General features: G+C 63.2%; 54 protein-coding genes, 4 tRNA genes and 3 pseudogenes (2 of these 61 running past the window's edge). 16 read left to right on the forward strand and 45 right to left on the reverse strand.

Going from position 1 to position 57,208, the window contains the following annotated elements; all coding sequences use genetic code 11:
- The 9 genes in view from AB0O58_RS01355 to AB0O58_RS01395 are tightly spaced (at most 48 nt apart) and all read right to left on the reverse strand, a layout consistent with a single transcriptional unit that may run on beyond the window.
- Positions 1-529 carry the 5' portion of a hypothetical protein gene (locus tag AB0O58_RS01355; RefSeq protein ID WP_027498250.1) on the reverse strand. It extends 167 nt beyond the left edge of the window, so only the first 529 of its 696 coding nucleotides appear in the window; it begins with the start codon at positions 527-529; its stop codon lies off the left edge, out of view.
- Positions 530-577: 48 nt separating this feature from the next.
- Positions 578-1,537 carry an MlaD family protein gene (locus AB0O58_RS01360; protein WP_027498251.1) on the reverse strand — a complete coding sequence of 320 codons (960 nt, stop codon included), beginning with the start codon at positions 1,535-1,537 and terminating at the stop codon, positions 578-580.
- A complete protein-coding gene (locus AB0O58_RS01365; RefSeq protein ID WP_032375375.1) occupies positions 1,534-2,571 on the reverse strand; it encodes an MlaD family protein in 1,038 nt (345 codons plus the stop codon). Before AB0O58_RS01365 ends, AB0O58_RS01360 begins: the two co-directional genes overlap by 4 nt.
- Positions 2,571-3,620, reverse strand: coding sequence for an MlaD family protein (locus AB0O58_RS01370; RefSeq protein ID WP_027498253.1), 1,050 nt, complete (start codon positions 3,618-3,620; stop codon positions 2,571-2,573). The genes AB0O58_RS01365 and AB0O58_RS01370 overlap by 1 nt, the downstream gene beginning before the upstream one ends.
- Entirely contained in the window at positions 3,614-4,609 is a 996-nt protein-coding gene (locus AB0O58_RS01375) for an MlaD family protein (RefSeq protein WP_027498254.1), read from the reverse strand. The genes AB0O58_RS01370 and AB0O58_RS01375 overlap by 7 nt, the downstream gene beginning before the upstream one ends.
- A complete protein-coding gene (locus AB0O58_RS01380; protein WP_027498255.1) occupies positions 4,606-5,613 on the reverse strand; it encodes an MlaD family protein in 1,008 nt (335 codons plus the stop codon). Before AB0O58_RS01380 ends, AB0O58_RS01375 begins: the two co-directional genes overlap by 4 nt.
- Positions 5,610-6,647: an MlaD family protein gene (locus tag AB0O58_RS01385; protein WP_027498256.1), complete on the reverse strand. Its 1,038-nt coding sequence runs from the start codon at positions 6,645-6,647 to the stop codon at positions 5,610-5,612. The genes AB0O58_RS01380 and AB0O58_RS01385 overlap by 4 nt, the downstream gene beginning before the upstream one ends.
- 8 nt (positions 6,648-6,655) lie before the next feature.
- Positions 6,656-7,519 carry an ABC transporter permease gene (locus tag AB0O58_RS01390; protein WP_027498257.1) on the reverse strand — a complete coding sequence of 288 codons (864 nt, stop codon included), beginning with the start codon at positions 7,517-7,519 and terminating at the stop codon, positions 6,656-6,658.
- A gap of 10 nt (positions 7,520-7,529) precedes the next feature.
- Positions 7,530-8,237, reverse strand: coding sequence for an ABC transporter permease (locus AB0O58_RS01395; RefSeq protein WP_228139276.1), 708 nt, complete (start codon positions 8,235-8,237; stop codon positions 7,530-7,532).
- A 257-nt stretch (positions 8,238-8,494) separates the two neighbouring features.
- Here AB0O58_RS01395 and AB0O58_RS01400 point away from each other — a divergent pair.
- A pseudogene (locus AB0O58_RS01400) lies at positions 8,495-8,828 on the forward strand (integrase core domain-containing protein); the annotation flags it as partial.
- Between the two features lie 146 nt (positions 8,829-8,974).
- Here AB0O58_RS01400 and AB0O58_RS01405 read toward each other — a convergent pair.
- The 8 genes and pseudogenes from AB0O58_RS01405 to AB0O58_RS01440 all read right to left on the reverse strand — a co-directional run bounded on the left by AB0O58_RS01405 (position 8,975) and on the right by AB0O58_RS01440 (position 18,676).
- A pseudogene (locus AB0O58_RS01405) lies at positions 8,975-10,170 on the reverse strand (IS110 family transposase).
- Positions 10,171-10,608: 438 nt separating this feature from the next.
- Complete coding sequence (locus AB0O58_RS01410; protein WP_027498261.1) at positions 10,609-11,673, reverse strand: BtrH N-terminal domain-containing protein; 1,065 nt, start codon at positions 11,671-11,673, stop codon at positions 10,609-10,611.
- Positions 11,674-11,719: 46 nt separating this feature from the next.
- Positions 11,720-12,556, reverse strand: a complete 837-nt coding sequence (locus tag AB0O58_RS01415; RefSeq protein ID WP_027498262.1) for an SDR family oxidoreductase — start codon at positions 12,554-12,556, stop codon at positions 11,720-11,722.
- Positions 12,557-12,950: 394 nt separating this feature from the next.
- Positions 12,951-13,691, reverse strand: coding sequence for a transglutaminase family protein (locus tag AB0O58_RS01420; RefSeq protein WP_027498263.1), 741 nt, complete (start codon positions 13,689-13,691; stop codon positions 12,951-12,953).
- Positions 13,692-13,760: 69 nt separating this feature from the next.
- A complete protein-coding gene (locus tag AB0O58_RS01425) occupies positions 13,761-14,969 on the reverse strand; it encodes an FAD-dependent oxidoreductase (protein ID WP_027498264.1) in 1,209 nt (402 codons plus the stop codon).
- A complete protein-coding gene (locus AB0O58_RS01430) occupies positions 14,966-16,354 on the reverse strand; it encodes a cytochrome P450 (protein ID WP_027498265.1) in 1,389 nt (462 codons plus the stop codon). The genes AB0O58_RS01425 and AB0O58_RS01430 overlap by 4 nt, the downstream gene beginning before the upstream one ends.
- A 24-nt stretch (positions 16,355-16,378) precedes the next feature.
- Entirely contained in the window at positions 16,379-16,699 is a 321-nt protein-coding gene (locus AB0O58_RS01435) for a 2Fe-2S iron-sulfur cluster-binding protein (RefSeq protein WP_027498266.1), read from the reverse strand.
- 225 nt (positions 16,700-16,924) lie between these two features.
- The gene (locus AB0O58_RS01440; RefSeq protein ID WP_032375590.1) at positions 16,925-18,676 is read right to left on the reverse strand and encodes a GMC family oxidoreductase; all 1,752 of its coding nucleotides are present in this window, start codon (positions 18,674-18,676) and stop codon (positions 16,925-16,927) included.
- A gap of 430 nt (positions 18,677-19,106) precedes the next feature.
- On the opposite strand from AB0O58_RS01440, the gene AB0O58_RS01445 reads away from it, so the two are divergent.
- The 3 genes from AB0O58_RS01445 (at position 19,107) to AB0O58_RS01455 (ending at position 23,361) form a co-directional block, all read left to right on the forward strand.
- Complete coding sequence (locus tag AB0O58_RS01445) at positions 19,107-20,360, forward strand: helix-turn-helix domain-containing protein (RefSeq protein WP_032375589.1); 1,254 nt, start codon at positions 19,107-19,109, stop codon at positions 20,358-20,360.
- 1,113 nt (positions 20,361-21,473) lie between these two features.
- Positions 21,474-22,136, forward strand: coding sequence for a TetR family transcriptional regulator (locus AB0O58_RS01450; RefSeq protein WP_045840684.1), 663 nt, complete (start codon positions 21,474-21,476; stop codon positions 22,134-22,136).
- Positions 22,137-22,335: 199 nt separating this feature from the next.
- Entirely contained in the window at positions 22,336-23,361 is a 1,026-nt protein-coding gene (locus tag AB0O58_RS01455; protein ID WP_027498270.1) for an AraC family transcriptional regulator, read from the forward strand.
- Positions 23,362-23,496: 135 nt separating this feature from the next.
- Here the strand turns inward: AB0O58_RS01455 and AB0O58_RS01460 are convergent, their stop codons facing one another.
- The 5 genes and pseudogenes from AB0O58_RS01460 to AB0O58_RS01480 all read right to left on the reverse strand — a co-directional run bounded on the left by AB0O58_RS01460 (position 23,497) and on the right by AB0O58_RS01480 (position 29,805).
- Positions 23,497-24,240: a recombinase gene (locus AB0O58_RS01460; protein ID WP_228139277.1), complete on the reverse strand. Its 744-nt coding sequence runs from the start codon at positions 24,238-24,240 to the stop codon at positions 23,497-23,499.
- Positions 24,241-24,608: 368 nt separating this feature from the next.
- Entirely contained in the window at positions 24,609-25,775 is a 1,167-nt protein-coding gene (locus AB0O58_RS01465; protein ID WP_027498272.1) for a site-specific integrase, read from the reverse strand.
- A gap of 207 nt (positions 25,776-25,982) precedes the next feature.
- Entirely contained in the window at positions 25,983-27,191 is a 1,209-nt protein-coding gene (locus AB0O58_RS01470; RefSeq protein WP_306303498.1) for a TniQ family protein, read from the reverse strand.
- Between the two features lie 24 nt (positions 27,192-27,215).
- Positions 27,216-28,154 (reverse strand): TniB family NTP-binding protein, encoded by a 939-nt coding sequence (locus AB0O58_RS01475; RefSeq protein ID WP_032399436.1) that lies wholly within the window; start codon positions 28,152-28,154, stop codon positions 27,216-27,218.
- A 4-nt stretch (positions 28,155-28,158) separates the two neighbouring features.
- Positions 28,159-29,805, reverse strand: a pseudogene (locus tag AB0O58_RS01480) (Mu transposase C-terminal domain-containing protein).
- Between the two features lie 209 nt (positions 29,806-30,014).
- Between AB0O58_RS01480 and AB0O58_RS01485 the strand changes: the two are divergent.
- Both AB0O58_RS01485 and AB0O58_RS01490 read left to right on the forward strand, forming a co-directional pair.
- A complete protein-coding gene (locus tag AB0O58_RS01485) occupies positions 30,015-31,961 on the forward strand; it encodes a CocE/NonD family hydrolase (protein WP_032375587.1) in 1,947 nt (648 codons plus the stop codon).
- A gap of 10 nt (positions 31,962-31,971) precedes the next feature.
- Positions 31,972-32,883, forward strand: coding sequence for an alpha/beta fold hydrolase (locus AB0O58_RS01490; protein WP_032399437.1), 912 nt, complete (start codon positions 31,972-31,974; stop codon positions 32,881-32,883).
- 70 nt (positions 32,884-32,953) lie between these two features.
- Here AB0O58_RS01490 and rplA read toward each other — a convergent pair whose 3' ends face one another.
- The 11 genes from rplA to AB0O58_RS01545 form a co-directional block, all read right to left on the reverse strand.
- Positions 32,954-33,673, reverse strand: a complete 720-nt coding sequence (gene rplA, locus AB0O58_RS01495) for a 50S ribosomal protein L1 (protein WP_027498276.1) — start codon at positions 33,671-33,673, stop codon at positions 32,954-32,956.
- An 89-nt stretch (positions 33,674-33,762) separates the two neighbouring features.
- Positions 33,763-34,197, reverse strand: a complete 435-nt coding sequence (rplK, locus tag AB0O58_RS01500) for a 50S ribosomal protein L11 (RefSeq protein ID WP_008713829.1) — start codon at positions 34,195-34,197, stop codon at positions 33,763-33,765.
- 64 nt (positions 34,198-34,261) lie between these two features.
- A complete protein-coding gene (gene nusG / locus AB0O58_RS01505; RefSeq protein ID WP_027498277.1) occupies positions 34,262-35,086 on the reverse strand; it encodes a transcription termination/antitermination protein NusG in 825 nt (274 codons plus the stop codon).
- A gap of 60 nt (positions 35,087-35,146) precedes the next feature.
- Positions 35,147-35,617 carry a preprotein translocase subunit SecE gene (gene secE / locus AB0O58_RS01510; RefSeq protein ID WP_027498278.1) on the reverse strand — a complete coding sequence of 157 codons (471 nt, stop codon included), beginning with the start codon at positions 35,615-35,617 and terminating at the stop codon, positions 35,147-35,149.
- 30 nt (positions 35,618-35,647) lie between these two features.
- A tRNA-Trp gene (locus AB0O58_RS01515) sits at positions 35,648-35,720 on the reverse strand.
- Positions 35,721-35,909: 189 nt separating this feature from the next.
- Complete coding sequence (gene hadB / locus AB0O58_RS01520; protein WP_027498279.1) at positions 35,910-36,335, reverse strand: (3R)-hydroxyacyl-ACP dehydratase subunit HadB; 426 nt, start codon at positions 36,333-36,335, stop codon at positions 35,910-35,912.
- A complete protein-coding gene (gene hadA, locus AB0O58_RS01525; RefSeq protein ID WP_045840660.1) occupies positions 36,322-36,834 on the reverse strand; it encodes a (3R)-hydroxyacyl-ACP dehydratase subunit HadA in 513 nt (170 codons plus the stop codon). The genes hadB and hadA overlap by 14 nt, the downstream gene beginning before the upstream one ends.
- A 137-nt stretch (positions 36,835-36,971) precedes the next feature.
- Positions 36,972-37,139, reverse strand: a complete 168-nt coding sequence (rpmG, locus tag AB0O58_RS01530) for a 50S ribosomal protein L33 (RefSeq protein WP_027498281.1) — start codon at positions 37,137-37,139, stop codon at positions 36,972-36,974.
- Positions 37,140-37,220: 81 nt separating this feature from the next.
- A tRNA-Met gene (locus AB0O58_RS01535) sits at positions 37,221-37,293 on the reverse strand.
- Between the two features lie 63 nt (positions 37,294-37,356).
- Positions 37,357-37,429, reverse strand: a tRNA-Thr gene (locus AB0O58_RS01540).
- Between the two features lie 183 nt (positions 37,430-37,612).
- Positions 37,613-37,695, reverse strand: a tRNA-Tyr gene (locus AB0O58_RS01545).
- 175 nt (positions 37,696-37,870) lie between these two features.
- Between AB0O58_RS01545 and AB0O58_RS01550 the strand changes: the two genes are divergently transcribed.
- The gene (locus tag AB0O58_RS01550) at positions 37,871-38,371 is read left to right on the forward strand and encodes a YajQ family cyclic di-GMP-binding protein (RefSeq protein WP_027498282.1); all 501 of its coding nucleotides are present in this window, start codon (positions 37,871-37,873) and stop codon (positions 38,369-38,371) included.
- Positions 38,372-38,437: 66 nt separating this feature from the next.
- Here AB0O58_RS01550 and htpX read toward each other — a convergent pair whose 3' ends face one another.
- Both htpX and AB0O58_RS01560 read right to left on the reverse strand, forming a co-directional pair.
- A complete protein-coding gene (gene htpX, locus AB0O58_RS01555; protein WP_222067701.1) occupies positions 38,438-39,307 on the reverse strand; it encodes a zinc metalloprotease HtpX in 870 nt (289 codons plus the stop codon).
- An 87-nt stretch (positions 39,308-39,394) separates the two neighbouring features.
- Positions 39,395-40,414, reverse strand: coding sequence for a polyprenyl synthetase family protein (locus AB0O58_RS01560; protein ID WP_032365250.1), 1,020 nt, complete (start codon positions 40,412-40,414; stop codon positions 39,395-39,397).
- A 294-nt stretch (positions 40,415-40,708) separates the two neighbouring features.
- Between AB0O58_RS01560 and AB0O58_RS01565 the strand changes: the two genes are divergently transcribed.
- Entirely contained in the window at positions 40,709-41,956 is a 1,248-nt protein-coding gene (locus AB0O58_RS01565) for a geranylgeranyl reductase family protein (RefSeq protein ID WP_094665466.1), read from the forward strand.
- A 12-nt stretch (positions 41,957-41,968) separates the two neighbouring features.
- Here the strand turns inward: AB0O58_RS01565 and AB0O58_RS01570 are convergent, their stop codons facing one another.
- The 4 genes from AB0O58_RS01570 to AB0O58_RS01585 all read right to left on the reverse strand — a co-directional run bounded on the left by AB0O58_RS01570 (position 41,969) and on the right by AB0O58_RS01585 (position 44,773).
- The gene (locus tag AB0O58_RS01570) at positions 41,969-42,664 is read right to left on the reverse strand and encodes a demethylmenaquinone methyltransferase (protein ID WP_027498286.1); all 696 of its coding nucleotides are present in this window, start codon (positions 42,662-42,664) and stop codon (positions 41,969-41,971) included.
- A 14-nt stretch (positions 42,665-42,678) separates the two neighbouring features.
- Positions 42,679-43,818: a glycosyltransferase family 1 protein gene (locus AB0O58_RS01575; protein WP_217900717.1), complete on the reverse strand. Its 1,140-nt coding sequence runs from the start codon at positions 43,816-43,818 to the stop codon at positions 42,679-42,681.
- Positions 43,819-43,881: 63 nt separating this feature from the next.
- Complete coding sequence (locus AB0O58_RS01580; RefSeq protein ID WP_366237761.1) at positions 43,882-44,307, reverse strand: glutaredoxin domain-containing protein; 426 nt, start codon at positions 44,305-44,307, stop codon at positions 43,882-43,884.
- Complete coding sequence (locus tag AB0O58_RS01585) at positions 44,300-44,773, reverse strand: DUF3592 domain-containing protein (protein ID WP_366237762.1); 474 nt, start codon at positions 44,771-44,773, stop codon at positions 44,300-44,302. The genes AB0O58_RS01580 and AB0O58_RS01585 overlap by 8 nt, the downstream gene beginning before the upstream one ends.
- 55 nt (positions 44,774-44,828) lie before the next feature.
- Between AB0O58_RS01585 and AB0O58_RS01590 the strand changes: the two genes are divergently transcribed.
- Positions 44,829-45,332, forward strand: a complete 504-nt coding sequence (locus tag AB0O58_RS01590) for a DUF2505 domain-containing protein (RefSeq protein ID WP_027498290.1) — start codon at positions 44,829-44,831, stop codon at positions 45,330-45,332.
- On the opposite strand, the gene menD is transcribed toward AB0O58_RS01590, so the two are convergent.
- Positions 45,329-46,939, reverse strand: coding sequence for a 2-succinyl-5-enolpyruvyl-6-hydroxy-3-cyclohexene-1-carboxylic-acid synthase (gene menD / locus AB0O58_RS01595; protein WP_366237763.1), 1,611 nt, complete (start codon positions 46,937-46,939; stop codon positions 45,329-45,331). The two genes, AB0O58_RS01590 and menD, sit on opposite strands and share 4 nt — an antisense overlap.
- Positions 46,940-47,001: 62 nt before the next feature.
- On the opposite strand from menD, the gene AB0O58_RS01600 reads away from it, so the two are divergent.
- Genes AB0O58_RS01600 through AB0O58_RS01615 form a run of 4 tightly spaced genes read left to right on the forward strand, consistent with a single transcriptional unit; the run spans position 47,002 to position 50,968 of the window.
- Positions 47,002-47,589: a flavin reductase family protein gene (locus AB0O58_RS01600; protein WP_032365245.1), complete on the forward strand. Its 588-nt coding sequence runs from the start codon at positions 47,002-47,004 to the stop codon at positions 47,587-47,589.
- Entirely contained in the window at positions 47,586-48,650 is a 1,065-nt protein-coding gene (locus tag AB0O58_RS01605; RefSeq protein ID WP_027498293.1) for an AbrB family transcriptional regulator, read from the forward strand. Before AB0O58_RS01600 ends, AB0O58_RS01605 begins: the two co-directional genes overlap by 4 nt.
- A 49-nt stretch (positions 48,651-48,699) precedes the next feature.
- Positions 48,700-49,548, forward strand: a complete 849-nt coding sequence (locus AB0O58_RS01610) for a siderophore-interacting protein (RefSeq protein ID WP_366237764.1) — start codon at positions 48,700-48,702, stop codon at positions 49,546-49,548.
- Between the two features lie 22 nt (positions 49,549-49,570).
- Positions 49,571-50,968: a DUF2252 domain-containing protein gene (locus tag AB0O58_RS01615; RefSeq protein WP_366237765.1), complete on the forward strand. Its 1,398-nt coding sequence runs from the start codon at positions 49,571-49,573 to the stop codon at positions 50,966-50,968.
- 51 nt (positions 50,969-51,019) lie between these two features.
- On the opposite strand, the gene AB0O58_RS01620 is transcribed toward AB0O58_RS01615, so the two are convergent.
- Genes AB0O58_RS01620 through AB0O58_RS01630 form a run of 3 tightly spaced genes read right to left on the reverse strand, consistent with a single transcriptional unit; the run spans position 51,020 to position 53,128 of the window.
- Entirely contained in the window at positions 51,020-51,463 is a 444-nt protein-coding gene (locus AB0O58_RS01620) for a hypothetical protein (RefSeq protein WP_027498296.1), read from the reverse strand.
- A gap of 52 nt (positions 51,464-51,515) precedes the next feature.
- Positions 51,516-52,487 carry an o-succinylbenzoate synthase gene (locus AB0O58_RS01625; RefSeq protein WP_366237766.1) on the reverse strand — a complete coding sequence of 324 codons (972 nt, stop codon included), beginning with the start codon at positions 52,485-52,487 and terminating at the stop codon, positions 51,516-51,518.
- Positions 52,484-53,128 (reverse strand): PaaI family thioesterase, encoded by a 645-nt coding sequence (locus AB0O58_RS01630; RefSeq protein ID WP_027498298.1) that lies wholly within the window; start codon positions 53,126-53,128, stop codon positions 52,484-52,486. The genes AB0O58_RS01625 and AB0O58_RS01630 overlap by 4 nt, the downstream gene beginning before the upstream one ends.
- A 68-nt stretch (positions 53,129-53,196) precedes the next feature.
- On the opposite strand from AB0O58_RS01630, the gene AB0O58_RS01635 reads away from it, so the two are divergent.
- From AB0O58_RS01635 to AB0O58_RS01645, 3 genes are all read left to right on the forward strand, one after another.
- Positions 53,197-54,090 carry a 1,4-dihydroxy-2-naphthoyl-CoA synthase gene (locus AB0O58_RS01635; RefSeq protein WP_027498299.1) on the forward strand — a complete coding sequence of 298 codons (894 nt, stop codon included), beginning with the start codon at positions 53,197-53,199 and terminating at the stop codon, positions 54,088-54,090.
- Positions 54,091-54,096: 6 nt separating this feature from the next.
- Complete coding sequence (locus AB0O58_RS01640; RefSeq protein WP_366237767.1) at positions 54,097-55,218, forward strand: GGDEF domain-containing protein; 1,122 nt, start codon at positions 54,097-54,099, stop codon at positions 55,216-55,218.
- An 88-nt stretch (positions 55,219-55,306) separates the two neighbouring features.
- Positions 55,307-55,687 carry a VOC family protein gene (locus AB0O58_RS01645; protein WP_027498301.1) on the forward strand — a complete coding sequence of 127 codons (381 nt, stop codon included), beginning with the start codon at positions 55,307-55,309 and terminating at the stop codon, positions 55,685-55,687.
- On the opposite strand, the gene AB0O58_RS01650 is transcribed toward AB0O58_RS01645, so the two are convergent.
- Complete coding sequence (locus tag AB0O58_RS01650; RefSeq protein WP_366237768.1) at positions 55,684-56,955, reverse strand: EAL domain-containing protein; 1,272 nt, start codon at positions 56,953-56,955, stop codon at positions 55,684-55,686. The two genes, AB0O58_RS01645 and AB0O58_RS01650, sit on opposite strands and share 4 nt — an antisense overlap.
- 105 nt (positions 56,956-57,060) lie before the next feature.
- Positions 57,061-57,208 carry the end of a hypothetical protein gene (locus AB0O58_RS01655; protein ID WP_236254182.1) on the reverse strand. 1,181 nt of this gene lie beyond the right edge of the window, so the window shows 148 of its 1,329 coding nt (coding positions 1,182-1,329); its start codon lies beyond the right edge, outside the window; it ends in the stop codon at positions 57,061-57,063.

The raw sequence follows: 57,208 nt of genomic DNA on the forward strand, positions 1-57,208 counted from the left end.
CGGTGACGCTGGTGGCCAGAACGCGTCCCGACGCCTGCACCTGGGCCTGCTGGATAATCTGGGTTAGCGTCGGCCGAACCTCGTCGTACCGCTTGACTAGAGCCTCACCCGCGTCCTCTTTGACTGCCGCGAAAAAGGCGTCGGTGTTCTGGTAGCTGTAGGTCAGGGATCTGGTCGTGTAATCCGAGGCGGCCTTCGCCGCGGCGGCCCGTTGCGCGGCGTCGTTTTCCAATACCGACTTCGCTTCGTCGGCCTCGAGGTAGAGGTAGGCGAACACGCCGGCCAGCACAGCGAGCACCACGATCACGGCCGAAACCACCACGGCACGTGATCGCGGCGATGCTGACCAGCGGTGCCCACCTGGCGAGGGGGGGTCGACGTCGCTGTCTCCAGCCCCAGCCGTGGCTACGGCGGACGCGGCTGGGGCGTTTTCGTCCATCAGTAGATCGCCATCCGGCGTCGCTGCGGCCGCGCTGTCCTCGACTTCAGTGGGCTCGGGGTGCGGTTTCGTTCGGTCGTCATTTGTCATGTGGGACCTTCTGTGTAATAACGGTGACAGTCGCTTGCGGACGGGGCGTCACCGTAGTGGCGGCGACACGGTGACGGGGACCTCGGCGCGACCTGGTCGCGACGCCGGGAAAGTCCGGCCGAGGAGGTCGCCGATCGACCCGAAGTCGACGTATGTGTCGGCAACTTTCTCGGTCGCCGGTTTCACCGCCCGGGTGATCGTCAGCAGATCCGGCTGCAGGATCTGAATATAGCCGTTGAGCTTTTCCACAAGCTTCAACACGGGAGGCCACTTGTCGTACGAGGTGGTTGTGAACCTGATGAACGCCCGTTGAATCCGCGCCAGCCCGTTCACGGCGTCAGGGGTGCGTACAGATGCCGTACTGAGGACGTCCCCGGCATCGGCCAAGAGGCCGAGCAGGAACTCGGCGTTGTCTGCGGTCACCCGGACGGACCCATCTTTGCCGACGAAATCGACTACACGGTGCATCATGTCGCCGATCGTGTCGAGGTCGTCCTGCCGTCCGGCGACGGCCTCGGCGACGGTCTTGTTGATGGACTCGATCGATTCCGGGTCGAGCCCATCTGCCACTGCAGCCAACTTTGGCAACACCTGGGGAACCGATTGCGACACGTGCACCGCGTCCGCGGGCACCACGTCTCCGTTATCGAAGTACCCACCGGTTGCCGTGCCCGCGGGCACGAAGTTGATGTACTGTTCCCCCGCGAGCGACAGATTCTGGATAGACATCTCGCTGTCCTGGGGGATCTTGTGGTCGGAATCAATCGTCATCTCGACCTTAATTGCCGAATCCGCGACGTTGATCGAGGACACCTTTCCGACGGGTACCCCCCGCACCATCACCGGCGATGTGTCCAGCAGACCGCCTGAGCTGTCGATGATGGCGGTTAAGGAGTACTCGGAGCGGGTGGGGTTGATGTGTGCCACGCCGACGACGAGGTAGCCGAGCCCTACGACGAACACGACGGCGAGAGCCAGTATCGATATGAGCGTGCTGCTGCGGTTCACGGCATCATTCCGATTGATCTCAACACGGTTACGAAGGATTCGGCGTCACGCCGCGCTAGGTCCCGACCATCGATGGAGATGTCCGAGAGGTTAATGTCGGGCGACCGCACGAATGGAATGAGTTTGTCGCGGATGACGCTCGTTGCCTGCTCCGTGACGGACTTCGAGTAGATGTCGGAGTTGGCGATCGAATCGATCACCGGGGCGATCCCGGCCACTGACTCCTTTATCCGTAAGTACTCCGGATCCACGATCCTGCCCGCGGACACTGCGAAATCACGCAAGTTGGCGATGAGTAACGCGACCTCGATCAGGGAGTAGCCGAGGCCAGAAAAGTTGCGTCCGCCCTTGGTCAGCATCCGGTCGATTCCCGACGGATCGTCCAAGATCACTTTCAGAGTCTGATCCGCCGACCTCAACACTACGTCGAGTTTGTCGGTATTCGAGGAGACCTCCGAGACGGTCTCCAGCGTTGTCTGGTATAGGGCGTCGAATTGCTGCAAGTCCTTGGGGAACGTGGTGTTCAATGTCGAGATCGCGGTGTGGATCTTGTCGAGCTCACCGCCCCCGAGGACATTCGACATCCCGCGCATGACGTCCTCGACATTTGCTGCCGGCTCGGTCCGTGCCAACGGGATCACCGAACCCGACCGCAGCAAGGCACCCGTCGACGGCTCGGCTGGGGGAAGGATGGCAACGTAGATCTCACCAAGGAGAGTGTCCTGACGCAGCTCAGCCCGCGATTCCCCCGGCAGCTGAGTCGTGTTGTCGATGCGAGCTTTCACGACCGCATGCCCGTTCTCGTACGTGACATCTTCGACGAACCCGACGCTGATTCCCCCCGAGAGAACTTTTGCGAGGGCAGGCAAGTTGAGTGCGCTGGTGAACTCCATCTGGATGTCGTAACCGTCCGCGTCGGAGGTCGCTATCGTCGGCGGATTGTCGGCGTTGATCCCACACGATGTCACGAAAACTATCGTTGCCATCAGTGCGACCACCATGGGTCCGAGGCATGCGCGATTGACCGAGATCATCAGGCCCCTCCCCCCATCATCCCTGCGATCGTCCTCGATACATCGCTGGACCCGCAGACTCCGTTTGCCACCGGCGCGGCGCAGCCACCGACCAGGCTTCGCAAAGGCAGCGACACTGCGAACGCCTGCACAATTGACTTGGCATCGGGGTGTTTCACGATGAGGTCTGCCGTGCGGGCTGCGATCGCTACCACCATGTCCGGCTGCTCTCCCATGTCGGCGATGAGCGGAACGGCAGCATCACCGATCGCGAATATCGGGGGACCGAAATCTGTTGCGAACCTCGAGAGGATCGGAACGAACGTCCCCGCGTACTCGACTGCCGAGCCGAAGGTCTGGCCGAACGCGATGATGACCTCGATGGCACCTACGAAGTTGTCGAAGAGGGCGGTCACCTCTTTGTCGTTCTCGGTTGCCACCCCCGTCAGTGCGGCGAGGTTCCCGACGATGCTGCGAATCTGCATATCCCGCTTTGCCGGGTCGTCGATGAGCGTGGCTGAGTCCTTGATGATCCCGGCCACGTCACCCTGCGTTCCTTCTAGATTGCGGGAGACGAGCTCGAGGGACTGCAAGATCGCGTCGGTGTTCCTGCCGTTGTCCTTGACCAGGTCCTCGGACAAGTTGCTGATCGAGTCGAGCGTCTGACTGATTCCCAGCGGGGTTCTCGTCTTACTCAACGGAATGCACTGATCCGTCTCGTATCGGGCTCCATCAGAGTACGGCTTGGTGAACTCGATTTGACGTTCGGTCACGATGGATGTCGACACCAGAGTCGCGCCGACGTCGGCGGGCAGCGGAACGCTCTTGTCGATCCGCATGTCGATCCTTACACCGGACTGATCACTATTCTGGTGCACCCCGACGACGCTGCCTATCTTCTTGCCGAGCATGGCTACTGTGTTGCCTTCGAAGAGGCCCGATGCGTCGGTGAACTCGGCACACAGGGAGCGCGTGTCGTCGGACACCCTCCCCCCTATTTCCACACTAGCGACCACCACAACCACCACGGCGATCAGGAGCAACAGTCTTCGGATCCATGTAGTCAACATTTGTCGTCACCACTCGGAATGCACACACGAACCTCTGGTTCTGTGGTAGTCGACGCACCGACCGGCGCCTGGAGGAGGACGCCGAGGCGCTGAGTGATCTGATCAACCTGGGCCAGGGCATCGGAGTAGCCTGGCAGCTCTGACGACACCTTGTCGAGGAGCGTCTTGTATTGTTGGACAGACGGTTCGATTCCATCGCTGTAAGCCACGAGCGGCCTCGTGAGAAGTTTGAACAGACGACTGAGAAGGTCGAACCCGCCGCGGACGTTATCGATATCAGGTCCCAGCGTACTGGCAAGGAAGCTGAGTTGACGGAGAAAGTCGACCAGCACCTGTTTTTGATCGGCGAAAGCGTTGACGTATTCATCGGATAGAGCGACCGCTTTGTCGAGCTGACCGTACTGTCGCTCTAAGAGTTCCATCAAACTGCTGGTGTTCCTCAGTGCGTCGGGAATGTTTGTGTTGCCGTCGGAGAACGCATTCTGCAGCAGCGACGCAGTCTGACGGAGATCGACGCCCTTTACATCGCGGAACACCGGCGTCGTCGTCTCGAGCGTGTCCGAAATGTCGTAAGTACTCGATGTCTGAACAAGGGGGATCGCCCCCGACAGCGAGGTCGGTCCTGACCCTGGGTCCAGATCGAGAACTCGCCCGCCGATCGGCGTGATCAGGCGAACCGCTGCGGTGGCATCCGAACGGACTGGCACTGAGTCGTCGAGTCGAAATTCGACTGTGATAAACGTTCCCGCGAGGTCCACCGACGACACCGTTCCCTGTCTTATCCCCGCTATACGCACCTGATCACCCGACTCCAGCCCTCCGGTGTTGACCAGTTGAGCCGAGTACACCTTTTGGCCGGGCGGTGCGATATACACGGTCCCGGCGATTACCAGACCGACCACCACGGTCACCACCACCACAGCGGCGACGATGAGGTCGCGTCTGCGTTCGGACTGGTGATGCGGTCGATTTCGACTGAACAACCTCACTTACACACCACCAATCGTTGCCCCATAAGCGCAATCGTGGCTGTATCCGGCAGGGGCAGAAGGCCTTTCGAACATCGTGCCTCACTCGGCGTGGAATTCGTCGAAGCGTTCAGCGAGTCCATAAGGGGCTTGAGCAGTACCGCGCCATTCAGCAGCCCCTCCAACTCCCCGGGTTCTCGCGCCAGACGCTGATAGATCGTCGCGAAACTCTGGTCGTACGTTGAGTCAAGTTGCTCCCCGGCGATGACAGTTTTCTCCATGGACCGGTTGACCTCGCCCAGCGACTCCCGCAACCGGTCACTCACGCGGCTGAAGGCGTCGACGATCGATCCCAGCTGGTCGACGAGTTCGACCAGCTGCGCCGAGCGGCCTTCGAGTTGGTCGGAGACCTGGCCGAGACTCGTCACGATATTCGTGATGATCTCAGACCGCTGGTCCCCGTAGGCGGTGATGTTGGCGACCTGCTCCAGAACAGGCGATATACCCCTCCCATCACCTTGAGCAACGCGCAACAAGTTGGACTGCAGTTCATTGATCTCGTCGGCGTTAAGCGTGTCGAACACCGGCTTGAACCCGTTGAACAAGGTGGACACATCAAATGAGGGAACGGTCTTGTCGAGTGCCACCTGTGTGAGCGCCGCCCCCTGTGTCTTTCCCTGTGCCGCACCGATCAATTCGACATATCGCTGTCCGAGAAGATTCTGATAACGCACGGCGGCGGTGGTGCTCGACGTGATCGCGACGTCGTTGTTCAGTTGGAAATGAACGACCGCGGTGGGCCCTTTCAGGCCGATCGCCGTCACATAACCGACCTTTACTCCCGCCAAACGCACACCGTCGCGAGGCTTGAGCCCAGATGCATCGGAGAAGACCGCAGACCGTTCAGAACTCGCTCCGTCCGAGCTGGGTTCGAGGATGGCGATGATCACGTAGGTGAGAACGCCGATGACTGCGGCGAACGCGACGATCTTGACGATGGTGGGAATTAACGACTTGAGCTTCATCTTCTTGGTCCTCCTGCTGCAAGCGCGCTCTGCAGCGCAGGTGACGTCTGCACTACCAGGGCGACCTGAAGTTGTACTCGCTCGCCGACTTGCGGCGTGGCGTTGTCGATGCTGTCCAGGATCTGCGGGATGGTGTAAATGGTCTGCGCGAGTCCCGATGCCGATCTGGCGACCGGCCTCGCCAGATCGAGGCCGACGTCCAGTACCGAACTCAACGCCGGGTAGTTTTCGCTCAACAGTCCTCCCAGTCCCCCGAACAGAACCTCGCCGGTGCTGTTGAGGTTGCCTGTGGCCTGATTGATGGCCTCGTCGGTGGCGAAGAAGTCAGCGACGTCGACGTTTATGAGGATGCCCGGAACGAACGGCGTCATGAAGTCGGCAACGCCCTGGGACAGGTCTGCCGCGATCGCCAAATCCTGGCCCACTGGCCGCTGTTGAACGTCCCGAGTGAGCTGCGCGATCTGGAACATGAGCTGGCCGGCATCGGCAAACGTTTGGGAATCATCGACGACAAACTTCACCACAGAATTGAACGCCGGCTGATCGAGAGCATCGACCAGCTTCGAGAGTTTTCGAATCAGGGTCGATACCGAAGTGTGTTCGGACTGCAGCTTGCTCACATAGACGCTGCCGCCATCACGGATGAGGACTCCCCGCCCGGGGTCGACAATCTCCAGTGCCGTCGGCCCCAGCGCGCTGGCGGACGTGTAATTCACGGCCATGCCCTGACGCAACCGGATGTCGTCGTTCACTCCGGTGAGCTCGATTTTCACATTTACACTTTGGTCGCGCCCCGACACCGAGGACACCTTGCCCACCGTGAAGCCCCGATAATTCACCTCCGATCCGCCCTTCAACCCGTCACCAACCGCGTCGGTGGTGATCGTCACTGTCGTGTTGTCTTCATATTTTCCGGTCGCGTTGCCCGCCAGAAGATAGCCGGCAACCGTCACTACGACGAGAACCCCGATCCCGCGCAGGGTCAAGTTCGCCAGTGAGGGCGCGCGTCCTGATGGATCTTGAAATACAGCCACTTGAACTCCTAGCCCGAAATCTTGACGCCCGAATCGAAACCCCACATCAACAGGGTTAAGATCATGTCCTCCACGACGATGATGATGAGACTGCTGCGGATCGCTCGACCAGACGCGCGGCCGACGCCTTCTGCTCCGCCGCTGGCGTAGTAACCCTGGTAGCTGTGGATGATGACGACCGACACCACGAAAACGAGGACCTTGATTACTGAGAACGCCAAATCCTGCGGTTTGAGGAACGCATCGAAATAGAAGTCATAGGTGCCACCCGACTGGCCGTGTAAAAGGATGACGACCAGCTTGGCCGCGCCGAAACTGAGTATCAGCGTTACGATGTAGAGGGGGATGATGGTAGTGATCGCCGCGACCACACGCGTGCTGACGATGTACGGAATCGGCCGCACCGCCATCGACTCGAGCGCATCGATCTCTTCGGCGATACGCATCGAACCTATTTCCGCAGTGAGGCGACAGCCGGCCTGGGCTGCGAAACCGATCGCGGCGATCATCGGTGCCAACTCTCGAGTGTTGGCGTATGACGAAATGAATCCCGTAAGAGACCCCATCCCGACCAGGTCTAGCGAGGCGTAGCCCTGGATGCCGATGGACGCCCCGACAGCCATTCCGAGAATCACAAGCACGATCGCGGTACCCCCGCCGACCAGTACAGCGCCTCGTCCCCAGGCAAACTCCTGTATGAATAAAAACGTCTGTCGTCGATAGGTGGTTGCGACGTGCCGAATTCCGGCGACGGTGTCGATGGTGAATGTTGTAATGTGCCCGAGCTGCGCGGGGACCTCAGCGAGGGGTGTCACAGCACGCACGATCGGACGAGTAACAAAACTATAACGGGTGGATGGTACTGCGGTCACGTGTTCTCCGTCATCCGATGGTCTGCGGGACGAACATGATGGTCAGTTGGGTGATGAACACGTTGATGACGAAGCACGCCACTACCCCTAGGACCACGGTGGCGTTGACAGATGTGGCCACACCTTTGGGGCCACCTTTCGTGGACAGGCCCCGATGACACGCGATTGTCACGACCACGAGACCGAACACCACTGACTTGATCAGCGCTACAAGGATGTCCGCCGATGATGCGAACGATGCGAACGATGCGACGTAGCTCCCCGGCGTGATGCCCTGGACGTTGACGCTAAGGATGTAGCCGGCCACGAGACCGGTAAACACGATGAGCATGCATAACATCGGAGCGACGATGAGAACCGCGACGAATCGAGGTGCGACGAGTCGACGTGTCGAATTTAGTCCGAGCGTCTCCATGGCATCGATTTCTTCACGGACGGTGCGTGCGCCAAGGTCAGAGGCGATGGCCGACCCTGCCGCACCACCGAGCAGGAGCGCGGTGACGATCGGTGCCCCCTGCTGAATGATCCCGAGTCCACCGGCGGCTCCGGCGATAGATGTGGCCCCGACCTGCTGGGTTAGACTTCCGACCTGCACCGAGACGATAACGCCGAACGGGATCGCGACCAGGATCGCTGGCAACGTCGTTACGGTGATGACGAACCACGTCTGTGTGACAAACTCCCGAAACGGAAACCGTCCGGTGACAATATCGCGCACGGCCCACCGCAATGCCTGGCCGGCGAGGGCAATCGAATTTCCAAAGGTCACAAGACTGGCTGTCGCTCGACCAGCAATTTCTGTATAGATACCGGTCTCTCCTCTTCTGTCTGCGCAGCTCGTCGCGATAAGGTGTTCGCACAGTATCAGGTACGTGCAGTACCTGGTACATGGTTTCGGGTAATCCCCGTCGGATTAATCACCTGAGAGGTTGGCGTGTCCCCAAGTGAACGGAGCCATCTCGATTTAGAGCCTTGACCCGGATCGAGCCGGGAGCGATCTTCCACTCCGAACTTGCCGTATGTACCTCGCGGGCTTACCGGGCTTACCGGGCTCTCGTGAGCTCTCCGCGGATGCGGTCTTCGCGGGGTGTTGTGGGGCAACAGTATGGCCGAAAGTTTCTTCGCTGATTTCAAGAACGAATGCGTCTACCGAACGATCTACTCCACCAAAAGCAAAGCACGACAAGACATCGTCAGATACATCGACGGCTTCTACAGTTCACAACACCGCCATTCGGCGCTCGGGTACCGAACCCCGAACGCTGTCCACTACAGTTACGGGCAGTCCGCAAACGCGGCTTCAGAATAGTCATCTCCAGTGTCGGAAATCCTCGCGGCAGATCAACCCCACGCACGGCATCCGACCGTGATCGTCGGCGAACGCGGGTACAACCGCTGCCGTTGGTACCGTTGGGGTGAACCTCACGCCTCAATAACGTGTCCCTATGGTTTCTGTCAAGCTGCGTGAGCTGCGGGCGGTTGGTACAGGGTCTTGTTCTTGAGCATGGCGTACAGGACGTCGCATCGGCGTCGAGCGAGGCAGATGAGCGCGGCGTTGTGTTTCCTGCCTTCGGCTCGCTTGCGGTCGTAGTAGGCGCGACTGGTGGGGTCGTGCAGCGCGGCGAAGGCCGAAAGGAACAACGCGCGTTTGAGTTTGCGGTTTCCTGATCACGCTAAATGCTCACCTCGGATCGAGGTGCCGGATCGGTGGGTCACGGGTGCGATGCCGGCGTAGGCGGCCAGGTGTCCTGCTGATTTGAATGCCGATCCGTCACCGACTTCGAGAAGGATGCGTGCGGCAGTCCTGACTCCGACGCCTGGCATCGAGATCAGGAGCGAGGAAAGAGGGTGGGCACCGAGCATCCTCTCGACGTCCGAGCCAACTGTGTTGCGTTGCTGCAGTGTCTCTTTGAGCGAGTCCGCCAGTTTGGGTAGAACAGTCTCGGCAGCCGCAGACCCGGGCACTACTACCGTCTGAGCCTCGAGTGCGGCGTAGATCTCCGCAACCAGTCTTGCCCCATCCTGAGCGCGTTTTTGGCGGCGAAGCGGTCAGTTTCCGCTTACCAGCAGCGCGGATGCCGCCGGGGCTACCGCAGCGGGACAGGATCTCGAGCACTGCCGGGTGTGTCACACGCGGTCCGAGGACTCGTTCGAGCGCGGGGTGAATGCCGGTCAGCAGTCCGCGGATTCGGTTGCTGACGCGGGTTGCTTCACCGGCGAGATCGTCATCAAAACCGATCAGCACACCGAGCTCGGCGAGTGTGTCATCACCGGTATCGACTCGTCGCAGCGTGTGGGGCATGGTCCGGGCCGTGTCGGCGATGATGAACGCAGGCCCGCGCATCAGTTTTGGCTTGCCTTGGATACAGATCTGCGATGCGGCGCATCGACAGACCCGGTAGGGACGCGAACTGGTGCTCGCAGGATCGGGAGACGGTGACCGGCAGGGCGTCGCCGATCGTATTAGGCTGATCGACGACGATCAACAGCGGCCCGCGCGTGGCGAGGCGGTCGAACACTGTGCGCAGGCGGGCCTCGTCATTGGGTAGGGCTTTGCCGTACAGACGGGTTCCGTCGAAGGCGAGACCGACGGCGTGATGTTCGGATTTTCCCACGTCGATGCCGCAAAACACGGCGTAGCTCGTGGCCATGAAGCAGTCCTTCGTCCGGTCACCGATCCGACGTCAACACCCGGCGACAGCCCCCCCCACCCCCCGGATCATCGATGACAGGGGCGAGAAGTCATACCGGGTCTGGCTACCGTAGCCCTCGGTTTCAAGTATCAGCTAGAAGATAACGGGCCTGGCCCGATAGCGCACACGACGCGGCCGTCGAGCCGAAAACGGTGACCGCGAACATCGAAGGCTTCCGTTGGCGGCTGAATTGTTGTCGGCGCGGGGCAGGGATCAGGGTCTGTTGCCGAGCAACGACACGGCATCGATGCAGCGTCCACCGAGAGGCGTTCGACCGTTCCGTCCGGCAACTCTTCGGTCGTTCGGTGCCTCCGCACGCCTGCGGCGATCCGGCACGAGCGGCTGCAGCACAGTGCGATGCACCGTCTACCGCGCGCCGTCGAACGACGATGGGCATCATCTCGTGATGGCGGACAGCGAGCGTGAAGCAGACTCCAGGGACTCCACCAGGATCAGCTCGAGTGCAGGCAGTTCGGCAGCCGACACGGCCACCGCAGCTGCGCGTGTTCGCACATCGAGACCGCGTTGTGTTCCGGCGCGGGCAGTTTCGGTCCAGGCCTGGGCGCAGTGATCGGCGGCCACCGCGAGGTCTGCGGTAGCGGGATCACCGGTCAGACGTGCAATCTCGGTACAGCCGTCGGCGAGAAGCCGACGAAAGAGCCCGCCTCCGGTTCCGGCCTTTTCGATGAAGATACCGAGACTGAACAGCAGCGTCTCGAGGTCATCGGGCGGAAGGTCGACCCAGCTCTTGACGTCGGTTGCCAGCTGGTCGACCGCGGCCAATCCTTCGGCACCGGCCGCTGGTACGTGGTCGGCTATTCCCGGTGTCGATGGGGCGCGCATGCTGGCGGCGGATCGGGCGAAGGCCGCGGCCGCGGCAGTCGACACGGGCGGCAGTGTCTGCGGCCATGTGATTCGGTACGTGCAGTGACGTGTCGGTTGCGGGAACGAGGTGGAAGATCGCGCCCGAGCGAGCGCGTCGAGCGGGATCTCCTGCACATCGGCCCGATCGTTGTCGACGACCGAGGCAGTCCCCCCGATCTCGTCGTAGCCGATCACCACGATGTCGTGACGACTCATCTGCAGTTTCACCCGTAGGTAGGGCAGCTCAGCGATATCGGCCCAGACCAGACTGGGTCGTCCCGCATCGATGTCGTCGCGAACCCATGACCATCCCTCAGCGGGATCGTCGGTCGTGAGAACCTCGACTTGTCCGCCGAGCCTGCGCGGTAAGTCGATCTCGAAGTCGGCACCGCGGCCGACCAGGTACATCGGTGGGACCAGGTCGTCCGATCGCAGGTAGGACAAACCCAGATCACCACCCAGTGCGAACACCAACCCCTCGTCGGGTGGTCCGTCCCATCCCAGACCGTGCCACTGGAGAAGGTCTCGCATTGCACCTGACCCGCAGTGCCCTCCCATCCGGTGGGGATAGTTCTCGATCAGAGTCGTGTGGGTCACTGTGGCTGCCTTTCGGGTGGTTGGTCGAGCGCGCTTGTCGGCACGCTCAGCTGTTCCGGATTCTGTCGAGATACGTTCGGCGAGCAGCCATGTCGACGTCCGCGAGGAACACCGAATCTGTGTTCAGGGCCGCACCCAGTCCGGTCGCCAGACGCCGGGGGACGAATTTCACCGCCGCGACCATTGCGCCGGCGAGACGGGTGACGCGGACGAAGGGGCGTGGATTCTCGATCAGATCTGCTGTCGCGCGGGCGATCTCCTCCGGCTCGGCGTTGCGTAATCCCTTTGCGCCGGCGGTTCCGGCGACGAGTTCGGTGTTGGTGAACGTCGGGCGGACTGTGGACAGTCGAACCCCTGACTTGCGGTACTCCAGTCGTGCGGCCTCTGTGAATCCGATGACTGCGAACTTGGTAGCGCAGTAGGTCGCCAAACCAGGTACCGCGAGCTCGCCGGCCAATGACGCAGTGTTGATGATGTGTCCGGTGCGGCGCGGCAGCATGCGCTGAAGAGCCAGTTTGGTCCCGAAGATGACCCCCAGGACGTTGATCTCGACTTGCCGCCGGGTTACTGCATCGTCCTCTTCGTGGGCGTGGCCGGTAGGCATGATGCCCGCGTTGTTGATCAGGATGTCGAGGGGTCCGAGTTCACGTTCGACCAGGTCCAGAAACGTTGTGAACGAGTCAGGTTCGGTGACGTCGAGTCGGGTGACGACCTTCACCCCGAGTTCGGCGGCGGCCTCCTTCGCACGTGCCTCGTCGATGTCGCCGATGGCGACCCGGTGGCCTCGTCGAATCAACTCCTTCGCTGTCTGATAGCCGATGCCGCGAGCTCCACCTGTGATCGCCACGGTCCTGGCGGGGGTGTGAGGTGCGTTGTTCGTCATGCTGCGCTCCTTGCATAGATGAGAGACGTCGGTAGACGCCTGTCGGCCCGCTCTCGCGGTAGCGGCTGCGCACACGGGAGAGGGATATGGGTATCGCGCGTCGTCTCGTGCCCGGGGAGGCGTTCGGATCGGTCGTTCATCGCCCGCAGCCGCAACCCCAGCGGCAGAACGGGTCTCGTCTGTTCGGTGCAACTTCCGGTGTCGGCCTTACCACGGCCGCGGCGACGAGACAGTCATGTGGCACAGCTCTGCCAGCAGGTATCGGCTCACCCGATTCGAAGGTGTCCGAGGCGGTCCGAGTGTTCACGATCGCGATTGTTCGCGGAGAGAGCTCCGACCGATCGGCAGTCGGCCGCGATACGGGGTTCGGCGCGTATGTTCTCACCGCTTGTGTTCATCGAGACTCCCGCGGCGAGTTTCGATCCCCGGGAGTTTCGTCCGGCCGGGTGCGGCCGGTGAAAACATCATCGAGTGGGTGAGCGCCCGTGAAGATCGTGGGGCCGTAGGCGTGCCGAAGCACCGTCAAGATCGCGTTCAAGGGTAGGTCGTCGAAGACTCCTCGCTCGCGGACATACTCCATGTGCTGAGCTCCGTCTGCGGTGAAGGCATGCATGAGAGCATCGCGATCGCCGTCGAATTCCACTGGCGGCACGCCGAAACGAGCGCACAACTCGACATTGAATGCCGGCGTGGCCTTCAACCACCGGCCCTCGATGTAGAGGCGACTGTAGCCGTGGTAGACGAACAGATCGGTGCCGCCCATCAGCGCGCGCAACGTCTCGGTCTGCAGGTGATTTCGGACGTCGGCGAAGCCGAGCAGTGCCGGGATACCCGCCGCCCGGCACACTGCGGTCAACAGCACCGCCTTCGGGACGCAGTAAGCGCGCCCAGTCTCGAGGACGAAGCTCGCCCGATAGTGGGCCGGATCGTCCGACACGGTGTACGGGTCGTACCAGATCCGGTCGCGGACGGCGGCAAAGAGGCGTCTGGCCTTGTCACGGTCGCTGCTCGCATCCCCGATTGCCGCGGCGGTGAACGCCCGCACGGATTCGTGCTCGATGTCGAGGAAGTCCGTTGCTCCCAGGTACGCGTGTGGTGTCTGCGTAGTATGTGCCCCGGGCGGGCGGTCTGTCATGGTCATCGCTGATGTTCCCTATTCTGAGCAAACCGGTTGCTGTTGTGTGCACAACGACCGAAGGATCGGTCAGTTGCGCGCGAGTCCGCCGAGCATCAGGTCTTCGCGTTGGACGGGGAGTCGCTGGGCGATCACCCGTTTGCTGTACATGAACTCGCGCGGGCGACCTATGCAGTCGGCGGCAATGAGCTCACCGGCCTGGAGATAGAAGCAACTGAAATCACTGTCGCGGCTGGGGTCACCACTGAGAACCACTTCGTCGTATCCAGTGTTGAGGCCGGCGATCTGCAGCTTGAAATGATACTGATCTGACCAGAACCACGGCAACGCTTCGATTTTTCTGGACTTCCCGCAGGCGGTCGAGGCCGCGACTTTGGCCTGCTCTCCTGCGCTCGAGACGGACTCCAACCGTAGTCGACGGCCGTAACGGGCCATGTCGTGGCTCGCGCAGTCCCCCGCCGCCATGATGTCGGGGTCGTTGGTCCGAGTGTGATCGTCGATCACGATGCCGTTGTCGATGACAAGACCCGCATCGGCGGCGAGGTCGGTGTTCGGCTCGACGCCGACACCGACGATGACCAGATCTGCGGGGATCGATTCCCCGCTGGCCAAACTGACTTCACGAACCTCACGGTCACCGGACAGGCCTTCGACCATCGCGTTCGTTCTGATGTCGACTCCCTGCTCGCGATGTATCCGCTCGAAGAACGTCGATACCTCGGGAGCAGTGACCCGCTCGAGCACACGCCCAGTTGCCTCGAGGACTGTGACCTGTACGCCCAGTGCGCGCAGCGATGCCGCTGTCTCGAGTCCGATGTAGCCGCCTCCGACGATCACCACCCGCCGGCCAGGGCCGGTGGCCATACGGATCCTCTCGACGTCCGCTGCGGTGCGCAGGTAGTAGACCCCGTGGAGATCGGCCCCGGGAACGGTGAGCCGACGAGGGCGGGCTCCCGTGCACAGCGCGAGCTTGTCGTAGGCCAGCTTCTCCCCGGTGTCGAGAACGACGTTGCCTTCCGACCGAACGATGGCCTCCACCTGCGCGTTCAGGAGCTGAATACCTTGCTTGGAGTAGAAGTCCGTGCTGCGAATGGCGATATCGTCGAGTACGCATTTGCCCGCCAGGTATGCCTTCGACAGCGGGGGGCGTTGATAGGGAGCGGCAGACTCGTTACCGATGAGGACGATCTCGCCTGCCCAACCTTCTTGGCGCAAACTAGCTGCCAGTTGTGCCCCAGCATGGCTTGCGCCGACGATGATCGCCCGTTGCGATGTCATGCGCTGGAAGTAGGCGTCAGGCGCACCATCATCTTGCTGATGCCCCGCACGAAATTCGACTGAACATACTCGGGGTCGCCGACGACCTCGATGTTCTCGAAGCGGGGAAGCAACTCCTCCCACAGAATCCGCAGCTGCATTTCGGCCAGCCGATTGCCCATACACCGGTGTACACCGAATCCGAACGCGATGTGATTGCGCGCATTGGCACGATCGATGATGAAATCATCAGGATTCTCGAAAACGCGTTCGTCGCGGTTACCCGAGGCATACCACATCACCAATTTGTCACCCTTGCGGATGAATTGTCCGTTCAGAACGGTGTCGGCTTTGGCAATTCGGCGCATGTACGCCAAGGGTGTTTGCCATCGGATGATTTCCGAGTTCATGTTGGGGATCAAATCGGGATTGGCCTTCAATTTCTCGAACTGGTCGGGGAATTGGTTCAACGCAAGAACGCCACCGCTCATCGAGTTACGCGTCGTGTCGTTCCCACCGACGATCAGCAGGACGAGGTTGCCCAGAAATTCCATCGGACGATCGATCAGATCCTTGGTGTCCTCGTTGCTCTGCAACATGGTGATCAGATCGAAACCGGACTCTTCCCCTGCAGACCTCCTGGCTGCTTTGTCATGCCAGAGAGCGCTGAGGCCACGGGCCATGTCACGCATGCCCTCGAACACCTCGTCGTTGTCCGAGGGCCCACCGTTGGCTTGCTCCATCGAGGTTGCCAAATCGGACCAGTAGACGAGTTTGCGGCGTTGTTCGTAGGGGAAATCCAGAAGAGTTGCGAGCATCCGAGCTGTCAACTCGATCGAGACATTCTGCACCCAGTCGAACGGCTCGTTCAGGGGGAGGTCGTCCAATACCTCCCGTACCCGCGATCGGATCAGTCCCTCCATCTCCCGGAGGTTCTTCGGTGCGACAACCCCCTGGACGGCAGCGCGCTGCTTGTCGTGGCGTGGCGGGTCCATCGCGATGAACATCTCGATATCGAGAAACCGGGGCGGGACGCCGATGACGATGAACGGTTCGGCCGAGAACACAGCGTGGTTCTTGTCGACGGCCACGATATCGGCATGGCGCGTGACCGACCAGAACGGGCCGAACGGACTGTTGGGTTGGTAATGAACCGGTGCCTCGTTCCGCACGCGCTCGAAGTACGACTGCCACCGCCCTTGTCTGTAAAGAAAGGGGTTACTGAGGTCGATGTCGGCGAGCTCGACATCCTCGACCGGTGGAATGGGACTTTCGACGAAGATCTTCTTGCCATTCGTGCCAGTCACCCACCGTCGGGTCTTGTCGTACAGATGAGCGCCCTGGATCTGCAGCCCTATAGGGATGGTCGACTGGACCTTGTCGGTGATCGACTCAGAAACTTTCATGCTGTCGTGCCTGCCTTTCACACATCACAATTGGAATTCAGGTGTTCGAACGATCAGGCCATCCCACGCTTCCGAGGCCACCATCTGGCACGACAACCGAGACGTGGGTTCACGCTCGGGGTTCATAGCCAGCATCTCCTCCTCGTTGGCACCGGACAGACCCACCTCTCCTGACCACTGCGGGTCGACGATCACATGGCAGGTGCCACAGGCCGTTTCGCCCCCACAGTCTCCATCGATCCCCGGCACAGCATTGTCGGTTGCAATCTGCATCAACGATCGACCTTCGACCAAGCCCGCCTCGTGCTTCCCACCATCGTGGGCGACGAAAGTTACAACTGCCATGTCAACTCCTCAATTTTCTTCGCGATTGATAACAGTGTCGCCGCAAACGTGAATGGCGGCCATGTTACGTAGAGTCAAAAACTTGTGAATTCGGGTCAGACGGTTCGCCCCAGAGATCCGACCTGAGTCCACTCCAGATGTGGAGTGCGACAACTCTGCGCTCCGCACGAAGGCATCGAGCGGATGGGCTCCTGTTTCGAAATGCGCGCTCACCAAGTACTTCTTTCACCGCGAAGCCGTCTCACCGGCGACCAGATGGCCATTTCGGATCTCGACGATAGGCAATCTCAGTCCACCCGGAGCGTCCACCGGAACAACGGGCGAGTTGGGGGCGATGGGATCGAGCCGCTGATACGGAAGCCCCTGTGCCGGACGAAGATCCAGCTCGCCCTTGTTCGGCCACAGTGCGGCGGACCGCTCGGCCTGCGCACTGATGGTCAGCGACGGATTGACCCCGAGGTTTGCCGACACGGCCGCCCCGTCCACCACGCTCAGCGTCGGGTAGCCGTGGACGCGGTGGTACGGATCGATGACGCCGTGCGCCGAATCCGAGGCGATGGCGCAGCCGCCGAGGAAGTGGGCGGTGAGCGGAATGTTGAACAGCTCTCCCCAGGTACCGGCCGCGAGGCCGCCGATCTTCTTGGCGATCCGCCGGGTGGCGTCGTTGCCTTCGGGGATCCACGTCGGATTCGGCTCCCCGTGGCCCTGCCTGCTGGAGATCGTGCGGCCGAACGGCCCACGCTTGGTGAACGTGGTGATCGAGTTGTCCAGGTTCTGCATCACCAGCGCGATGATGGTGCGCTCGCTCCAGTGCCGGACATTGACGACGCGGACGAACTGAATCGGATGCGCGATCATCGCGAACACGAATTTGAGCCAACGCGGAATCTTTCCTCCGCCGTCGGTCATCAGGGCCTGCAGCATGCCCATCGCGTTCGAACCCTTGCCGTAGCGGCACGGCTCGATGTGGGTGTTGGGACTGGGGTGGAACGAGGACGTGATGGCAACGCCACGCGTGAGATTCATCGACGGGTCCACCTCGTATTTGGTCGCTCCGACGATCGACTCGGAGTTGGTACGCGTCAGTTCGCCGAGTGTGTCCGACAGCTTGGGCAGAGCGCCCGTGTCTTTCATCTTGTGCAGCAGATTCTGGGTGCCCCAGGTACCGGCTGCCAGAACGACATTTGCCGCGCTGTACGTCTTCTTGCCCTTGCGGAGCCGAGCGCCGGTGCGCTCGGTGTCGACATCCCAGGTGCCGTCGGATCGGGGGCGCAGGCCGGACACCGTCGTCATCGGCACGATCTCGGCTCCTGCGCGCTCGGCGAGACCGAGGTAGTTCTTGAGCAGGGTGTTCTTGGCTCCGTGGCGGCAACCGGTCATGCACTCACCACATTCGATGCAACCGGTGCGCTCGGGGCCTGCGCCGCCGAAGTACGGGTCCGGGACGGTCTTGCCGGGCTCGTCACCGAAAAACACGCCCACCGGTGTCTGAATGAAAGTGTCGGCGACGCCCATGTCCTCGGCGACCGACTTCATCACCTCGTCGGCAGGGGTCATGTGCGGATTGCGCACCACGCCCAGCATGCGGGTGGCCTGGTCGTAGAACGGCGAGAGCTCACTGCTCCAGTCGGTGATGTGCGCCCACTGCTTGTCCTCGAAGAACGGTGTCTGCGGCTTGTAGAGGGTGTTCGCGTAGTTCAGCGATCCACCGCCCACTCCGGCACCGGCGAGGATGAGGCAATCGCGCAGCAGGTGTACGCGCTGGATGCCGTACAGACCGAGTTTCGGTGCCCACAGGAAACGCTTGAGATCCCAACTGTTCTTCGCGAAGTCCTTGTCCTCGAAGCGTTGCCCGGCTTCCAGGATCCCAACGCGGTACCCCTTCTCCACCAGCCTCAGCGCGGTGACACTTCCGCCGAAGCCCGAACCGACGATCAGAACGTCGTAATCGATTGAACTGCTCGGTGGCGTCGCCATGGCGTCTCCTTCTGGTTCTTCAAACCGGATAACTGCTCCTCGCCCCAGGGGCCTGGACCCCAGCGCAAGAGTGCGCCCCCTCGACGGTGAGACCAAAGCCGACCGCCTGCCTACACAGGCACACTACTATACAGACGATGGCTTTTTGTCCAATTAATTGACAGATGCAGCCTGCGTGTACAGATACTAGTGATGCAGCTCATCAACCACAAGCCGCTGACGCTTCCGTCACCGGCGAGCCGAACCGAAAGGAGCCGGTGCGTCAGAAGCCAGCAAGGAGGGCTCTGACGAGAAGCCGAGGTGCACAGGCGGCGGGGCAAGCCCCGAGATCGACAAGCTAGATCCGCAGCGATCGTCACCGAAATGGCGTGCCGCTCCAGAATTGAACTACCAGGGTAGGTATGACACTAAAATGGTATCGACTCATTTGATGGAAACACTTGTGGACGAGATGGAGGACAGGAAGGCAGAGTTGACCGAGAATATCTCTTCATTCATAAGTGCATCAATCCATGAAATGAACGGCAATGCAGACGCAACCGGACTTCTACACACCAGCGTGAAAGCCAACATCAATGCGGCTATCGACTTCCTGGCCGACAGGACTGAGCACGACAACTTGCGAGCTCCGCATGCCGCCCTGTGCCATGCTCGCGTTCTCGCACACACGCATGTCCCGCTGACGGCGCTCGCCCGCGCTTATCACCTGGGCCAATCGAGATTTCTTGAGCATGTCCTGTTCTCGCTCTCGCGAGCTACGCACACGTTGGCCGCGAATCAACTTGCGCATCTGGTCAGCAGGTCTGCCGTCTTCATAGACCGCGTGTGTCAGGACGCATGTTCAGAATACGAAGCGGAGAAATCGAAGATACGTGAAGAAAATAGTTCTGTAAACACGGAACTCGAACGCGCAATGTCGCCATCATGCACAGATCCTTTGGACGCATACAAAATCGATTCATATTACAATCTCACAGGAAACCATATTGCCATTGAGTTTTGGACGAATGACCGGGAACCATTCCCGAGCAAGTCCTGGCACCAGCTCGTAGATACCGTTAACGTCAGACTCGGTACGATCGGTCGACCGCAAGTCAACAGTAAAGGCGATGCCCGATCCCTGGTTTGGTTTCCGATAATTCACGCCGGAAGGATTTGCCTTGAAAGCGTTACAGACGTTCTTCAGAAGTACGGCCGAATTCGAGCAGCAATTGGAACCGTGCAGAGTGGTGAAAATGGTTTTCGGAAGACAGCCAGGCAGGCAGAGCGCGCGGCCCGCGTGGTTTCGGACGGCAAGGTCGATATCAGTCCGGTGGTAACTTTCGAGGAAGTTGCAGCCATCACTCTTCTGCTCGAAGATCCGGAAAGCCTAAGGGATCTAGCGGAAGACTCACTCGGAGGCTTGCTTCTGGACAGTGCGCGGAACCGCTGGCTCCGCGAGACCTTGCGAGTCTACCTGGCAAACAACTGTAGCGTTACCGCGACCGCTCACGACATGACGATCCATCGCAACACGGTCAAATACCGCATCCGACAAGCAGCGAAAGAGTGCGGTTGCAAGCTGGACGATGCCAGCATCCTCATGAACCTCAGGATTGCGCTGGATGCCGCGTGGTGGACACCCAGCACAGTACTCAAATTACCCATACCGCTCGGCTCAGTAGACGCACGGTTGACGGTTTGAGCAGGGTGGCTGCGACCCGGCTCAAACCTTCCAGGTTTCCAGCGCCACGTTCGTCAGACTCCATTGCCATGCTGATTCACGATTGTTGCTATCAGAATATCGAATGCCGCATTCGGTGAAAGCGACTTGATTCGGTCATTGATATCCATTTCTTTGCCCTCGATTCCTTCACTTGTCGCAATGTTCGCCGCATTTGATTCGACAGATCCTTCGGACGTCTCCAAGATTCGACCGGCCCACACTCCGACTGGCGAAGGATCAGTAGCAAGATACTGCTCGCAGTCGGTCAGTATATGACATTTCATGCAAGAGTCCGCTGCAGTTTTATGACGCGCAGCTCGCTGAGCAACCGTCTCGTAGGGTGGATCGGATTCGTAGTCCCACAGTTCGGGCTCCCCCTGGCAGGGTGTGACCAGCACCCGACCACGAACTGCGAGACGGTCCAATGCTCGATTCAAGGTTGATTCCTTTAAGTACGGGAGCGAACTCGATACGACCTAGTTGTACGATAGCCATTCCTCATGTGTCAAAGAGGGAAGGATGAGTTGTGCATAAAGAACAAGGACTCCTTGCGACTTTGGCCAACTTGGACATATCACAGAACGGTGCCGATCCAGTACGATCGACACCACGACGACGGCTTCTTCAGGCCTCCATGAATGCAGTGGAAATCGAGGTATCGTGCTGGATTTTGTATTCTTCACATTGACACCGCTCCTACTGTTCATGTTGGCACCCGCGTGGATTTCGTTGACTTACCATGGGTGCGCGAGTCTGATCGAACGCCGAAATATTCGCGACGTGAAAACCAGCCAGATGTAGGTCGAGCTACGCAGACGAGGGGTGTGCGTAGCCGACCTCTGCAATGGAGAGCTTTTCTGACGCCACACGCCGGCAGTTGTGCCGAGTTGCATGCTCTGCGTTCGCTGTACGCCGCTCGGGAAACCTACCGAAAGAACAGATGAGTTCTTCGTAGGTGTTCGGCTCACCGCTGCGCCTGGTTCGTTCGCCCGCCGATAACGCCACTGGTCGCATCTCTGGCAGCATCGACGCGCTGGCGACAGCGACATCATCCCCCACCACCAATGTCCGAACGCGCCTAGACTTCTATTCATGAGTTCCGTCCACACTGCGCGCCCTGATGGTGGCTACCGGACAGCGGCAAGCACTCTCCTTCGTGCGACCGCGTTAGACGCATTGAGCGCTCTCCTGCTGCGGCAGAGCTGGAAGTCCGTGACCATGTCCGAGGTCGCGAAGGAAGCCGGTTTGTCTCGACAGACCATCTATAACGAGTTCGGGTCCCGGCGCGGTGTGGCGGAGAGCTACGCGATACGACTGACCGATCAGCTGGTCAGTGTGGTGGACGATGGACTCTACACTTGCGTTGGTGATATCAGATTGGCGCTCGGCCGAGGTTTGGCTGCGTTTTTCGCCGTCTCCGAACGTGACCCATTGGTCAGATCGCTACGAGAAGAAGACGCATCCGCAGACCTCCTGCGGCTCATTACTGTTCACAGCACCCAGCTTGTCGAGCGAGCCGCAGATCACCTCTCTGCCACATTTCAGCGATGCTGGGTGCAAGCCCCGAAACGCCAAGCCGATATCCTGAGCACGTCCATCGTTCAGATGGCCTTGGCGTATGTCTCACGGCCCCCGACTGACGCAGCCCAGACCGCCACCGATATCGCAGACCTACTCGCTCCGTACATCGAGGGGTTCCAAGATTTTCAAGCCAATCCAGAGTTGAGCAAGACGACTCGATTCGGTCGACCGTAGCGACAGCGGTGTAGCGCCGCTAGCGTCGGTGTCACGCAATATTCCCATTCTCAAGACAAACGAACTTCCGGACAAGAATCCGTCCAGCTTGCCACCACCTCGTTTTCCGGCGTGATTGACGAAAGTGTCGTCGCAAACGCGGGTGACGGCTATGTTCGGTGGAGTCATAAACTTGTGAATTCGGGTCAAAGGAATCACCGTGAAGCTGAGCGATGAGGGCGTGCCACCGCTTGCGTTCGTGCAGCTGCTCGAACGCCGCGCACTCGACCCTGACGCCGCCGCGCGCCTTCGCGCGATCATGCACCGCGAAGGAACCAGTGAAGCGACGCTCATTCAGCATGACGTCCAGGCGCCGATACGGTGGTTTCGGGAGGTCTATCCCGAACTCGATATCGCCCAGGCCACTCGACTCGGATTTGCGTTTGCCGAGCAGGCCCAGTTGACATCGTTCGGGCCCCTGAGTTCACCTTTGATCAGCGCTGGTTCGGTCGCCGAGATCGTCGATCTCCTGACATACCTGCCATTGATCTCCACGGCGTTGAAATCGCAGTTCCACACTGGCGACTACGGTCTGATCGTCGGGCTCACTGCGCACACAGGCGATTCCGCACTGGACTGCTTGGTCATCACCTACGGCGGGTCGGCGTTGTTACGACTGCTGGACATGCTCGCCGGTGACATATCGCCGGTGACACTCCATCTGAGCTGGCCGGAGCCGACCGAGGTGAGCCACGACAAAGGTCCGGCGAATCGCCGGTTCTTCGACGCTCCGATTTCCTTCGTCCACGTACCCGAGGACACACTAAACAAGGCTTGTCGGTTCTCGGACCCTCTCGCATATCGTCTCGCTATCGCTGATCTGCAGCGGACACTCGCCCATCGGAGTGGGTCCATGTCATCCGCCGAGAAGGTGAGGCAACTGTTGGAAAAGGACCTCGGACAGCGAACCAACCATGATGTTGCACAAGCATTGTCGATGTCCAGCAGCACGTTGAAACGGCGGCTTGCCGAAGAAGGAACCACCTACAGAAAGGTGCGCCAATCGCTGCTGTACGAACGCGCGATGCTACGGCTCCTCGATCGCTCGGTTTCGGTCAGCGAGATCGCTTCTGAACTCGGATACAGCGACCTCGCCAACTTCTCTCATGCCTTCAAACGCTGGACCGGGCGCTCTCCGAGAGATTTCCGAAACCCACGACTCTCGGACGACCCGGATTCGACGTAGACCACACAGACGGGGTCAGATCGATGCATCGTTCGTTCGCGGCCTGGTCGATCTTCGTCTCGGAGATTTCGGAGACGTCACCGCCTCCCTGCCGTGAGAAGAAGAGTGTGTGCAGACCCGAGTACGAACCACTTGTCACTCGACGGTGTCGGCCGGTACGCGTGCGGTCTCCGATTCGAGAAAGTCGACGAGTGCTTCCAACAGGCTGTCCGCGCGGGTTTCGACATCGGCGAGGACGGAGTCCACGCCGTCGAGAAGACCGTGGGCGTGTCTACGCGCAAGCGTTCCGCGTTCGTAGTAGCCGGGGTCGAGCAGGACCCGCGGTACTGGATCCGGTGCCGCGATCTGCTCCGGATGTTGTGACCGCGCAGTGGGCTGCAGGTGGGTGGGTGCCCGTCCGTCCAGGTGCATTCGCACGATGCCCGCGACCGCACGGGCGGTCAGCGGGGTCGCAGCCAACGGGGTGTGGCCCCACCGGTCGATAGGAATCGACAGCGGCTGTTTCCCGGCCGGGTCGAAATACCGGTCGTATCCGCCGAGCCCGGTGCCGTCCACGGCATCGAGAGCGTCGGCGAGCATTCGGGTGCTCGGATACCGGGTCCGATGGCCGAGTACCTCACACCAGCGCTGGTACACCGTGCGCGGAGAAATGCCCGTCCCCGCCAGCGCGAGGGAAGTGACAGTGCGGACGCCGCGGCCTGCCTCGACGCGAAGGGCGTCGAGACAGGCATCGGCGGTGACATCGCATGCCCGCAGGGCCGCGATCTGCGTGTACGGCAGACCTGTCGTAGCGAGCGTGAGGATCAGTACGTCTCTGCGTGCGAACAACGCTGACGGCCAACCGTATTCGGGAAGCCGCGCGATGATTCCGCCGATCACGGCTGCCACCTCTTGCAGGCGCGACGTACGCGCCACGTCCAGCGCAGCCCGAACGATCTCAGCACACCCCGGAGGAGGTAATAGATGCCGATGATGAGCGATGTCGATCACCGCGATCCGACGGCGTTGGGTCGTCGGCGCGGCGGGGTGCGCGTGAAGAAACCGAGCAAGCGACTCCGGAGAGGCCGCCAGTGAGGGTTCGCCATGGGCGGTGCACCAGTCCTCGAACAGTGACCACGTGTGCCGATCCCGCCTCGGTATCGACGTGTTCGTGATGTCCGCTGGTCGTATCGGACAAGGGCGGTCGTCGTGGTCAGCATCTGCCCCGGTCGTCCCGTCGCCGGTCACTGGCTCGGTCGGGTGCCTGGTCATAAGCCGAGCTCGGTGACGGCGTTGCCGATCAGTGGCGCATTCTCGTGAGCGTATGTTTCGACCATTGCGGGTGTGGTGTGCCCGGTTTGGCGCATGATGGCGTGCGCGTCAGCTCCGTTGCGGAAGGCTTGCATGACGAAGCCGGAACGGAGGGAATGCCCGCCGAGCTGAGCGACGGTGACGGGGTCGTATCCAGCTCGAGTAGCGCGGCGGCGGATCGCCGCGTGCACCGCGGCTCCGGACAGGGCTGTGTCGGAGAGGTTGCCGTTCTTGCGGACGGACCGAAACAGAGGGGACCGTTTCTCGACCACAGGAAGGGTGCCGCGACAAATATGGGAGTCGAATTCCACTGCGCGGGAGAGTATTCGGATGACGGCAACTCTGCCGCCGGTGTCGAACGCTGCGACGATCTGCAGCCATCGCACCCACGCGCAGACCGGGCATGACTCGTGGCGGGCGGTGAACGGGAGTGCTTTCACGGTTCCGGTGCCGTCCTGGTCGGTCTTCGACTTCCGGATACGTACATGCGCACCATCGAGGCGGTCGCGGTGGACATCGCGGCATTCGAGCGCTACGAGTTCGCTGCGGCGGAATGCGCCGGTGTAGCCCATCAGCAGTAGCGCGGTGTCGCGGCGTTCGAGGACCTCCGACGCCCAGCCCGCTGCAGTGCGTCGGGCGTGGTCGACGATCGTAGTGATGTCAGCGGTGAGGAGCGGGGCACGGGGTCTGCGGGGCCGCTCCCCCGCAGACGCGTAATCCCGCCGGATACCCGAGAGGGTGGCGCGGACCATCTCGTGCCCGCACGGGTTGTCGTGTCCAGTAGCGCGGTGGCGGTCCGCGACCGCCGCGATCCATTTGTCGAACGTCGACGGCGCATACGCCCGCGTCCCGTCGACGGTGAGCGTGTCGGCGGCGCCGACGAGGTACGCCGCCACCGTTGCGGGATGCGCCGGCAAAGCCTGGTGCCCGAGGACGATGCACCAGGTTTCGAAGCGTCGCCACGCCGAGCTGTAAGCCCGGCGGGTACCGGCGGACCGCGATGCAGCCATCGACCGCTCGATCCGAGCGGCAACCTCGGGTGTCAGGTCCGGAAACACCGCAGCGCCACCCGACACGACAGCTGGGACAGCGTTCGAGCCGGCTGCTGGCTGGCGTTCTGTCATGGGGTGGACTGTATCGGGCAGCTCCGACACATTTCTGGATTCGAAACCACGCTCAGCTGGCGGTTTGCGGGTCTACGGTGCGGGAAGGAAAATTCTCGTCGGTCACCGCACAAATAACGTTGGTGACTATGACCCCGCCGCGAAAACGGCGCTTCTCGGCTGTCGCCGCGCGTGCATCGCGGACGACCCCCCTCCATCGGGCGAGAACTACGTCGGCGGATGGCGCAGCGGGATCCCGTGGTCGAGGAACAGTTGCACCGTCTCATCCAGCTCCGCCGCGGTGCGGCACCACCCCCAGCGCAGGAAGTTGTACAACGAACTGGCGGATGCAGGATCGACGCGCGCCGCCGCGATGGCGGCCTCGGCCGCAGCGTGCGCGTCAGCCCACAGATCGCCCTCGGGTGCGGGATAAGACGAGCGCGTCGGAGCTGTCCCGGGATCGACCGGCTCGTAGGGTCGTGGGCGCAGCAGAGATGCGTGCGCACCGCCGGCATCGATCTCACCGCTCTCGACCATCGCAATGCCGATCGCTGCAGCCTCGAGAACTTTCGCCTGCTCGTCCCAGTGCAGGTCCTCGAACGGAACCCACGCTGTCCGCAACGGGCGAGAACGACCGGCGGCCCTCCAGATCGCAACGAGCCTCGTCGCCCACCGTCCGGTGCGAACCAGCGGCGAGGACACTTCGTCGACGACGGTGCGCAGAAGCCGGAACCACACAGCGGCATGTACCCGGCCCGGGCCGAGCTCCACCCATCCCGTCGTCAGAGCCTCGGTACTGCGCCGATCGAGGTCCGTGACCGCTGAGGGAACCGGAACGGGCGAGACCCGTTCGTCCGAACCGAACCGGACCTGATCCCAGAAGATCGCATGACCAGGGAAAGCAGAGCAGGGTTCGAGTCGACAACGGTGGTCGAGGCAGCTGCTCAGCACCGGATATTGATGCAGCAGAGTCATGTTGATATCAGCAGTGGATTCGAGGCTGTCGATACATGCCGGGCATGCCCGACTGCGCGGAGTGCTCGCCCACGGCAACCATGCCTCGCTCGTGGGTGTGCGACGTCGTCGATCCTGCCTCGCGAGGTCGGCCGGTAGCAGGATCGAGAATTGGTGGACGTAGGTGTCGAAGTCGCAGTCGGCGGGGTCGGTGCTGTCGAGCAACCACGGTGTCCACCCCGCCAACGTCATCATCCGCACCCTCTCTACCGGGACTGCGCCGCGACCGGCCAGCTCGATAAGTATCGGCTCCGGTGTGTAGCGGTCGAGATCCTCGACAGCACAATCGATATCGAGGTCTGCTAGCAGGGTCAGAAGGCTTGATGTGCGGATACAGCTCGCATATCCGGGCCAACCAGGACGAGAGGACCTCCCCTGGCAGTGGCGGCGGGTGCAGCGGCCACGGGCGAACGTACGCATCATCGGGCATCGCAGCGAGCCGCGCGTTCACGCGAGGTGGCGCTCGAACTGGCGGCGTCGCTCCGTGGGACCGACGTACGGAGTGCGTGTGAGCACCGATGAGGTGATCGCTTCCTCTCCGCTGTCGACGGCGGTCACTGCGGCGGCAGTGAGCAGCGTTGTCAGTTCACCGATGGTGCCCTCGGAGCGAGTGAGGAGGTAGTCGGTCATCTCCGGTGATGTCAGGTGCGAGGGTTTGCGGAGGGGGAAGCTCGTGGTGAAGCTGGCCAGCAGTGATCTGGTGTCGGCAGTGTTGGTCCAGACAGGCAAAGTCATGGGGTGGAATCGGTTCTCCAGCTGGGGATCGGTTCGGATGGCGAGGTAGGCGTCGCGGGTTCCGACAGCGACAAGAGGAATGCGTAGTTCGTTGCCCAGGAACCGCAGCACGTTCAAGAATTCGCGGCGGACGTTGTCGCGGCCGGCGAGAACATTGTGGAGCTCGTCGATGATCAACATCCGTACGCCGGTGGCGCGGAGCAGCATCAATGCTTGCTGTTCGAGTTCGTGGACCCGATTGCGGGGCCTGGTCGGTGTTCCCAACGCTGTGAGCAGTGCGAGGTAGAACCGGCCGGGTGACGGGTCCGGGGGCATCTGCATGCACAACACCGGTGTCTGCTCGCGGTCGGACAAGCTGATCGGCGGATGAGTGCGCCGGAACTTTTCGATGATCATCGACTTGCCGTTGTTCGTCGGACCGAGCAACAGTAAGTTCGGCATACGCTGTCGGTCCGGCCACGACAGCAACGACTCCAGATGGTCGATGACCGTACGGGCCTGCGGATGCCCGATCCACCTCTCCGACCGGATCGACCGGATCCGGTCCGCGTCGTCGAGTGCGGTGAGCGGTCGAACCGACTCCCGAAGGTGCCCCAAATCCTCGCTGGACGACTCGGTGGGTTCGTCGCTGCTTCCTGTCGATGAGGTCATCGCGTCACCATTCCTCGATGTCGCTGAAGACCGGCGTTGCGGTGCCGCCGTCCGCTCGAGGCTCCACCGGCGGGTGGATCGCCGGGATCGGTGCACACGCGGCGGCGCCGGTGAGATGCGTGCGGCGGGCACGGTTGCGCCGGGCTTTGCGGGTGGCTTTCTGCGAGCGGTCGGTGACCTCGCGCATCTGCTCGATCATCGAAAACAGTGCGCTCTCATCGACGTTCGACCGACCTTGTTCGCGGAGACGGGCGATAGCAGCTCTGTGCTCCCACAGTGTCACCGCGGGATGTGACATCGTCCGGTACGGCACCTCGACATAGCCGGCACCGTCTGGTTCGAGGACCCAGATTCTGCTCAAATCGCGTGGGTCACGTCGTATCACGAACCGCCCCAAATCCTCTCGCCGCGCAACCCACGGTTTGAGCGCGTTCGAGAAGTAGTGCACGTGATCGAGAACGAAGCCCGTGCGCGTCAGACGTCGCCGGATGACGGGAAGAAAGTCCACCAAGAACGCGGTTTCGCCGAGCACCACACGAGGGGCATGACCAACTGCGGCGACCCCACCGGCCCACACGGCGGCCGGAGTGTTCCCGATCCCTGCGTGAACGCTCGCGTGATACGAGGCTATAGCCAGGACCAGCCAACGCTCCAACTCACGCAATGTCAACGCCGCGTGCTTGTCCGAGTCGTAACTTCCTCGGTCCGCTGGGTTCGAGAAGGTGGTCCCAGGCAGCTCGTGCACCGCCGTCATCGCCGTTCCGATGATGCGTTCGACGATCCCGCCGTAGTGCGGTCGGCCCGGAGGACGGTACTCGAGGGTGATGGCGTGCTGGGCGCATCCGCGGCGCAGCGCTTCGCTTTTGAACTCGGAGGCGTTGTCGAGATACAACTGCTTCGGCTTCCCCGCCATCGGCCACTGCACCTGCTCCGCCAGCTCGCATGCCTCCAGCCACGTCTGCTTCCCGCAGCACACGCGGCCCAGGCACAACCCGACCGATATCGACGACGGCGGCTCCAGAGTGACGACGAACCCGAGTACGGAACGGCTGAAGACATCAACGGCGATCGTCAGGTAGGGGCGGCCGATCGGTTACCGCTCTTACTCATCAACGACCATCAGATCGACGACGGTGTGGTCGATCTGGACCTGATCGAGAATCCCCGAAACCGTCGGTGGAACGTCGCCGGCGGACTGACGTGGGCGGGCGGCATCGGGTCCTCCGCCTGACCTGGCCACCGATGCCGGAGGGAGCGCGGCGATACGCGCAGTGACGGTATTTCTGGCCGGCACCGGCAAACCCGCGCGATGACACGCCAGTGCTATACGTCGGTGCAGCGCAGCGACACTCAGCTTCTGGCGGTGAAGAAAATAGCGGGTGAGATGATCGCCGATCACTTCCTCGACCTCAGCCGCTACTCGGCTGCGGCCACGCCCTCCCGACGAGACCTTCGTCAGAAGATCGGTGACTGTCCCCGTCCCGTTCCTGAGCCTGCCGACCAACGTGTAGACCTGCCGCCTGGACAATCCCAACCGTTGCGCGGCATCGTCGACCGCTTCCGAACGCACCGAATGCATCTCCAGCAAGGGAGCCAGGACAGCGAAACGGGCCTCGGCCTGGGACCACCGCTCCCCCGACGCTGTCAGCACACCGGTCTCCACGACGTCGAGCTTGTCGGGGTCCACCACAAGCCTCCCTGTCACCGAGAGCCGAACGTGCGACCGTGCACCGCACTTCTGACATCAGAATGTCAGAAGACACGTGCACTCACCCTCGAAACGCCTGCAAAGAGTGCAGCCGTCTTCTGAAGTTGACACCTCGGGACAAACAGGGTCGTTCGACGGTCTAGTCGACGTTCATGACTGCCGTGCAGCCCCACCCCCTCCTGCAACCCGTACGCGATCCCAGCGGCGGCGACGCAGCAGCGGCGTGGGCGGAAATCGTGCGCGAACAACCGCGCTTTCCGAGGGTCTCCGTCTCGGCGAACGTTCGTATCCCGATGAGCGACGGCACGGCGCTGCGCGCGTACGTCATCCGCCCCGCGGACGCAGCGGGTCACGCGGTGGAGGGCAGTTTTCCCACCGTCCTCAATCTCACGCCCTACAACAAACTGCTCATCAAGGGGATCGACACGATCCTCGAAACGCCGGTTCTCGGCCGTGCTGTCAGAGCCTTCTCGGCCGCCTTCGATCTCACCGGAACGGCATTCGACGGCATCACCGAAATCACCCGTGTGGTGGCAGGCGGGGCGGCGGACCTTTTCTCGGTGAACCGTCACCTCGTGCGCAGTGGGTACGTACAGATGATCGTCGACGTCCGCGGCACCGGTAGTTCCTCGGGCACCTGGGATGTGCTGGGACCCAGGGAACAACTCGATTCGCTCGAGGTGATCGAGTGGGCCCGACGCCAGTACTGGTGCAACGGCAGGGTGGGAATGGCCGGAATTTCGTATTCCGCGATCAATTCGCTGCAGGCCGCGGCCAAGCAACCCGCCGGGCTCGACGCCATCTTCGCCGTCGAGGGCTCGGTGGACATCGTCCGCGAAATCTTCGCGACCGGAGGCGCGACATCGGCGTTCATCCCGCTGTGGCTCGCCGCCGTCAACGGGTTGAAGTGGGCACCGGCCGTCGGCGGAGTCGATACGTTCACCTGGCTCCGCGATCGCGTGCGATCCCCCGCCACCAATTTGCTCGATCTGGCCAAAGGCTTTGTCACAGGCCGAGATCCGCGAATCTACGACAACGAGTACTACGACACCATCGACGCCGTCATCGAGGACATCGCGGTACCGACCTTTCTGTACGGGTGCTGGCACGACATCTTCGGCGGATCCGCTCCCGACATCTACAACCGGCTCCCCCTCGAACGTGGATCGAAGCAGTTGCTCGTCGGCGACGGCTACCACGGCAACCCCGGTATCGGATTCGGCGAACCAGGATTTCCACCGCGCCTCGACGTACTCGAGCGGGCCTGGTTCGACAAGTGGCTGCGCGACGTCGACAACGGAATAGAGAACTACGGTCCCGTCACACTGCGGCAACAGGGCGGGAATTGGACTGCGCACGGCCGCTTTCCGGCACCTCGGGCCCAGCCACGAAGGCTGTACCTGTCGGCAGCGTCCTCGGGCACCGCGGCCCATGCCGTCGCCGACGGCAGCCTCACCACCGAACCTGCCACAGCCCGCGACGTCCTGACGGTGCGGCCCTCGTTGCGGGCCGTCGTCTCGCGTGACACCACGCAGGTGCTGGCCGGGGTGACGGCCGTGTTCGGTGGTGGATTCACCTACGACAACCGATTCGCCGAGGGCGCCGCAGTCACCTTCACCACCGATGCTGCCGAGTCGGACGCCGTCCTGTCCGGTCCGATGAATCTGCATCTTCGCGTGATCTGCCACGCACGGGAAGCGTTGTGGGCCATCATGATCTGCGACGTCGCTCCCGACGGAACCTCGACGGTGCTCAGCAACGGCGCTCTTCTGGCCTCGCGTCGAGCCGTGGACGACGAACGTTCCTTGTTCGCGCCGAACGGCGACTACACCCGGCCCTACCACCCGCTCACCGAAGCGGCGCTGCTTCCGGTACCCATCGGCGAACCCATCGTTCTCGATATCGACATTCTCACCACCGAGGCCGTCATCGCCACTGGCCACCGACTCCGGGTCGACGTATTCGCCACCGACACACCACGGTTCATCCCGATCTTGCCGGACCTACTGCGCACTCGACTACGCAAACAGGACATCAGCATCGACCCGGAAAGCCCGAGCTACCTGGTGGTGCCCATACTCGGTGAGCCGGGCTGGTAGGAACGACACCATGAGAATCGAACAAGGCATCGCGCCGGCGAACTCCGTCGAGATCGCGTACGAGGACATGGGTTCGGTCGATGACCCTGCGGTCCTGCTGATCATGGGCCTGTCCGCGCAATTGACGTTGTGGCCCATGGATTTCTGTACCCGCCTCGTCGATGCGGGATACCGAGTGATCCGCATCGACAACCGCGACATCGGATTGTCCACGAAGATGACCGGGCAGAAGGTGCGGGGATCCCAGATCCTCCGGATGATCCGACACGAGCTCGGGATGTCTTCCGACGTGCCCTACACGATCGTCGACATGGCCGCCGACGCCGTAGGAGTACTCGATCACCTCGGGGTCGACACCGTGCACGTCGTCGGTGCATCGATGGGCGGCATGATCACTCAAGTCTTCGCCGGTAGTTACCCCGAACGAACCGAATCGGTGGGCATTCTCTTCTCGAGCACCAACGAGCCGTTCCTACCTCCGCCGGACCCACGCGCCCTGCTGCCCCTGCTCGGTGGCGTCGGGAAGGACGCCACGAAAGAGGAAATCATCGCGCATTCGGCAAAGACGTTGTCCACCATCGGCTCTCCCGGCTTCCGCACTCCGCTCGAGGAACAACTGGAGATTGCGCAGGTGATGTACGAGCGGAACTACAACCCCTCGGGCGTCGTGCGGCAGATGGCTGCGATCACCGGCACCGGCAGCCTGCGGCCGTACGCGAAGAAGATCACCGCGCCGACCACCGTCATTCACGGGACCGCCGACAGACTGGTCCGACCCTCGTGCGGCAAGGCCATCGCCCGCGCCGTTCCCGGTGCCGAGCTGACGCTGATCGACGGCATGGCCCACGACCTACCCGCCGCGTTGCTCGACCGCATCAGCGGCATCGTCCTGGCCAACTTCGCTCGCGCGAACGCGGCCTAGATCCTCGGCAAGACCCTACGACGAAGGCCGGCCTCCCTGGGGAGACCGGCCTTCGTTCGCAGTTACGAAATTACGCGTTCGCGTCGTCCTCGAGGAGGTTGCGCGTGCGGTTCGGATCGACCTGGACGCCGGGTCCGGTGGTGGTCGAGACGGTGACCTTCTTGACGTAACGACCCTTGGCCGACGACGGCTTCGCACGCAGGATCTCGTCCAGCGCAGCGCCGTAGTTCTCCACCAGCTTGGTCTCGTCGAACGAGGCCTTACCGATGACGAAGTGCAGGTTGGCCTGCTTGTCGACGCGGAAGTTGATCTTGCCGCCCTTGATGTCGTTGACGGCCTTGGTCACATCGTTGGTGACCGTGCCCGTCTTCGGGTTCGGCATCAGGCCACGCGGTCCGAGGACACGGGCGATGCGGCCGACCTTGGCCATCTGATCGGGGGTGGCGATCGCGGCGTCGAAGTCCAGGAATCCGCCCTGGATGCGCTCGATCAGATCTTCTGCTCCGACGACGTCGGCTCCTGCTGCCTCGGCCTCTGCAGCCTTCTCACCAGCGGCGAAAACAATAACCCGAGCGGTCTTGCCGGTGCCGTGGGGAAGGTTGACGGTGCCGCGCACCATCTGATCCGCCTTGCGGGGATCGACGCCGAGTCGCACTGCAACCTCGACGGTGGGGTCGAACTTGCTCGACGCGGTCTCCTTGGCCAACTTGGCGGCTTCGAGAGGCGAGTAGAGGTTGTCCTGGTCGATCTTTGCGGCCTGCTCGAGGTAGGCCTTGCTGCGCTTTGCCATGTCTTGCTGTCCTTCGTTCGAGTTCAGTGTGGTTGACGAGCCTGGCCGGCTCTCCCACGTGTACTTCGGTTACTGCAGAGAGCTGGTAATCAGCCTTCGACCGTGATGCCCATCGAGCGAGCAGTGCCGGCGATGATCTTCGCGGCCTGATCGATGTCGTTGGCGTTGAGGTCTTCCTGCTTGGTCTTGGCGATCTCGCGCACCTGATCCATGGTCACCTTGGCGACCTTGGTCTTGTGCGGCTCGCCGGAGCCCTTTGCCACGCCTGCAGCCTTGAGCAGCAGCTTGGCAGCGGGAGGAGTCTTGAGCTTGAAGTCGAACGTGCGGTCTTCGTAGACCGAGATCTCGACCGGCACGACGTTGCCGCGCTGCGACTCGGTCGCGGCGTTGTACGCCTTGCAGAACTCCATGATGTTGACGCCGTGCTGGCCCAATGCGGGGCCGACGGGCGGTGCCGGGTTGGCGGCACCGGCCTGGATCTGAAGCTTGATGATCCCGGCTAGCTTCTTCTTCTTCGGGGGCATTTCTTTTTCCTTGTATTCGCTCGGGTTTCTTGCGGTTGCTACTGCAAGTCTGTGCGCGCGGCTTCTAGATCTTGGAGACCTGGGTGAAGCCGAGCTCGACCGGGGTTTCACGGCCGAAGATCGATACCAACACCTTGAGCTTCTGCTGCTCTGCGTTGACCTCGCTGATGCTGGCGGGGAGAGTCGCGAACGGGCCGTCCATGACGGTGACCGACTCGCCGACCTCGAAGTCGACCTCGATGGTCGGCTTCGACGTGGTGTCGCCGCTCTGGTCGCTTGCGCCTGCGGTCGCTTTCGCGTCCTTCTTGGCGCCTTCCTGCGGCATGAGGAACTTGACGACCTCGTTGATGGTCAACGGTGACGGACGCGACGTCGCACCGACGAATCCGGTGACGCCGGGGGTGTTGCGCACTGCGCCCCAGGACTCGTCGTTGAGTTCCATGCGGACCAGGATGTAGCCGGGCAGAACCTTGCGGTTGACCTGCTTGCGCTGGCCGTTCTTGATCTCGGTGACCTCTTCGGTGGGAACTTCCACCTGGAAGATGTAGTCGCCGACGTCGAGGTTCTGCACACGGGTCTCGAGGTTGGCCTTGACCTTGTTCTCGTATCCGGCGTACGAGTGGATGACGTACCAGTCGCCGGGAGCGCGACGCAGAGCCGCCTTCATCTCGGCGACGGGATCCTCGGGCTCTGCCGTGACGTCGGCGTCAGCGGCCTCGTCGCCTTCGGCGGCAACGTCGTCCCCGGCGGCAGCGGCCACGTCGGCCTTGATTGCTTCGTCGGTCTCGCGGTCCTGAGCGGCCTGCTCCGCTTCGAGGCCCTGCTTGGTCGCCTCGACATCGGCGTCGAATGCGGCCACTTCGGTGGCGTCGTTGTGCGGCGTGCTCACGTCAGCACCCTTTCTCTAGTTTCCTGCTCGGTTCGATCGTCGAAAAGTCGGCCGTCTCGGTCAGCCGAACAGCCAGCCGACGCCTTTGATGAACAACACGTCGAGACCGCTGATGTACGCGACCATGAACGTCAGGAAGACGAGCACGACGGTGGTGTAGGTGACCATCTGCTTCTTGTTCGGCCAGATGACCTTGCGCAGTTCGGCAACAACCTCGCGGAAGAACTGCAGCAGCCGCAGAAAAACGTTGGGCCGCTTGTCTGCTTTGGCCTTGCCCGAACGTCCCTTGCCGGACGTGGCTTTCGTGGACGCGGTCGCAGTCTTCGTCATCGACACCGAGGCAGCACCGGTGCTGCGTGCCCTGCTCGACGATCGCTTACCGGTGGGTACGACAGCCTCCGCAGAAGATCCACCGGCAGACGTATCAGCATCGGAGAGACGGCCCTCGGAGCCAGGTACGACGTCGTCTGGGGCCGAAGAGTCCTCGAACTCCCCCGATCGACCGTCGCGCTTACCGCGCTCCTCGCTCACGTCGTTCCTCTCAGTTGCTGACACCTTGGGCAGGGGCGACAGGACTTGAACCTGCAACCTACGGTTTTGGAGACCGTTGCTCTACCAATTGAGCTACGCCCCTTCGGCCGAAACTTCTCGGCCGCTCTGGTGTCGATCCGACTCACACGCTCGAGCCCACGTCACCTCGGAAAGAGGACGCGGGCAGCGCAGAGCGCCGGATTACCCCAGAAATCTCAGTGTACTGCACACTCTTCGGAACAGATAAATCCCGTCGTCCCGGCCACGAACTACTTCTGCCGGATCGACATGCTCAGGCCAAACGTACCGTTGCGGTAGCTCGCCCGAAAATCTTCTTGCCCTCGAACTTCGCCACGATGGCAATCACGGCAGTTCGCTCCTCGACGTCCATCGTCTTGATCTTGCCGGTGAACTCGACCTGCGCCGCCGAATCCGCCGGGACGAACACCGAGCTGGTGAAGCGCACGTTGTACTCGGTGACCGCACCCGGATCGCCGAGCCATGACGTGACGAAGCCGGCACCGAGGCCCATCGTCAGCATTCCGTGCGCGATCACGTTGTCCAATCCGGCCAGCGCGACAACTTCGTCACTCCAGTGGATCGGGTTGGGATCGCCGGACACACCGGCGTAGTTCACCAGGTCGCCGCGGGTCAAGGACACGACTCGCTCGGGCAGCTCCTCGCCGACGGACACGTCGTCGAAACTACGAAGCGCCATGCCTGATCACTTCCTTGACCGCATGGGCGATGTTCTCGTCGATCTCCCCGCCGGTCCGCGCCACGATGGTCGTCCACGTGGTCTGTACGAGATCACCGTTCTGGTCGGTGATGATGTTCTTCGTGGTCATGATGTCGCTGCCGCTCATCTGCCGGAAGGACTCGAGGTACACGTCGCAGAAGATTCGATCGCCGACCTGAATCGGGCGATGGAATTCCAGTCGTTGGTCGGTCTGCAGAATCTGGCTCGGGTCGTAACCGGTGATGACCTCTTGCAGCATCCGGGTCTGCGACATGATCCCGAGCAGGGAAACGAAGGTCAAGGGCGCGAGGAGACCGTCGTAACCGAGGCCCTTCGCTGCGTCCTCGTCGTGATGCGCGGGATGAAAATCCTGGACGGCACGCGCGTATTCACGAACCTTCTCGCGGCCGACCTCGTAGAAGTCGTCGACGCGGAAATGAGAACCGACCATGGACGCCGCGTGTGCGGATGCATCCATGGTCGGGACATCGTGTGGAGCTTGTGACACGGAAAACCTTTTCTACCCTGGACGCAAGAGCCGTTAGGGGGAGAAAAAGTGACCTAACGCCGGGCGCCGACTAGAGATCGGAACTGCGAACCAGCGAGCCGTGCAATCTAGCGAGATTCGCGGTGAGCCCGGTGCGTTCCGCAGTTGGAGCAGAACTTCTTCAGCTCGATGCGGTCGGGATCGTTCCGACGGTTCTTCTTGGTGATGTAGTTGCGGTGCTTGCAAACCTCGCAGGCCAAGGTGATCTTGGGCCGCACATCGGTGGAGGAGGCCACTGGACGCCTACTTTCGGGTAAATCTGATCTGGGTCAATCAGGACTGTTCATGCGTGCTACTTGCCGTGCTTGCCTACTGTGTAGCGGTGACCGGACTTGAACCGGCGACGCAACGATTATGAGTCGTTTGCTCTACCAACTGAGCTACACCGCCTCAGGTGCTCATCGTCCACCATCCCACGAACGGGAGCGCGACGTCGAGCCATCCAATCCAGCGAGCCCCCTAACGGAATCGAACCGTTGACCTTTTCCTTACCATGGAAACGCTCTACCGACTGAGCTAAGGGGGCGGGTGACTACGGGAACTCTCGTTCCGCAGGCTCCACCTCAGAACACGAACAAGCCGTGCGCTGAAGCCTTCAAGAGGTTACACATTCCGAGCACCGACTGCCAAATTGCGAGGTCAGCGGCCCTGATATGTCCTCTTCACATGGAAACCCCAGCGAGAAAATTTCTCGCCGGGGTTCCAGGTGTGGCAGATGTAGGATTCGAACCTACGTAGGCATAAGCCGACGGATTTACAGTCCGCTCCCATTGGCCGCTCGGGCAATCTGCCGTGCTGCGATCGAAGTCCGTGCTGGTCTTCGGCGCGGTGAGAAGAATACAACGAACGTCCCCCCGGAACGCAAACCGGGTGGATACGGTCGGTAGCGGGCCGATAAAGTCCCAGCGGGATGTGGACCGACACCACCGCAGAAACAAATTTTCGATTCGACTGGAGAGTGTGAGAAGTGGCTGATTCGTCCTTCGACGTAGTGAGCAAAGTCGACCGGCAGGAAGTGGACAACGCTCTCGGACAGGCCGCGAAGGAGCTGGCGACCCGCTTCGACTTCCGAGGATCGGACACCAGCATCGAGTGGTCCGGCAGTGGCGAGTCCGAGACCATCGTCATCACGTCCGAATCCGAGGAGAAGGTCAAGGCAGCTCTGGACGTCTTCAAGGAGAAACTGATCCGACGCGACGTCTCGCTCAAGGCTTTCGAGACCAACGACCCGGCCGCGTCCGGCAAGGTCTACAAGGTCACCGGCAAACTCGTGCAAGGGATCAGCACCGAGAACGCCAAGAAGATCTCCAAGAAGATCCGCGACGACGGCCCCAAGGGCGTCAAAGCGCAGATCCAGGGCGACGAGCTGCGCGTGAGCAGCAAGAAGCGCGACGACCTGCAGGCAATCCAGCAGCTGCTCAAGAACGAGGACTTCGGCATCGCCCTGCAGTTCGTCAACTACCGGTAGAGCGCCGCATGTGAGTGGAACCTCGTAGCAGACTACGAAGTTCCACTCACATGCCGCAGGCTCCGGTCAGTAGGGCCGATGGCCGGCCATCCGCTCGAGCCGTTCGATTCGGTCGGCCATCGGCGGGTGGGTGGCGAAGAGCGCGCCCGCCTTGTCGCCGATGCGGAACGGATTGGCGATCATCAGATGCGACTCCGCGGCCAGCCGCGGCTCGGGCGGCAGCGGTGCCAGCTGCACCCCCTGCTCGAGTTTGCGCAGTGCCGACGCCAGCGCCAGCGGATCACCGGTCAGCTCGGCACCGGACTGATCGGCCTGATACTCCCGAGAACGAGAGACCGCGAGCCGCACCAACGTGGCCGCGATGGGTCCCAGCATCGACACCAGCAGCAGAGCGAGCGGATTGGCTCCCCCGTTACCGCGTCCGCCGAAGACGTTGGCGAAGAAGGCCAGGTTCGCCAGACCCGAGATGACCGACGCCATGGCACCGGCCACCGACGAGATCAGGATGTCGCGGTTGTAGACGTGCGAGAGTTCGTGTCCGAGCACCGCTCGAAGTTCCCGCTCGTCGAGGATCCGAAGAATGCCCTCGGTGCAGCACACGGCTGCGTTGCGCGGGTTCCGCCCGGTGGCGAACGCGTTGGGATTGTTGGTCGGGCTCACGTACAGCGCGGGCATCGGCTGATGCGCCGTTGTCGCCAGTTCCCGCACGATCCGGTACATCGCCGGCTGTTCGAGCTCACTCACCGGCACCGCGTGCATCGACTTCAGAGCCATCTTCGCGCTGTTGAAGTACGCGTAGCCGTTGACGCCGACGGCCAGCACGATCGACCCGATCAGAATCATCGAGTTACCGAACAACGACCCGATGAAGACGATCAGCGCAGACATCCCGACCAGCAGGCCGAATGTCTTCGCACCGTTGGCGTAACTGTTCATCGTGACGGGTGCCTCCTCGTACCGGGTGTTCCTACCCGATTCAACGACGGCACCCCGACGTGCAGTTCCCGACCACCGAGTGGGCGACTACCCCACGCGTTCGACGGTGTAGTTCACCAGTCGGCCCAGGGCGTCGTTGGCCGGTCCCTGCGGCAGCAGTGCGAGCTCGGCGTGGGCGCGGTCGGCGTACTCGCCGAGGGTCTTCTTGGCCGCGACCATGCCGGGTGACCGCTGCAACAGCTCCAGGGCCTCGGTGACCAGCGCATCCTCGGTGACCGGGCCGGCCAGGATCTCGCGCAGGCGGTCGCCGTCGGCACCTTCCTCGCGGAGCGCGAACAGCACCGGCAGGGTGTGCACGCCTTCCCGCAGGTCGGTGCCGGGAGTCTTACCCGACTGCTCGGTTGCCGAGGAGATGTCGATGATGTCGTCGGAGATCTGGAACGCGGTGCCGACAGCGTCACCGAGGCGCTCGAGGCGTCCCACGTGCTCGGCATCGCCGCCACTGAACGTGCCGCCGAAGCGCCCACAGGAGGCGATGAGCGACCCGGTCTTCTCCCACACGACCTTCAGGTAGTGCGCGATGGGATCGTCGGTGCTCTTGGCCCCGATCGTTTCGCGCATCTGCCCGGTGACCAACTCGGCGAAGGTCTCGGCGATGATGCGGACGGCGTCGGGTCCGAGGGTGGACACCAGACGCGACGCATGTGCGAAGAGGTAGTCACCCGCGAGAATGGCCACACTGTTGCCCCAGCGTGAGTTCGCACTCTCGGCTCCGCGGCGCATCGACGCCTCGTCCATGACGTCGTCGTGATAGAGCGTCGCCAAGTGCACCAGCTCGACCACGGTGGCGGCGGTGACGATCGCCGGATCTGTCGGCGACGGCCCCAGCTGGCCGGTCAGCACGGTGAACAGGGGTCGGAATCGCTTGCCGCCGGCCTTCGCCAGATGCAGAGCAGCCTCGGTCAAAAACTCTTCGCCGTCGGACAGTTCGCTGATCATCAGCTCTTCGACGCGCGCGAGACCGTCGGCGACGGATCGAGCGAGCTCCGGGTCACCCAGGTCGACTCCGGCAACGACCGTTACTGCGGTCGCGTCGTCTGTACTCACGATGTTGATCCCTGTCCTGTCGTCGGCGTCGAGCGGCGATGGATGACGGAAACTGCTGCTCGGGTACTACCGTAGTGAACCTAGTGTGCACACTCGCACGACGGTGCCGCCCACCACAGGTGACTATTCCCTCACCGAACCGAGCCCGAGTCTCTTCCCGACGCGGCCTGCAGGGCCAATGAGTGAACGACGTCACCGCTACGACGGTGAACACCCCCGATGAGCAGGGCCTTGACAACGGTCGACCGAAGGCCCTGACGGCGCAGCACCGCGGCAATCGGGATACTGGGATCTGTGACCTCATCCAACCCGGCCCTGCCCTCCTCGACCGATGTGTTGGTCGTGGGCGCGGGCCCCGCAGGATCGTCCGCGGCAGCGTGGGCAGCACGTTCCGGCCGCGACGTCGTACTCGCCGACGCGGCCGTCTTTCCCCGGGACAAGACGTGCGGCGACGGGCTGACTCCGCGCGCGGTCGCCGAACTCGATCGGTTGGGTCTGGGTGAATGGGTTCGCGGTACCGCGCGCAATCGCGGGTTGCGCCTGAGTGGGTTCGGCCAGGAACTCGAGCTCGAATGGCCGAGCAGATCTTTCCCGGCCGTGGGCAGTGCCGTCCCGCGAACCGAATTGGACGACCGCATCCGCCGCGTTGCCGTCGACGCCGGGGCTGTGATGGCCGAGGGTGCCAAAGCGGTGTCCGTCACCCGCGACGGAAATGCGGTCCGATCGGTGACGCTGCAGACCGGCGAAGGCAGCCACGACATCGCGTGCCGCACTCTGATCGTCGCCGACGGCGTCCGGTCCACGCTGGGCAAGCAACTCGGACGCCAGTGGCACCGCGACACCGCGTTCGGCGTCGCCGCCCGCGCGTACATCACGTCTGCGCGCAGCGACGACGAATGGATCAGCTCGCACCTCGAACTGCGCGACGGCGCAGGCACGCTGCAGCCCGGCTACGGATGGGTCTTCCCACTGAACGACGGCAACATCAACATCGGCGTCGGCACGCTGGCCACCGCCACCCGGCCCGCATCGGGAGCCCTGCGTCCCCTGCTGGACCTCTACACCCAGCAGCGGCGGTCGGAATGGGAATTGACCGGCGAGCTGCGGTCGGTCGCGTCGGCGCTGCTGCCGATGGGCGGGGCGGTCTCCGGCGTCGCGGGGGTGAACTGGGCGATCATCGGTGACGCCGCAGCGTGCGTGAACCCACTCAACGGTGAGGGCATCGACTACGGACTCGAAGGCGGCCGCATGGTGGTCGACCTTCTCGATCACGCCGACCTGACCGACGCCTGGCCGACTGTGCTGCGTGAGCACTACGGTCAAGCCTTCTCCATTGCTCGACGCCTCGCCGGACTGCTGACCGTGCCGAGGTTCCTGCCCGCAGCGGGTCCGGTGGGCATGCGCTCGCGGGCACTGATGAAAGTTGCCGTCCGGTGCATGGGCAACCTGGTCACCGAGGCCGACAGCGACCTCGTCGCTCGTACGTGGCGAACCGCAGGAACCACGTCACTGAAAATCGATTCGCGGCCGCCGTTTTCGTAGCCGCGCGCGGAATCAGGGCCGAATTGCCTTGTGCAGAGCCACGATTCCGCCGGTGAGGTTGCGCCACTGCACGTCGGTCCAGCCGGCGTCGGCGATGCGCTGAGCCAACTGCTCCTGGGTGGGCCACGCGCGAATGGACTCGGCGAGATAGACGTACGCGTCGGGGTTGCTGCTCACTGCGCGAGCGACTTTGGGGAGCGCCTTCATCAGGTACTCCATGTATGCCGTGCGGAACGGGCCGAAGACCGGGGTGGAGAATTCCGAGACCACAAGACGCCCACCGGGTTTGGTGACCCGGGCGATTTCGCGCAGACCTGCATCGAAGTCGGAGACATTGCGAAGGCCGAACGAGATGGTGGCGGCGTCGAAACTGGCGTCGGCGTACGGAAGCGCCATCGCGTCACCGGCGACCATCGGCACCCCGCGGGAGAGTCCGGCTCGGAGCATGCCCTTGGAGAAGTCGGTGGCGACGCACCAGGCCCCGCTGCGTCCAAGTTCGACCGTGGAGACGCCGGTGCCGGCGGCGAGATCGAGAACCCGCTCACCGGGCTTCAGATCGAGGGCTCGGCGGGTCAGCTTGCGCCAGCTGCGGTCCTGGCCGAACGACAGAACGGTGTTGGTGATGTCGTAGCGGCGGGCGACGCCGTCGAACATCGACGCCACCTCGTGGGGCTCTTTTTCCAGGGTTGCGCGCGATGTCGTGGCCACGAACTCCAGCTTACTCAGGCTGCTTCGGTCACCCGTGGCGCTGTGATGCCTTGCACGTCGTAGTAGTGGGAGATCAGCTCGTCGCAGATGGCAGGCCAGGTGCGGTGCAGAACCGATCGGCGGGCGGCGTTGCCGAAGCGGGCGCGGGTGGTGGGTTCGGCGAGGGCACCGACTGCACTGGGCAGCAACTCGGTGAACTTGTCGACCGGCAGTAGGTAACCGTTGCGGCAGTGCGAGACCAGATCGCGGGGTCCGCCGGCGTCGGGACCGATGACGGGCACTCCGCTGGCGAGGGCTTCTTGGACTGCCTGACAGAAGGTTTCGTGTTCGCCGGGGTGGACGAATATGTCGAAGCTGGCGTAGGCCTGCGCGAGTTCGTCGCCGCCGAGTTGCCCGGTGAAGATCGCGTTCGGCATCAACGCCTGCAGTGCTGCAGTATCGGGTCCGCCACCGACGATCACCAGCTGGATCGACGGATCTGCGGCCAGCACGGCGAGCCGTTCGACGTGCTTCTCCGGCGCGAGCCTGCCGACGAACCCGACGATCAGCTTTTCGCCGGATCCCCATCGGCCGCGAAGGGTGGCCGACGCGGCCGAGGGCGCGAACCGAACCGCGTCCACTCCCCTGGCCCACCGATGCACGCGCGGGATGCCGTGCTGCTCGAGAGCGTCGACGGCCGAGGTGGACGGTGCCAGAGTGCGGGCCGCTCCGCGGTGCAGTCTCCTGGTCCAACGCCACGCGGCCTTCGAGGTCAAGCCGAGGCCGTAGCTCGCGGCGAATCCTGCGACATCGGTCTGGTAGACGGCGACGGCAGGCACGTCGAGGCGGTTGGCGGCGGCCAGGCCGCCCGCTCCGAGCAGGAACGGGGACGCCAGATGCACGACGTCGGGCGCGAAGGTCCGTAGCGCCGAGACCATCCCGAGGCCAGGAACACCGACGGGCAGGGAGCTGACCTTCGGCACCATGACGGACGGCACTCGGTGGACCGGGACGCCGTTGTGCCAGGTCGCCGCTCGCGGTCCCGACGGGTTGTCGGGGGCGACGACGATGGCGTCGTGCCCGGTCTTCTCGAGATGTTCGAGGACACGGATCACCGAGTGGGTGACGCCGTTCATGTTGGGTAAGAACGATTCCGCAACGATGGCTACTCGCACGGTTTTCAGTGTGGGTGGCCACGCAGTCGCCCAGGCATGGACGACGTTACGTGTGGGCCAACGTCACACGAATTGCTGGGCGACCCACGACGGACTCGGGTTGGTGCGGTGTCCGGTGCCCACGAACACCGTCGGAACCGTCTCGTTCCCGTCGTTCACCGACCGAACCCGCGCTGCGGCAGCAGCATCTGCGCGGATGTTCGTCCACACGGCCTTCTTTCCGCGGAGCAACAGCGCAACCCGCAGCCGAAGGCAGAAGATGCAACCGGGACGCCAGTAGATCAGCGGCACCGATTTTTCGATGGCAGCCACTCGAGACGCGTCGTCGGATGCAGAGCGCGGATACAGCACCGGAGTCGTCAGGACGAGCAGGAACACCACCACGAGCACCATGATCACGATCGAGGACGCGATGTTGCCGAAGTTCACCAACGCGAACCCGGCCACTGCGGCGACAGCAGCGATGACCCACTGCCTGGCATTACGCATTCTGTGCCTCTTTGCGCTGGGTCTCCTTGCGACGTAACCAGAACAACACCGGCCCGGCGATCAGCCACGTGACGACGATGACCGATCCGGCAGGAACGATGGCCACGGCGGCGTCACGGCCGGCAACCCGCACCAGCAGGTCGCTGTCGCTGTCGTTGTTGCCGGAGTCCGCCTTGTAGTACTCGACCTCGATGCGTTGCCCCACGACGAGATTGGTGGGGTACAGCACGCCGAGTCTGGGATTGTGGGTCACGCCGTCGGGGGTGATGAAACTGACCGCCGAACGCAATTTGCCCGCTGAGAGCACCTCGGCCGTCGCGACGCCCTTGTCGGAGTCGATGGTGACGTCGTTTCGCCAGGCACCGACCACCAAGAGGAACGACAGAATCGAGATGGCGACCGCGACCACGAGCACGACCAGCCGGATTCTGTGCAGAGTTCGGCTGCCCCTCTCGGTGTCGGTCACAGCATTCAGGTTACTTCGCGGCCGGTTCGCCTCCGCTCCGGTAGCCTCTGTGCTCATGTCGCGCAGCTTCGAGTTCACCGTCGAATCGTCCAATCCGCCCGCTGACGTGCACGCCGCACTCACCAGTGAAGACCAGTGGGCCGCCCGCTTCGCCAAGGCCAAGAAGACGGACGGGTACGAGATGACCAAGCACGACGACGGCGGCTTGACCGTGGACATCACCGAGGAAGTCGGCACGTCCGAACTGCCCGGCTTCGTCACGAAAGTCATCAAGGGCAAGCTGATCGTCTCGCGTACCGACCACTGGGGTCCGCTCGAAGGCGACCACGCCGAGGGCACGCTGGTCGGCGGCACCACGGGTCTCCCCGCGAAAGTGAACGGCACCCTCTCGCTTCGCCCCGACGGCACCGGAGCGAAACTGGTCGTCAAGGGTGAATCGACGGTCAAGATTCCGCTCGTCGGCGGCAAGATCGAAGACCTGATCAACAAGATGATCAAGGACATGATCGATCAGGAAACCGGCGAAACACTCGAATGGGTTGCTGCGCAACAGAATTAGAGACGGGCCCGGATCGCTGCGTGTAGGTCGCGCAGCCCGGACCGATCCGTGGTCACTTCCAACACGCGGATTCCGTCGGCATGGCCGGTGAGTTCGGTTGCCAGATCGGCCAAGTCGACCAGGTGGTGCTCCACGCGGTAGGCCCCGCACAACGCTCCCAGGTCCATTCCGTGCGGTGTTCCGAACACCCGCTCGAACACACCCGCGTACTGCGGGTCGCCCTGTTCGAGAAGCTCGAAGATGCCGCCGCCGTCGTCGTTGGCGACGACGATCGTCAGGTCGTCCGGACGCGGCTCACCGGTGCCGATGAGTAGACCGGCCGCGTCGTGCAGGAACGTCAGATCACCGAGAAGTGCCACGGTGCGGCGCTTTCCGGCCATCGCCGCACCGATGGCCGTCGAGACGGTGCCGTCGATGCCGGCCACGCCACGATTGGACAGAACCTTCACGCCCGGGATCGGAGTAGAGACCAGGGCCGCGTCGCGCACGGGGTTGGAGGCTCCGAGCACCAGCTGATCTCCGGGCTGCAATGCCGACATCACCGCGTCGGCAACGTGCAGACCCGTCGGCTTGGGGTGCTCTCGAAGTTGTTGGTGCACAGCCTTTTCGGCGCGTTCCGATACGGCAGCGCAGCGCGCGATCCACGCGGGATCGGGTGCGCCGGTGGTCACGGCACGCGTGCCGGTGGCCAGTACGTTGCCCGAGACGTCGGGCCAGCGCGGGCCGGTGGTGAGCGCGATGACGTCCACCGCCGGATCCGCGAGCAGCGCCGACACCTGCCGGTGCAGGGTCGGGCGGCCGGTGATGACGGCTTGACGCGGCTTCAACTGCGCAAGAGCCAAGGGATGCAATGCAATTCCGTGCAGTGGCGCGGTCGGCTCGGCAACGGTCGGCAGCCCGGCAAGCTCCGGACGAACGGCTCCGCCGTGCCCGGACACGACGACGGTGTCGACCGACAGATCGAGTTCGACCGGGACGTCGAGGGTCGCCTGGGTGGTCGAGGTCCACGGCATCCCGTCGGGACGTCCTTCGGGCCGGGCCCCCGGATCTCCGAGAGCGGGGACCAACGGTTCACGCAGTGGAATGTCGAAGTGCACCGGCCCGGCGTTGCCCGAGCGCGCACCCCGCGCAGCAGCGATGACCCGCGAGACCGCGCTACGCCACTGACTGTTCTGCTTGGGTCCTTCCTCGGCGAGCCCGAGGCTGATCGTCGCGCGGACCTGCGACCCGAACAGGCCCAACTGCTCGATGGTCTGGTTGGCACCGGTGCCGAGCATCTCGTACGGCCGGTTGGCACTGATGACGATCAGCGGGATCCGGGCGTAGTTCGCTTCGAGCACCGCGGGCCCGAGGTTCGCCACCGCTGTTCCCGACGTCATCACCACCGGGACAGGTTGGCCGCTGCCCAGGCTCAGTCCGATGGCCAGGAATCCGGCGGTCCGCTCGTCGATCCGCATGTGCAGTCGTAGCCGTCCGGCCGCGTCTGCTTCCTGCAGAGCGAAGGCCAACGGGGCGTTGCGCGAGCCGGGACAGAGCACGACGTCTTCGATCCCGCTGCGCGCCAGTTCGTCGACGACTGCAGTGGCCTGAGCGGTGGACGGATTCACAGTTTCCAGAGTGTCAGATGCTCCGGTCGGCCGCCGCAACCGGGCTTTGACAGTATTGAGACGTGCGTACAGTCTTCCGGCCCGACGAGGTCTCCTCCCGCCGCTTCTACCAGCTACTGACCGCGTCGGTGGTCCCCAGGCCCATCGCCTGGATCTCCACGGTCTCGGCCGACGGTGTGGCGAACCTCGCGCCCTACAGCTTCTTCACCGTCTCGTCCGTGGAACCGCCGGTCGTCCAGTTCACGTCCGTGACCCGCAAAGACAGTCTGCGCAACATCGAGGCCACCGGCGAGTTCGTCGTCAATCTGGCCACGGCACCGTTGGTCGATCAGGTCAACGGCAGCTCGGCGAGCTTCGAGCACGGCGTCAGCGAGTTCGAGGCCGTCGGCATCGAGAGCGAACCCAGTGCGATCGTCACGCCGCCGCGGGTAGCTGCCGCCCCGATCGCCATCGAAGCCACGCTGCACCGCGTCGTCGAGGTGGGAAACTGCTTCGTCGTCATGGGCAGCGTCGTCGCAGTGTCCGTTCGACCAGAATTTCTCGCCGAGGACGGCCTGCCCGAGTTCGAGACCATCGCACCGCTCAGTCGACTCGGCCGTACCGAGTGGGGACTGCCGCCCGAGGTTCGCGAGATCGAGCGACCTTCTTGATTCGCTGGCTGCTGCTGGTTCTCGTCACGGTCGCACTGACCGTCGGGGCCGATGCACTCGGTGTGCCGTCGGCTGCGTTGTTCGTTGCACTGTTGGTGGCGATCGTGTTCGCGCTCGCCGGGTGGGCTCCGACGACCGGAACCGAGCGAGCGCCGCTCCCCCGCAGACTCGGCATGGCGGCGCAGGCAATCCTCGGCGTCGAGATCGGCACGCTCGTGCAGAGCGACACTCTGAGCTCGCTGGGCGATACCTGGCTGCCGGTACTGCTGGCATGCATCGGCACCCTGTTGCTGTCGATCGCGGCCGGCGCACTGTTGGGGCTTCGTAAAGACATCGATTCACTGACCGGTTCGTTGGCGCTGGTCGCAGGCGGAGCCTCGGGACTGGTGGCGATCACCCAGGAGTTGGGCGGCGACGAACGCGTGGTCGCGGTGGTGCAATACCTGCGTGTCGTGCTGGTGACCACAACGCTGCCGCTGGTCGCAACCCTGGTGTTCGACGCCCAACCCGGACAATCGTCGGTCACCGCCGACGTGCACGAGGCGCTCTGGATCGACCTCGCCTTCGTCGTGATCTGCGGCGTCATCGGCGTGATGCTGGCCAAGATGATCCGGCTGCCCGCCCCCGCCCTGCTCGGCCCGCTGATGATCGCCACGCTCGCCGACGTGCTCGGCGTCTCGTTCGACGCGTCCGTCCCAACGCTGTTGCTGTGGGCGGCGTACATCGTCATCGGCTGGCAGGCCGGACTGCGGTTCACCGTCGCCAGCTTGAAGTCGATCTCGCGGGTCCTGCCCGCATCGTTGATGTTGATCATCGCCGTCACCGTCTGCTGCGCGATGCTCGGCCTGTGGCTGGCGTCCGCGACGGGGACGAGCGGCTACGAGGGCTACCTCGCAACCACTCCCGGCGGGGTGTACGCGGTGCTGGCCATCGCCGCGTCGACCGGGGCGAACGTCACCTTCGTCGTGGCCGCCCAGGTGATCCGCGTGTTCATGATGCTGTTCGCAGTACCCGTCGGAGCCAAGGTGGTCCAGCGCTACCGGCGCGGTCGGCCCGAGTGAGAGATCGACGGAAACCCATCACAGCTTAGGGTCGGCTAACCTGTGCGGCATGGGTAAGTACCTCAAACCGGAGAACCCCGCGTTCTACCGCCTGACCGTGCTCGGGAGCGAGCGAATCAGCCCCAGCTTCATCCGGGTGACCCTCGGCGGCGATTCGTTGTCGAACTTCCGCTACATGGGCTACGACCACTGGTTTCGTCTGTTCCTGCCGCAAGCGGGCCAGGACGAGCCGCGCATCCCCAGCGCCACCTCGATGCTCTGGTACGCCCAGTATCTGACGTTCTCCAAAGACACCAAGCCGGCGGTCCGCAACTACACGGTCAGCCGATACCGCGCTGCGGGAGAGGGCACGTACGGCGACGGCCCGGAGCTGGATGTGGACTTCGTGGTACACGGCGAAGTAGATGGTGGCGGCGGAACCGGTGGTCACAGTGGTCCGGCGTCATCGTGGGCTACCAGGGCGGTCCCAGGCGATCGCGTCGCGATCTTCGACGAAGGCCGCATCTACACGTTCGAGGGACAATCGAGCTGGCAGTTGCTCGTCGGCGACGAGAGTGCTGCCCCGGCGATTCTCGGCATTCTGCGGTCGTTGCCGGACGACGTTCGGGTCAAGGCCTTCGTCGAAGTGCCCACCGAGGCCGACATCCAGAAGCAGGACGTGCACGCAGGCGTCGAGATCGAATGGATCGTGCGCCCCAACCCGCTGGCCAAGCCGGGCGAGGCCGCGTTGGCCGCGGTGCAGAAAGCCGAGCTTCCGGACGGCGATCCGTTCGTCTACGTGGCCGGGGAACAGGGGCTGGCGACGGGCCTGCGTAGATACCTGGTGAACGAGCGTTCCGTACCCAAGTCTCGGATCTGCTTCACCGGATACTGGAAGTTCGGTAAAGCCGCCCCGTAGCCCTCGATTAGTGTGACTTCACATGCCCGGCTCCGGAAAAGGTCATACCGTCGTCACCGACTCGGCAGCAGTCGACAGCGCGCCGTACGCGTCGTTGCGTGCGCGGCCACTCCCCCGAGCGGAACGATACGAGCTGGGTCGACGCCTACGCGACAAGGTCCCGATCGAATCGCTGGGCGACTGGACACCGCCGCCGGATCGTCCGGACCCGGTGCAGCAGATCGAGTACTCGCACCAAGGCCGGATCGAATGGCTCATCCCCACGCGCCTCGAGCGCATGGTCGAATCCCCGTACGGCTTCCTGCGCGGCACGGCCATCGTCATGGCCCGTGACGTCGCGATGCTGCCGTCCACCGGCATCAACCCGGTGATCAGCGGCGACGCCCACCTCGGAAACTTCGGCTTCTACGCCTCCCCCGAACGCGACCTCGTCATCGACCTCAACGACTTCGACGAAGCGCACCCGGGTGCCTGGGAATGGGATCTACGACGCCTCGCCGCGAGCATCTGGGTGGCCGGCCGACAGAACGGACGCAGCGAGGATCGGTGCCGCGATGCCGTCGCCGCCTGCGTGTCCGCGTATCGAATCGAGGTCGCGCGCCTCGCCGACGAACCGCTGATGTCGCGGTCGTTCCAACGGTTGACGGCCGAGAAACTGCAACGGGATGCCACTGCGGGATCGTTGCGCAAGGAGATCAAACGCGCCACCAAGAAAGCGCGTCGACGCACGAGTGACCGCGTCCTGCCGCGATTCACCGAGGAACACGAGGGCACTCGCAGGATCGTCGAGGAGCCGCCGATCACCACCCGAATTTCGGCCGAGGACGAGGAGTTGCTGGCCGTCGGACTGGACGAATACCTGGGCACCCTCACCCCCCATTGGCGTCGGGTATTGGGGGGATACACGTTGATCGACGTCGCGCATCGCGTCGTCGGAGTCGGCAGTGTCGGGCTCAGGGCATACGTGGCACTGCTCGAGGGCACCAGCGCGGACGACGTCGTGTTCCTGCAGCTCAAGCAGGCCAGACGGTCGGTGCTCGCGCCATATGTGCACGGCGAATCGGCCTGGCACGACCACCAGGGACAACGCGTGGTGGAGTACCAGCAGGACCTGCAGACGGTCAGCGATCCACTGCTGGGGTGGTGCACGATCGCCGGACGGCAGTACTACGTGCGGCAGTTCCGCAACATGAAGGGGACGATCGATCTCTCGTCGATCGATGCACCCGCGCTGGTGGACTACGCGCGGGTGGTGGGGCGACTACTCGCGAAGGGACACGCTCGCACCAGCGGCGCGTCGATGATCTCGGGATACACGGGCGATTCCGATGAACTCGACGTCGCACTGTGCCGATTCGCGCGACTCTACGCCGACCAGACCGAGGCCGATTGGGAGCGTTTGAGCGCTACGCGCATGTGAGTGGAAACTCGTACCCTGCTACGAATTTCCACTCACATGCGGCGAAGCCGCTCAGGCGTGCTTGGCGACCAGATCGCCGACGCGCGGCAGTGCCTCGGTGACGTTCTTCTTCGCCGAGCCACGCAGGCTGCCGTAGAACTTCTTGACGACGGACTTGTCCGTCTCCTCGATGCGCGCATCGGTGACCGAGAGCAGAGCGTCGGACGCGGCATCTCCGTTGGCGGCGAGGTACTCACCGAACGTGCCCTGCGGAGCAGCGTTGTACGACTGCCAGAACGGATCGAGCTTGTCGACGAAATCGGGCCACAGAGCCGAGACCGCATTGTCGATGTAGGACGGACCGACCTTCTTCACTGCGCCGTAGCCCCCCTTGACCGCGAGGCCACTCGCGCCCTTCTTGTCGGCTACCTCGGCGTCGATCAATGCCAGCACGTCGACGCGCAGAGCGTCGGCCTTCGACTCGTCGAGCAGCGAATCCTTCAGTGCAGCAACCACTTCGAACTTCCTCCCAGATGTGTCGGCGGCCCCACGCGGACCGGGCGCAACACTACCGCAGCAGTGCGTGGCAGCGCCGCACTCGCTCGATCCACCACTGGGTGCGCTCGGCGTCGGCACCGAGTTCGATCAACGCGTGCGGATCCGGCTCGACGCTCTGGACCGGATACGTTCCGTCGACCACCTCGGGTGCCGGTGCGACGTCGCGAACGAACAGACTGCCCGTCCCCAGTCCGCAGGCGAATTCCAGATGCGGCAGCGCGGCGGCAGCGGCGAGCCCGGAGGCGATGCCCACAGCCGAATCGAGTGCACTCGACACGACCACCGGCACGCCGTACTCCCCCAGTTCGCCGGCCAGTTCGAGCAGTGCGCGCATGCCGCCGAGCGGAGCGACCTTGAGTACCGCGATGTCCGCGCCGCCGGCCTGCACGACCTTCATCGGGTCCTCGGCCCGGCGGATGCTCTCGTCCGCGGCCACCCGTACTCCCGGAGCCCGGCGGCGCAGCTCGACGAGCTCGGCGACCGTGGCGCACGGCTGCTCCGCGTATTCGAGTGGCCCGTCCGCAGTGAGAGCAGCCAACGCAGTGACTGCCTCGTCGACGGTCCAGCCCCCGTTGGCGTCGATCCGCACCCGCGGCACCAGCTCGCGCACCGCACGAACGCGAGCCACGTCGTCGGCCAGGCTCTGCCCCTTCTCGGCCACTTTCACCTTCGCCGTTTCGGCCCCGGGTGAGCGGCTCAGCACGCCCGCCACATCGGAGGCGTCGACCGCGGGCACGGTCGCGTTGACCGCGATGCGTCGACGCACTGCATTCGGCGGGCCCTCCCACGCGGCCTCGATCGCCGACGCCAACCACGGGGCGGACTCGACGTCGTCGTACTCGGGGAACGGAGAGAATTCACCCCACCCACCGGGACCACGAATCAACATCACCTCACGGGTGGTGATCCCACGGAACTTCGTCCGCATCGGCATCGAGAGCACGTGCGCACCGTCGAGCAGATCGTCGATCGGGGGAATCATTGCTGCCCCGGGAGGAGCTGCACCATCAATGCCTCGCAGTCGGCGAGCAGGTTGCCGTCCAGATCCGTCAGCCTCGCGCTGATGAACGTCTTGCGACCCTCCACCTTGTCCACGGCACCCTCGACGACCAACTCGGTGTTCAGCGGGGTCACCTTGCGGTAGTTGATGTGCAGGTACGCGGTCCGGCTGATGGGCCGACCGTACGCATGTTGGATCAGGCCGAAGAGGTCGTCGAACAGCAGCGGAAGGGTGCCCCCGTGCGCGGCGGCGTTGCCACCGAGGTGGAAGCGACGGAACATACCACGGCTACGGACGCCGTCGGCTGCGAATTTCTCGATGATCCACGGCGGCAGCAGCAGCGAACCACGGCCCGGCAGAGCAGGTACCCGCCCCGCGGTCTGCTTGCCTTCGGCGACCACGTGCGGCTCCAACAACTCGATCAATTCTCGAGTCTTGCTCGCGGCTGCCTCGGTGACGTCTGCGGGCAACGACGTGGACACGGCGAGATCCTGGACCGTGCGCAGTGCCTCGAGCAACTGTCCGTATTCCGGTCCCACCTTCGCCGGAACGAAACGAGGGAAGCCGCCGTGGTGGTCGTAATCGGGGTCGGAACTGCGGTCGAGCTGCATCGGATCGGTCATGACCTGCACGCTAGCTGCATCGCCCGGCCGCAGCGGATTCAGCCCTCGCCACCGTTAAGCTGGCCCACGTGACCTTCACTCCCGCACTGTGGCGTCCCGTTCCCGGCTTCGAAGATCTGACCGACATCACCTATCACCGCCACGTGTCCGACGCGACCGTGCGGGTGGCGTTCGATCGTCCCGAGATTCGCAACGCTTTTCGGCCGCACACCGTCGACGAGCTGTACCGCGCGCTAGAACACGCACGCGTGAGTTCGGACGTGGGAACGGTGCTGCTCACCGGCAACGGGCCGAGCAGCAAGGACGGCGGCTGGGCGTTCTGTTCCGGTGGCGATCAGCGTATTCGCGGACGAAGTGGCTACCAGTATGCGGACGGTGAAACGGCCGAGACGGTCGACAAGGCGCGCGCGGGCCGTCTGCACATTCTCGAAGTGCAGCGGCTGATCCGCTTCATGCCGAAGGTCGTCATCTGCCTCGTCAACGGGTGGGCAGCGGGTGGCGGTCACAGCTTGCACGTGGTGTGCGATCTGACGCTCGCGAGCCGCGAGCACGCTCGCTTCAAGCAGACCGACGCCGACGTGGGCAGCTTCGACGGTGGTTACGGCAGTGCGTACCTGGCCAAGATGGTCGGCCAGAAGTTCGCCCGAGAAATCTTCTTCCTCGGCGAGACGTACTCGGCCGAGGAAATGCACCGCATGGGCGCGGTGAACAAGGTGGTCGATCACGCCGAACTCGAGAACACCGCCATCGAGTGGGCCGCGAAGATCAACGCCAAGTCGCCGCAGGCGCAGCGGATGCTCAAGTACGCGTTCAACCTGCAGGACGACGGTCTCGTCGGCCAGCAGTTGTTCGCCGGTGAAGCCACCCGGCTGGCGTACATGACCGACGAGGCCGTCGAGGGACGCGATGCGTTCCTGGAGAAGCGCGAGCCCGACTGGTCGCCGTTTCCTCGATATTTCTGACGCTTCGTGACCCCGAACTCGCATCACCGCGATCGCGGTACTGCCGCGGGTGCTCTGTGGGCCTGGTTCACGCAGCCGTACGACTACCGCTGGATGGCGGACTTCCAGAACTCGCGGCCCACCGGAAAACTCATCCGATGGGTGATGGCGATCCTGACGCTGAACTACGGCGCTCTGGCGGTGGTGGCCCTCTTCTCCGACGGTGCCACGCGGAACGCCGCGGCGATCGGCTGGAAGGCATTCCTGGTCGTCATGGCGGTGGCGGTCGCGGCCGCGTGGATCGTCAAGCCGTTCCCGGGTCGTCTCGGGGTGGTGGCATTCGCGGTGTTCGCCGATCTGGGCACCGCGTCGTCGATCCTCGTCAACCCGATCGCCGACGCGATCCTGACGTGCGCGTTGTTCGCCGTCATCGGCACGTTCTGCACGTTCTTCGTCAGTCCACGGTGGCTGGTGGCTCACCTGATCTTCTCGGTGGCGTGCACCGTCGCTGCCGCGGCGGCGACGTACCGCACCGGCGACGTGGACGTCGCGTCACTGATCTTCCGGACCGACGTGGTGTTGCTCGCGATCGCCGGGGTGCCGCTCACCTCGCATCTGTTGGTCACCGTATTGACCGACGACGCCCGTAGTTCATTGCTCGACCCGCTCACCGGGTTGCTGAATCGACGCGGACTCGAATCGGTGATCCACTACGTCTGGTTGCTCGGCCGCGAGGAGGATCGCTGCTCGGCCGTCGTGGTCGTGGACATCGACCGATTCAAAGCCGTCAACGACGACTACGGGCACGAGGAGGGAGACGCCGTCATCGTTCGCGTCGCCGAGCGTCTGGGCGCACACATGGGTAGATACGGCGTGATCGCACGCACCGGCGGCGAGGAATACCTCGCGGTGGTCTCGACGTCGCGCCTGCACATCGATGCGTTGATCCATGGTGTTCGACGAGCCATGCGCGATCCCGACGACGGCGTCGCCGTGACGGTCAGTGTGGGGGCAGCCATCCTGCACGCGAGTTCACCCCTGTGGGAGCAGAACGTCGACCTCGTGACGCGGGCGATGCGGGTGGCGGACTCGATGATGTACGAGGCCAAGGCAGCCGGCGGAAACCGGATCGTCACGACGGTGCTGTGACGCCACTGATCCGGGTCGTTCCGCAGGCTCCACTCTCGCTGTGACCATCCTGCAGCAGTCATGGTCGGTTGCGTGATATCCATGCGTGGTGGACATCCTCGCTGCACGTACCATCCTGCGCCCGGTCGACTACCGGAAGACCCTCGAGTTCTATCGAGACGGCCTGTCTCTTGCGGTGTGCCGTGAATATCCCGGCGGCACGGTGCTGTTCGCAGGCCAAGGGTTGATCGAGATCGCAGCGCACGGTGGCACCGAGGAGCCGGGATCGTTCTCCGGGGCACTGTGGCTACAGGTTCGCGACATCGATTCTGCCACAGCGGAATTGGAGCAGGCCGGCATTGCGATCGTGCGGGCGGCGACCACCGAACCCTGGGGGCTCATCGAGATGTGGATCGAGGATCCCGACGGAATCCCCATCGTGCTGGTGCAAATTCCGCAGGACCACCCACTACGCCGGGATACTCGCTAGCCACCCGAGACGGTTCGCAGTACCGCGGACGCCGATTGCGGCCTCGACCACAGATATCCCTGCGCCAGAGTGCATCCGAGATCGAGAGCGGTGTCGGCCTGAGCTCGACTTTCGATCCCCTCGACGATCATCGTCAGCTCCAGATCCTTGGCGACCGAGGCCAACGACTTGATCATCGCCCGACCGGCCACGGTGTCGATGAACCGCGTCAGATGTCCGTCGATCTTGATGCCATCCGGTTGCAACGTCACCAAGCGTTCGAGAGACGACCAGCCGGAGCCGAAGTCGTCGAGCAGGACGCGGAAACCCAGCCGGTGCACGTCGTCGATGTGCTTGCGCAGCAACGGCCCTGGCGTCACCGACGAGGTCTCGGTGAGTTCGAGCGAAATGGATTTCGGCGACACCTCGGTCGACGCGATCGCGCGTTCGAGTTGGCCGACGCCGTCCGGATGCGCCAGATGACGTCCGGAAATGTTGACGGTCAGCCGCAGGTCCGGTCGGTGTACGTGCCACTTCTTCATCTGCGCGGCCGCCTGCGCGAGCACGCTCAGATCCACGTCGATGATCAATTCGCTCGCCTCGGCGAACGGCACGAAGTCCGCGGGCACCACCAGACCCCGAGTGGGATGGTGCCAGCGCGCCAATGCCTCGAAGCCGACGATCTCCTCTGTCCGTAGGTCCACGATCGACTGGAACCACGGGACGATGTGACCGTCGGCGAGGGAGTCGGCGATGTCGTTGTCGCTGCCGAGTCGGGTGGATCCCGAGCCGACCCGCCGATGCAGATCGAGCTGCTCTTCGAGGACGGACGCGAACTGTTCGAGCTCCTGCATCTGGTCGTTGGAGAGGGGCCTCGAAGTGCGGTCGAGCAGACACAGAGTGCCGATCACCAGACCTTCTCGTCCGCGAAGCGGAACCGAGGCATAGGACTCGATGCCGTTCTCGTCGAGCAGCGCGCGTTGCCGGGTGGTCGCATCGACCCGGCCGTGGGCGACGACCGCAGGCACTCCCGTGCGCACCACGTCGTCACACAGGGTGTCGGCCCGCACCACGGTGGACATCGGCGGACCACCGATGTTGACCAATGTGTACTGGGTGTCCTCGTCCAACACGTTCAGCTGGGCGATGGCGAATCCGACACTGCGTGCCGCGAATTCGACGGTGGAGCGCAACGCGGGTGTGGTTGCTTCCAGATCGAGGTAGCGGCGAGCCGAGTCGCTCTGCCGCCGGGACTGGGAGCGTGCGGTGTCGTGCACCTCACCGTCCACCAGCATCTCCTCGCAGCCGACATCCGGGCACGCTCTCGACCCGGGTGGAACCGAGTTTAACCGTGCACGAACAGCAGACCGCAGGCAAACCCCATCTCGAGCTCGTCACAATGCCGGGAAGCGCGTGTGCAGGAGCCGATGACGCAACACAGCCGCAGCCACCCGTGCGCCTTCGTCGGTTGCGACGCGGTTGTCGGCCGAGCGGAACGCTCCGAGAGCGTCGAGTTCTGCGATCAACGTGTCCGCCAGAGTC

The sequence above is a fragment of the Rhodococcus sp. NPDC080181 genome (assembly GCF_040702225.1).
GTDB classification, from domain to species: Bacteria; Actinomycetota; Actinomycetes; order Mycobacteriales; family Mycobacteriaceae; genus Rhodococcoides; species Rhodococcoides fascians.

What these genes read in the sequence shown, in the direction of transcription:
- AB0O58_RS01365 (WP_032375375.1), bottom strand. Translation starts at nt 2,571, where the DNA reads ATGATCTCGGTCAATCGCGCATGCCTCGGACCCATGGTGGTCGCACTG.
- AB0O58_RS01370 (WP_027498253.1), bottom strand. Translation starts at nt 3,620, where the DNA reads ATGTTGACTACATGGATCCGAAGACTGTTGCTCCTGATCGCCGTGGTG.
- AB0O58_RS01380 (WP_027498255.1), bottom strand. Translation starts at nt 5,613, where the DNA reads ATGAAGCTCAAGTCGTTAATTCCCACCATCGTCAAGATCGTCGCGTTC.
- AB0O58_RS01415 (WP_027498262.1), bottom strand. Translation starts at nt 12,556, where the DNA reads ATGACGAACAACGCACCTCACACCCCCGCCAGGACCGTGGCGATCACA.
- AB0O58_RS01420 (WP_027498263.1), bottom strand. Translation starts at nt 13,691, where the DNA reads ATGACAGACCGCCCGCCCGGGGCACATACTACGCAGACACCACACGCG.
- AB0O58_RS01425 (WP_027498264.1), bottom strand. Translation starts at nt 14,969, where the DNA reads ATGACATCGCAACGGGCGATCATCGTCGGCGCAAGCCATGCTGGGGCA.
- AB0O58_RS01430 (WP_027498265.1), bottom strand. Translation starts at nt 16,354, where the DNA reads ATGAAAGTTTCTGAGTCGATCACCGACAAGGTCCAGTCGACCATCCCT.
- AB0O58_RS01435 (WP_027498266.1), bottom strand. Translation starts at nt 16,699, where the DNA reads ATGGCAGTTGTAACTTTCGTCGCCCACGATGGTGGGAAGCACGAGGCG.
- AB0O58_RS01440 (WP_032375590.1), bottom strand. Translation starts at nt 18,676, where the DNA reads ATGGCGACGCCACCGAGCAGTTCAATCGATTACGACGTTCTGATCGTC.
- AB0O58_RS01445 (WP_032375589.1), top strand. Translation starts at nt 19,107, where the DNA reads ATGGAAACACTTGTGGACGAGATGGAGGACAGGAAGGCAGAGTTGACC.
- AB0O58_RS01450 (WP_045840684.1), top strand. Translation starts at nt 21,474, where the DNA reads ATGAGTTCCGTCCACACTGCGCGCCCTGATGGTGGCTACCGGACAGCG.
- AB0O58_RS01465 (WP_027498272.1), bottom strand. Translation starts at nt 25,775, where the DNA reads ATGACAGAACGCCAGCCAGCAGCCGGCTCGAACGCTGTCCCAGCTGTC.
- AB0O58_RS01470 (WP_306303498.1), bottom strand. Translation starts at nt 27,191, where the DNA reads ATGATGCGTACGTTCGCCCGTGGCCGCTGCACCCGCCGCCACTGCCAG.
- AB0O58_RS01475 (WP_032399436.1), bottom strand. Translation starts at nt 28,154, where the DNA reads ATGACCTCATCGACAGGAAGCAGCGACGAACCCACCGAGTCGTCCAGC.
- AB0O58_RS01485 (WP_032375587.1), top strand. Translation starts at nt 30,015, where the DNA reads ATGACTGCCGTGCAGCCCCACCCCCTCCTGCAACCCGTACGCGATCCC.
- AB0O58_RS01490 (WP_032399437.1), top strand. Translation starts at nt 31,972, where the DNA reads ATGAGAATCGAACAAGGCATCGCGCCGGCGAACTCCGTCGAGATCGCG.
- rplA (WP_027498276.1), bottom strand. Translation starts at nt 33,673, where the DNA reads ATGGCAAAGCGCAGCAAGGCCTACCTCGAGCAGGCCGCAAAGATCGAC.
- rplK (WP_008713829.1), bottom strand. Translation starts at nt 34,197, where the DNA reads ATGCCCCCGAAGAAGAAGAAGCTAGCCGGGATCATCAAGCTTCAGATC.
- hadB (WP_027498279.1), bottom strand. Translation starts at nt 36,335, where the DNA reads ATGGCGCTTCGTAGTTTCGACGACGTGTCCGTCGGCGAGGAGCTGCCC.
- hadA (WP_045840660.1), bottom strand. Translation starts at nt 36,834, where the DNA reads ATGGATGCATCCGCACACGCGGCGTCCATGGTCGGTTCTCATTTCCGC.
- htpX (WP_222067701.1), bottom strand. Translation starts at nt 39,307, where the DNA reads ATGAACAGTTACGCCAACGGTGCGAAGACATTCGGCCTGCTGGTCGGG.
- AB0O58_RS01580 (WP_366237761.1), bottom strand. Translation starts at nt 44,307, where the DNA reads ATGCGTAATGCCAGGCAGTGGGTCATCGCTGCTGTCGCCGCAGTGGCC.
- AB0O58_RS01590 (WP_027498290.1), top strand. Translation starts at nt 44,829, where the DNA reads ATGTCGCGCAGCTTCGAGTTCACCGTCGAATCGTCCAATCCGCCCGCT.
- AB0O58_RS01610 (WP_366237764.1), top strand. Translation starts at nt 48,700, where the DNA reads ATGGGTAAGTACCTCAAACCGGAGAACCCCGCGTTCTACCGCCTGACC.
- AB0O58_RS01615 (WP_366237765.1), top strand. Translation starts at nt 49,571, where the DNA reads ATGCCCGGCTCCGGAAAAGGTCATACCGTCGTCACCGACTCGGCAGCA.
- AB0O58_RS01625 (WP_366237766.1), bottom strand. Translation starts at nt 52,487, where the DNA reads ATGATTCCCCCGATCGACGATCTGCTCGACGGTGCGCACGTGCTCTCG.
- AB0O58_RS01630 (WP_027498298.1), bottom strand. Translation starts at nt 53,128, where the DNA reads ATGACCGATCCGATGCAGCTCGACCGCAGTTCCGACCCCGATTACGAC.